Annotated in this window: 45 protein-coding genes and 1 pseudogene (1 of these 46 running past the window's edge); 22 read left to right on the forward strand and 24 right to left on the reverse strand. The window is 50.8% G+C overall.

Annotated elements, in window-relative coordinates; translation table 11 throughout:
- Positions 1–231, reverse strand: a pseudogene (locus Q366_RS21730) (IS1 family transposase); the annotation flags it as partial.
- Positions 232–606: 375 nt separating this feature from the next.
- On the opposite strand from Q366_RS21730, the gene Q366_RS11740 reads away from it, so the two are divergent.
- Positions 607–2,523 (forward strand): aconitate hydratase, encoded by a 1,917-nt coding sequence (locus Q366_RS11740; protein WP_035239102.1) that lies wholly within the window; start codon positions 607–609, stop codon positions 2,521–2,523.
- A gap of 118 nt (positions 2,524–2,641) precedes the next feature.
- Here Q366_RS11740 and Q366_RS11745 read toward each other — a convergent pair whose 3' ends face one another.
- The 11 genes from Q366_RS11745 to glk form a co-directional block, all read right to left on the reverse strand.
- Positions 2,642–3,436: a sulfite exporter TauE/SafE family protein gene (locus Q366_RS11745; RefSeq protein ID WP_035239104.1), complete on the reverse strand. Its 795-nt coding sequence runs from the start codon at positions 3,434–3,436 to the stop codon at positions 2,642–2,644.
- Positions 3,437–3,645: 209 nt separating this feature from the next.
- Positions 3,646–5,907 carry a TOMM precursor leader peptide-binding protein gene (locus Q366_RS11750; protein WP_035239106.1) on the reverse strand — a complete coding sequence of 754 codons (2,262 nt, stop codon included), beginning with the start codon at positions 5,905–5,907 and terminating at the stop codon, positions 3,646–3,648.
- 28 nt (positions 5,908–5,935) lie between these two features.
- Entirely contained in the window at positions 5,936–7,765 is a 1,830-nt protein-coding gene (locus Q366_RS11755; RefSeq protein WP_035239107.1) for a RiPP maturation radical SAM C-methyltransferase, read from the reverse strand.
- A 67-nt stretch (positions 7,766–7,832) separates the two neighbouring features.
- Positions 7,833–13,106, reverse strand: coding sequence for an AAA family ATPase (locus Q366_RS11760; RefSeq protein ID WP_035239109.1), 5,274 nt, complete (start codon positions 13,104–13,106; stop codon positions 7,833–7,835).
- A 145-nt stretch (positions 13,107–13,251) separates the two neighbouring features.
- Positions 13,252–13,737, reverse strand: a complete 486-nt coding sequence (locus tag Q366_RS11765) for a hypothetical protein (protein WP_035239112.1) — start codon at positions 13,735–13,737, stop codon at positions 13,252–13,254.
- 98 nt (positions 13,738–13,835) lie between these two features.
- Positions 13,836–14,063: a tautomerase family protein gene (locus Q366_RS11770; RefSeq protein WP_035239114.1), complete on the reverse strand. Its 228-nt coding sequence runs from the start codon at positions 14,061–14,063 to the stop codon at positions 13,836–13,838.
- On the reverse strand, positions 14,017–15,066 hold the full coding sequence (locus Q366_RS11775) for a diguanylate cyclase (protein ID WP_084691807.1): 1,050 nt from the start codon (positions 15,064–15,066) through the stop codon (positions 14,017–14,019). The genes Q366_RS11770 and Q366_RS11775 overlap by 47 nt, the downstream gene beginning before the upstream one ends.
- Positions 15,067–15,090: 24 nt before the next feature.
- The gene (locus tag Q366_RS20345) at positions 15,091–17,238 is read right to left on the reverse strand and encodes an ATP-binding protein (RefSeq protein WP_051958011.1); all 2,148 of its coding nucleotides are present in this window, start codon (positions 17,236–17,238) and stop codon (positions 15,091–15,093) included.
- Positions 17,239–17,628 (reverse strand): DUF1987 domain-containing protein, encoded by a 390-nt coding sequence (locus Q366_RS11785; protein WP_035239116.1) that lies wholly within the window; start codon positions 17,626–17,628, stop codon positions 17,239–17,241. It lies immediately after the preceding gene.
- Between the two features lie 13 nt (positions 17,629–17,641).
- Positions 17,642–18,202, reverse strand: coding sequence for a SiaB family protein kinase (locus Q366_RS11790; protein WP_156968166.1), 561 nt, complete (start codon positions 18,200–18,202; stop codon positions 17,642–17,644).
- A gap of 155 nt (positions 18,203–18,357) precedes the next feature.
- Positions 18,358–19,353 (reverse strand): glucokinase, encoded by a 996-nt coding sequence (gene glk, locus Q366_RS11795; protein WP_035239118.1) that lies wholly within the window; start codon positions 19,351–19,353, stop codon positions 18,358–18,360.
- A gap of 164 nt (positions 19,354–19,517) precedes the next feature.
- Here glk and Q366_RS11800 point away from each other — a divergent pair, with 164 nt between their 5' ends.
- From Q366_RS11800 to alr, 3 genes are read left to right on the forward strand one after another with little or no spacing between them, the layout of a single operon-like run.
- Positions 19,518–20,354 carry a class I SAM-dependent methyltransferase gene (locus Q366_RS11800; protein WP_035239119.1) on the forward strand — a complete coding sequence of 279 codons (837 nt, stop codon included), beginning with the start codon at positions 19,518–19,520 and terminating at the stop codon, positions 20,352–20,354.
- A gap of 43 nt (positions 20,355–20,397) precedes the next feature.
- Positions 20,398–21,258 carry an aminotransferase class IV gene (locus Q366_RS11805; RefSeq protein WP_035239120.1) on the forward strand — a complete coding sequence of 287 codons (861 nt, stop codon included), beginning with the start codon at positions 20,398–20,400 and terminating at the stop codon, positions 21,256–21,258.
- On the forward strand, positions 21,258–22,427 hold the full coding sequence (alr, locus tag Q366_RS11810) for an alanine racemase (protein ID WP_035239121.1): 1,170 nt from the start codon (positions 21,258–21,260) through the stop codon (positions 22,425–22,427). The genes Q366_RS11805 and alr overlap by 1 nt, the downstream gene beginning before the upstream one ends.
- A gap of 56 nt (positions 22,428–22,483) precedes the next feature.
- Here alr and Q366_RS11815 read toward each other — a convergent pair whose 3' ends face one another.
- Together Q366_RS11815 and Q366_RS11820 are read right to left on the reverse strand one after the other, a co-directional pair.
- A complete protein-coding gene (locus tag Q366_RS11815; RefSeq protein WP_245619946.1) occupies positions 22,484–23,407 on the reverse strand; it encodes a hypothetical protein in 924 nt (307 codons plus the stop codon).
- A gap of 116 nt (positions 23,408–23,523) precedes the next feature.
- Positions 23,524–24,099: a carbonic anhydrase gene (locus Q366_RS11820; RefSeq protein ID WP_245619947.1), complete on the reverse strand. Its 576-nt coding sequence runs from the start codon at positions 24,097–24,099 to the stop codon at positions 23,524–23,526.
- 383 nt (positions 24,100–24,482) lie between these two features.
- Here Q366_RS11820 and Q366_RS11825 point away from each other — a divergent pair, with 383 nt between their 5' ends.
- The 6 genes from Q366_RS11825 (at position 24,483) to Q366_RS11850 (ending at position 30,428) form a co-directional block, all read left to right on the forward strand.
- Positions 24,483–25,181, forward strand: a complete 699-nt coding sequence (locus Q366_RS11825; RefSeq protein WP_035239123.1) for a hypothetical protein — start codon at positions 24,483–24,485, stop codon at positions 25,179–25,181.
- 11 nt (positions 25,182–25,192) lie between these two features.
- Positions 25,193–25,783, forward strand: coding sequence for a FlgO family outer membrane protein (locus Q366_RS20350; protein ID WP_051958012.1), 591 nt, complete (start codon positions 25,193–25,195; stop codon positions 25,781–25,783).
- 135 nt (positions 25,784–25,918) lie between these two features.
- Positions 25,919–26,857 carry a zinc metalloprotease HtpX gene (gene htpX, locus Q366_RS11835; protein ID WP_035239124.1) on the forward strand — a complete coding sequence of 313 codons (939 nt, stop codon included), beginning with the start codon at positions 25,919–25,921 and terminating at the stop codon, positions 26,855–26,857.
- A gap of 241 nt (positions 26,858–27,098) precedes the next feature.
- Positions 27,099–27,497 (forward strand): hypothetical protein, encoded by a 399-nt coding sequence (locus Q366_RS11840; protein WP_035239125.1) that lies wholly within the window; start codon positions 27,099–27,101, stop codon positions 27,495–27,497.
- Positions 27,494–29,674, forward strand: a complete 2,181-nt coding sequence (locus Q366_RS11845; RefSeq protein WP_245619948.1) for a heavy metal translocating P-type ATPase — start codon at positions 27,494–27,496, stop codon at positions 29,672–29,674. Before Q366_RS11840 ends, Q366_RS11845 begins: the two co-directional genes overlap by 4 nt.
- Positions 29,675–29,699: 25 nt before the next feature.
- The gene (locus Q366_RS11850; protein ID WP_035239126.1) at positions 29,700–30,428 is read left to right on the forward strand and encodes a FeoA domain-containing protein; all 729 of its coding nucleotides are present in this window, start codon (positions 29,700–29,702) and stop codon (positions 30,426–30,428) included.
- Between the two features lie 8 nt (positions 30,429–30,436).
- Here Q366_RS11850 and Q366_RS11855 read toward each other — a convergent pair whose 3' ends face one another.
- The 4 genes from Q366_RS11855 to Q366_RS22165 all read right to left on the reverse strand — a co-directional run bounded on the left by Q366_RS11855 (position 30,437) and on the right by Q366_RS22165 (position 31,554).
- Complete coding sequence (locus tag Q366_RS11855) at positions 30,437–30,703, reverse strand: hypothetical protein (RefSeq protein ID WP_035239127.1); 267 nt, start codon at positions 30,701–30,703, stop codon at positions 30,437–30,439.
- Positions 30,703–30,906, reverse strand: coding sequence for a hypothetical protein (locus Q366_RS11860; RefSeq protein WP_035239128.1), 204 nt, complete (start codon positions 30,904–30,906; stop codon positions 30,703–30,705). Before Q366_RS11860 ends, Q366_RS11855 begins: the two co-directional genes overlap by 1 nt.
- Positions 30,907–31,205: 299 nt before the next feature.
- Positions 31,206–31,442 (reverse strand): hypothetical protein, encoded by a 237-nt coding sequence (locus Q366_RS11865; RefSeq protein WP_035239129.1) that lies wholly within the window; start codon positions 31,440–31,442, stop codon positions 31,206–31,208.
- Positions 31,420–31,554 (reverse strand): hypothetical protein, encoded by a 135-nt coding sequence (locus Q366_RS22165; RefSeq protein ID WP_281175488.1) that lies wholly within the window; start codon positions 31,552–31,554, stop codon positions 31,420–31,422. The genes Q366_RS11865 and Q366_RS22165 overlap by 23 nt, the downstream gene beginning before the upstream one ends.
- A 237-nt stretch (positions 31,555–31,791) precedes the next feature.
- Between Q366_RS22165 and Q366_RS11870 the strand changes: the two genes are divergently transcribed.
- The 8 genes from Q366_RS11870 to Q366_RS11905 all read left to right on the forward strand — a co-directional run bounded on the left by Q366_RS11870 (position 31,792) and on the right by Q366_RS11905 (position 43,107).
- The gene (locus tag Q366_RS11870) at positions 31,792–34,125 is read left to right on the forward strand and encodes a heavy metal translocating P-type ATPase (RefSeq protein ID WP_051958013.1); all 2,334 of its coding nucleotides are present in this window, start codon (positions 31,792–31,794) and stop codon (positions 34,123–34,125) included.
- Positions 34,126–34,168: 43 nt separating this feature from the next.
- The gene (locus tag Q366_RS11875) at positions 34,169–35,152 is read left to right on the forward strand and encodes a hypothetical protein (RefSeq protein ID WP_035239130.1); all 984 of its coding nucleotides are present in this window, start codon (positions 34,169–34,171) and stop codon (positions 35,150–35,152) included.
- A 21-nt stretch (positions 35,153–35,173) separates the two neighbouring features.
- Positions 35,174–35,572 (forward strand): hypothetical protein, encoded by a 399-nt coding sequence (locus Q366_RS11880; RefSeq protein WP_035239131.1) that lies wholly within the window; start codon positions 35,174–35,176, stop codon positions 35,570–35,572.
- Positions 35,573–35,740: 168 nt separating this feature from the next.
- Positions 35,741–36,115: a hypothetical protein gene (locus tag Q366_RS11885; RefSeq protein WP_051958014.1), complete on the forward strand. Its 375-nt coding sequence runs from the start codon at positions 35,741–35,743 to the stop codon at positions 36,113–36,115.
- A 26-nt stretch (positions 36,116–36,141) separates the two neighbouring features.
- The gene (locus tag Q366_RS11890; RefSeq protein ID WP_035239132.1) at positions 36,142–38,433 is read left to right on the forward strand and encodes a heavy metal translocating P-type ATPase; all 2,292 of its coding nucleotides are present in this window, start codon (positions 36,142–36,144) and stop codon (positions 38,431–38,433) included.
- A 233-nt stretch (positions 38,434–38,666) separates the two neighbouring features.
- On the forward strand, positions 38,667–40,211 hold the full coding sequence (locus Q366_RS11895) for a glycogen synthase (RefSeq protein WP_035239133.1): 1,545 nt from the start codon (positions 38,667–38,669) through the stop codon (positions 40,209–40,211).
- A 98-nt stretch (positions 40,212–40,309) separates the two neighbouring features.
- Positions 40,310–40,615, forward strand: coding sequence for an isoamylase early set domain-containing protein (locus tag Q366_RS11900; protein WP_035239134.1), 306 nt, complete (start codon positions 40,310–40,312; stop codon positions 40,613–40,615).
- A 53-nt stretch (positions 40,616–40,668) separates the two neighbouring features.
- A complete protein-coding gene (locus tag Q366_RS11905) occupies positions 40,669–43,107 on the forward strand; it encodes a glycogen/starch/alpha-glucan phosphorylase (RefSeq protein WP_035239135.1) in 2,439 nt (812 codons plus the stop codon).
- A gap of 69 nt (positions 43,108–43,176) precedes the next feature.
- Here the strand turns inward: Q366_RS11905 and Q366_RS11910 are convergent, their stop codons facing one another.
- The 3 genes from Q366_RS11910 to Q366_RS11920 all read right to left on the reverse strand — a co-directional run bounded on the left by Q366_RS11910 (position 43,177) and on the right by Q366_RS11920 (position 51,114).
- Positions 43,177–45,231: an alpha amylase C-terminal domain-containing protein gene (locus tag Q366_RS11910; protein ID WP_035239136.1), complete on the reverse strand. Its 2,055-nt coding sequence runs from the start codon at positions 45,229–45,231 to the stop codon at positions 43,177–43,179.
- Complete coding sequence (locus tag Q366_RS11915; RefSeq protein ID WP_035239137.1) at positions 45,197–46,699, reverse strand: glycogen synthase; 1,503 nt, start codon at positions 46,697–46,699, stop codon at positions 45,197–45,199. The genes Q366_RS11910 and Q366_RS11915 overlap by 35 nt, the downstream gene beginning before the upstream one ends.
- An 89-nt stretch (positions 46,700–46,788) precedes the next feature.
- The gene (locus Q366_RS11920; RefSeq protein WP_035239140.1) at positions 46,789–51,114 is read right to left on the reverse strand and encodes an amylo-alpha-1,6-glucosidase; all 4,326 of its coding nucleotides are present in this window, start codon (positions 51,112–51,114) and stop codon (positions 46,789–46,791) included.
- Positions 51,115–51,302: 188 nt separating this feature from the next.
- Here Q366_RS11920 and asd point away from each other — a divergent pair, with 188 nt between their 5' ends.
- The 4 genes from asd to Q366_RS11935 all read left to right on the forward strand — a co-directional run bounded on the left by asd (position 51,303) and on the right by Q366_RS11935 (position 55,043).
- The gene (asd, locus tag Q366_RS11925; RefSeq protein WP_035239144.1) at positions 51,303–52,409 is read left to right on the forward strand and encodes an aspartate-semialdehyde dehydrogenase; all 1,107 of its coding nucleotides are present in this window, start codon (positions 51,303–51,305) and stop codon (positions 52,407–52,409) included.
- A gap of 145 nt (positions 52,410–52,554) precedes the next feature.
- Positions 52,555–52,629, forward strand: a complete 75-nt coding sequence (locus tag Q366_RS22375) for an SEC-C metal-binding domain-containing protein (protein ID WP_084691812.1) — start codon at positions 52,555–52,557, stop codon at positions 52,627–52,629.
- 2 nt (positions 52,630–52,631) lie between these two features.
- Positions 52,632–53,870 carry a hypothetical protein gene (locus Q366_RS11930; RefSeq protein WP_035239146.1) on the forward strand — a complete coding sequence of 413 codons (1,239 nt, stop codon included), beginning with the start codon at positions 52,632–52,634 and terminating at the stop codon, positions 53,868–53,870.
- 12 nt (positions 53,871–53,882) lie between these two features.
- A complete protein-coding gene (locus Q366_RS11935) occupies positions 53,883–55,043 on the forward strand; it encodes a hypothetical protein (RefSeq protein ID WP_035239148.1) in 1,161 nt (386 codons plus the stop codon).
- Here Q366_RS11935 and Q366_RS11940 read toward each other — a convergent pair.
- The 3 genes from Q366_RS11940 to phoU form a co-directional block, all read right to left on the reverse strand.
- Positions 55,040–55,759, reverse strand: coding sequence for a hypothetical protein (locus Q366_RS11940; RefSeq protein WP_035239152.1), 720 nt, complete (start codon positions 55,757–55,759; stop codon positions 55,040–55,042). The two genes, Q366_RS11935 and Q366_RS11940, sit on opposite strands and share 4 nt — an antisense overlap.
- Position 55,760: 1 nt before the next feature.
- On the reverse strand, positions 55,761–56,951 hold the full coding sequence (locus tag Q366_RS11945; RefSeq protein WP_035239267.1) for an AAA family ATPase: 1,191 nt from the start codon (positions 56,949–56,951) through the stop codon (positions 55,761–55,763).
- Between the two features lie 201 nt (positions 56,952–57,152).
- On the reverse strand, positions 57,153–57,671 hold the 3' portion of the coding sequence (phoU, locus tag Q366_RS11950; RefSeq protein ID WP_035239156.1) for a phosphate signaling complex protein PhoU. The gene runs 162 nt beyond the window's last position; only the last 519 of its 681 coding nucleotides appear in the window; its start codon lies off the right edge, out of view; it ends in the stop codon at positions 57,153–57,155.

The raw sequence follows: 57,671 nt of genomic DNA on the forward strand, positions 1-57,671 counted from the left end.
GAGCATCTTTAGAGCCATCATCACCTTGTCTTCCGGGGTCCGCAGGTCAAAGAAAACGGTATCACGTGTCTCAGCAAAGCAGTGATCACATTTGTTGCAATAAAAGATACGTCGTTTTCCGTTCTGGGTCATATAGGTCGAAATGGCGCTAATGTTACCTCGGTTCATCAGCCGATAATGGGAACATTCCGGGTTTGGGCATGGCTGGCCCCAGTCCTTGGGTTTTCGCATGGGTCAATCCTCCAATCAATTCGGTATATATATCCAAACTGATAGGATAATTAGCATTTTTTCTTTTTCAAAGTATTACCGGGTGAGCACCCATATCGTTGTAACCCAATAAATTATCATACCGGGACAGGTTTTTTCAAGATGTTGATGACAGGCCGGACAGGGTAAATTTAATTATCCTTAATACTTTTCTTGACAAAAAGCGTCTTCCTATCCTAAAACTATGTGCGGCGAACTTGCAGCTCACACAATCGTACTACCGGAGACAAAGATTTAAGTCCTCGGCTTAAGAGGGATGAAAGCATGTTTCAACGCTTTCGGAAAATCCCGTTTGGATTGAGGCATTAATCATAACCATAAACAAAGAGAGGTAAAATGAGCGCTTTAGGTTTAACACATAAGATCCTCAAGGATCACCTGGTTGAGCCGGCTGAATTGCCAGCACCCGGGGAATTGATCAAGATCAAGATCGATGAGGCTTTCACACAGGACGCTACCGGCACCATGTGCATGCTTCAACTGGAAGCCATGGGCATCGATAAGGTAAAGCCCCTTGCTGTAAACTTTGTTGACCACAGTATGCTTCAATCCGGTTTCAGAAACCCGGATGACCATCAATACCTGAGAACGGTTGCCGCAAAACTTGGCATCATCTTTTCACCGCCGGGAACCGGTATCTGTCATTTCACCAATATGGAAAACTTTGTTAAACCCGGCATGACGGGTGTTGGTGCTGACAGCCATACCGTAAACGCGGGTGGCGCAGGTGCGATCTTCATGGGTGCCGGCGGATATGACGTTGCTCTGGCCATGGCTACAGGTATGTACACCATGCCCATGCCCAAGGTGACCCGGGTTAACCTGACCGGTAAGCTGGCCAAAAACTGTATGGCCATGGATGTCATCCTGAAGATGCTGGAAATTGTATCTGTAAAAGGTGGCAAGGGTATTATCTTTGAGTATGCAGGTCCCGGCGTTAAAACCCTGTCTCTGACAGAACGGGCCACCATCACCAACATGGGTGCTGAAATGGGTGCCACCACCTCTATCTTCCCAAGTGATGAAAACACCAAGGCCTTCCTGGAAAGCCGCGGCCGCGGTGGTGATTACACCGAACTGTCTGCTGATGAAGGCGCGACCTATGATGCAGAAATTAACATTAACCTGTCTGAAATCGAACCGCTGATCGCCATCTACCCCTCCCCGGGTAATGTTGAAAAAGTTAAAGATCATGCCGGAACTAAAATTCATCAGGTTTGTATCGGTTCCTGTACCAACAGCTCCTTTGAAAACATCGCCACCTTTGCGGAAGCCCTTAAAGGCAAACGTGTCAAAGTTGACACCCTGCTTTATCCCGGCTCCAGATCCGTTGCCATGCAGCTTGCCGACGCAGGTTACATAAAAATGATGTTCAATTCCGGTGTCAGAATCATGGAAAACGGTTGCGGCGCCTGTATCGGCCAGGGCGGTTCCCCCCCAAGTGAAGGCATCACGCTGAGAACGTTCAACCGGAACTTCCCCAAACGTTCAGGTACAGACGATGCCCAGTGTCATTTGATCAGCCCGCTTGTTGCAGCAGCCAGTGCCCTGACAGGTGTTATCACCGTACCGGAAGCAAAAGACATTGCCATTAACGTCATCCCGCCTGTTATCGACACCGACTCTTTCATCATGCCGGATAAAGCCGATAAGTCCGAAGGCGTTGTCCGCGGACCTAACATCATGGCTCTGCCTGAATTCACGCCTCTACCCGACGTTGTGAAAGGCGAAGTTCTGCTGAAACTTGGCGACAACATCAGTACTGACGACATCCAGCCTGCCGGTGTATTCCTGCCCCTGCGCTCCAATGTTAAAGAGTATGCAATGCAGGCAACTTACAACCAGGTTGACAACACCTTTGCCAAACGCGCTGTGGCTCACAGAGACGCCGGCGGAGAAGGCATCATCGTTGGTGCTGAAAACTACGGTCAGGGAAGTTCCCGTGAACATGCGGCCCTTTGCCCAAGATGGCTTGGTATCCGTGCGGTTATCGTGAAATCTTTTGCCCGTATCCATGTGGCCAACCTGGTTAACTTCGGTATCGTTCCCATGACCTTTAAGAACCCGGCTGACTACGACAAGATCACCCAGGGCGACACGGTATCTTTTGATGCCACTGACCTGGCCGGCGATCTGTTCCTTGAAGTCAATGGAGAAAAACTTCCGCTGGAACGTGCTTTTGACACAGACGTGATCCCCACCTTGAAATTGGGTGGTGCTCTGGCTCAGTTCAAAGCAACCTTCAAGGGATAACCGCTGTATAATTAAAGAGTACTCTATGCCGGGGAAACGATTCATTCCCCGGCATACAATACATAGAATATCGGTTAAGAAAAAAGGGGATAATCAGCAGATTATCCCCTTTTTCGTTTTAAAACACAGAGATCAGCATCCTTGTGCCCACCAAATACAGCAGCACGGCAAAAACACGTTTGAGCTTGTCAACGGGCAGGTTGTGGGCAAGTTTCACCCCAATGGGTGCCGTGAGCACCGAGGCAGCCACAATGCCAGCCAGAGCAACGAGGTTGACAAACCCCAGGGACATGGGCGGCAGGTTCGGGGTACCAAGCCCGTTGATCACATACCCTAAGAAACCGGCTGCGGCAATGGGAAACCCGATGGCCGATGAGGTGCCGATGGCTTTGTGAATCTTGGTATTGCACCAGGTCAGAAACGGCACGGCCAGGGTACCGCCGCCAATGCCCACAAGACTTGAAAATACGCCGATGATGCTGCCTGCCGCAAAGATGCCTGCGGTGCCGGGGATGTCCCGGGTGGGTTTGGGTTTCATCCCCATGAGCATCTGGGTGGCCACATAGTATAAAAAGATGCCGAAAAAACATTTAAGAAAATTGGTGGAAAGCATGGAGGCAATCCAGGTTCCTGTAAACGTCCCCACCAGGATACCCGGAGTGATCCTGAATACCACGGGCCAGACCACAGCCTTACGTTTATGGTGGGAACGCATACTGGAAACCGAGGTAAACAAAATACTGGCCAACGACGTGCCCAGGGCCATGTGAACAATAACTTCATGGGCCACATTCTGGTGGGTAAAAATCGAAGTGAGCATGGGAACAATCACAAGCCCGCCGCCAATGCCCAGAAGCCCGGCCAGCACACCGGCCACACCGCCCACCGCCAGATACAACGCTACATAAATCATCTGTTCAGTCCTTTCTCCGTAATCAATTGCACAACTTGCACAAATTACACAAAAATGACCAATATATAAAATCAGGGTAAAAAGCAATGAATAGTTCCCGGTGCGTAACCGTTCACTCCCCCCGCCCTGATGCCATTTTAAGCGATCAGCACTGAAATCCCGCGCCACTATTATTGAAAAAAGTTACACGCACATGATTTTTGTGGTGATCAGATAAACAGTCCCACCGGGTTCAGTTCGTGCTCTTCAAGGGGGCGATCCAGCAGGCCGGCGCCCACCGGAGCGTCGTAGAGTCTTCCCGGCGCCAGGCGTCTCCAGAAATGGCGGAGTCCCGGAACCATGACCTTGACCACGTTGAGTCCGACGTCCGGCCTTGTCATATCGAGAATCAGGGTGTCCATGCCCTTTTCAGCCGCCCGGAGGATGCACAAGTTCAGGCTCTCCTCAACGCCGGGTTCACAGAGCGTCTTGTAGTCCGAAAGTGTTTTAGGGGGCAACGACCTTCCCGGGGAGAGGTAGGGCTGGTTTTCCATGGTGGCGGAATCGAGCCAGGAGAGAAAGTTTTTGTCCCCGGTAAGATATTGGGGGGAACCCCCCTTTTCCTTTGGCGGATGCACGATGGGCAGGATTTGGTTAAGTTCTACCAGGGCGCGCTCAACAGCGATGGTCGCATCCACATGGGCGCCGAACCCGAAGACAATATCCTCCCGCTCGTTATTCAGCCGGTGTGAGATCGCCCCAAAGGCGGGTATGCCCAGGTCGCTTGTGAGGTCAAGGACCGTAAGACTGCGCTTGATGGATCTGTAATATGCTGAAAGTGTTTGGAAATAGGGTTGATTGAAACTTGTAAGGTCCACCCAAGGTTTTTCCAGGCGATTGTACCACCACAGGGCCACGCTGTCCCTTTCCACCAGCTCCAGAAACCCCTGCAGGGCCGCCTCCGCAACAGAGTTTCCGGCGGCGCATCCGTTGCTGTCCGGGTATGCGTATGCCTTTTGTTCATCTTCCACCGGATACTGGGCATAACAGAAACAGGAGGGCAGGTAGCAAAATTCCCCGAGGCCCATGGACCAGACCGGTGTCCAGTGCATCTCCTCTGTTTCGTCGAAGGGAACGGGAATCAATGCGTAAAACCTGGAGCATTCACGGTTGAGGGCCTCCCGGTCCTGAAACTGCTTTTGGCTGAAGTTCATGCAGTCATTGGGGTGTATTCCCTGTTCCCCCAGGTCTGTAAGGCTGCTCTTTATGCGGGGTTCGTCTCCGTGCCAGGTCAGGCTGTAACGTTCGATGGCTTCGCACAGGGCCCCTGCCTTTGCCTGGGATCTGCTGGCACCCTTGCCGCCGCAACCGCTTCTCACATGGTTGTTGAGCCAGTGCATGGATTTGCTCCTGAATGCCATGTTGTGGCCCGAGGAGAAGTTGTGCATGGGGGCGTTTGCTATGGCGTGGTAGGGAGTGAGCTTCTGCACGACGCCGGTGATGGTGCTGATATGATGACGGTATTTTTTGAATGTTGCCTCCGGGGAGGCCTCCCGGTAACCGCCTGCAAGGCTGGCGGAACAGGCCCGGTTCTTTTTTAATGTAACCGGTCTTGGGGCGATCCTGTAGTCCTTTGTTCCGCAGGCCGGACACTGGGGGCGCCGGACCAGGCGGTGGAACTGCATATCAAGGGGCATGTTCGAAAGGGTGATGATCGTTCCTTCCAGCCGGTTGTTTGTACCGGAATAGAGCCATTTTACGATCTCCTGAACCGCAAGACCCGCAGCCGTTTGCCGGGACAGGGGGGTTCCGGCGGAAGGGATGCGCAGGTTCCGGCCGGTCCCGGTGTGGGCCTTGAAGAAGGTGTTGATCTGGCGGTTATAGCTCAGCCGGTTGGCCAGGCATTCCCAGCAGGCGGTTTTGCCCGGGATAAAGAGCGGGCCCAGCCACGGCTCGATGCCGTTTGTCTTGAGCAGCATCCAGGGTTTCCCGCTCCTGAGGGCATCGAGATTGATCTGCCGGATCATGGGATCTTCGTAGTCGCCGGTAATGACGACCGTAAGATCTGCGTTCTCCTGAACCTTGAGTCCGGCCTGTGAAAGGGCATGGATCAGCTCGGCAGGGCTGTCCGTATCCGTGGAAACGATGGATACGGTTTTATTCCTAAGTAACGCAGCCAGCCTTCCTGGGTCCATGCCAAGGCCACTCCAGAACGCCAGTTCCTCGGGAGAAAGGGTGGATTCAGCCTCGGTGATGTAACCTGCCTGGGAAAGTTTGACCACCGTATACAGCGTTTCCGTGTAGGACATCTCCCCGTCGAGACGGGCAAGCAGGTCGTCGAGGGAGAGATCGTTTTCGGTTATGGCGGAGAGCACAAGGCAGCAGGATCTTTCGGTCAGCAGTACATTGTTCTTTTCACTGGACAGGAGTACATTGTCGTTGCCTATAAATTCCGCATGGTAACAGTATGTGAGTCTCGGATTCTTTATCATAATTTCGTTTTCCCAGCATTTTTTGATTCTAAGCTTCCAGCTCCAGCAGCAGTTCCGGAGAGGCGGTTACCAGGGGCACGTAATGGGCGTCGGCAATAACGGCCAGTTTATGTTCCAGGGCCCACTCCTGCGGGCGGGAACCCGTATACCGGCAATGGCGCATCACCTCTTTGGCCTGGTCGCGGTCCATGGAATATGTTTTATGGGATTGGCCGGCGAACCGGGTGTCATGGATCACATATTGATCCCAGAACAGGACCATGACCAGGCTGGCCGTTCTCCAGGAATCCTTCCAGGTACGAACCTCCTCTTCAAGCCTTTGGATTATGTCTGGCCGATCATGGGAGCCGCAGGGGTAATCACCGGTATAACGGAATGCCAGTTTCTCCCGGCCGGCATGTTCAGGAAAGATCGCTGCATAGGCCTTTTCCGGTTGCAGGTTCGTGATTCCGTAATCCTCCGGGCGCTCCACATAGAGCCCGAATTTTTCAAAACGTACGTGGGCCAGGAGTTCGGGCGGCTGCAGATGCCGCAGCAGGGGAATGAGCTCAATGGTCTTCTCATAATCCTCGGGCCGGTCTCCCGGCAGTCCCCAGAGCAGATACCAGTAGACAAAGATATTCGTGGACATGGCATTTCGAAGCAGAGCCAGATTCTGGTGGGCCTTTACCCCCTTGTGGATGGCGTTCAAGAGCGGGGTGGTCAATGCCTCGATACCGGGCTGTATGCGGTTGACAGACGCTTTCTTAAGGTGAATCAGATCCTTGAGGGTCAGTGCGGCCACCAGCTGATAGCGCATGGAAAAACCGTCCGGAAGCCTAAGCGTGGGAAACAGTTCCCGGTAGTAGGAGGAGGGCGGGGTGTGATCTGTCATGAACACGATGATATTTTTATATTTTTTGCTGATCACAGCGAGTTCGGAGCGGACCTTTGCAGGGCTCTTGAAGCGGTATTGGATCCGTTCATCGCAACTCAGGCCGCAGAACGCGCATCGCTGCTTCTGCCCTTTCCAGCATCCCCTGCTGGTTTCATAGGCCAGGGCCAGTTTTTCCGGGCGATTGTCTCCCAGAAAAAGGTCTGCCTGATGAAAATAGGCGGCATAATCGGGCAGGGGTAACAGGTCCATATCCTTTACGGGGCCTCCCCTGAGGATGCGATGGTCAGGGCGCTTTCCTTGGGTATATCCTTTTAGGAACTGTGCATATGCCGCCTCGATTTCTCCTTCGAATATATAATCCACATTATTGTTCATCGCCGCAATGCCCCTTGCCATGGCAGCTTCGCAGTTCAGCCCCCCTATCATGAAAAGGGTATCGGGTGCGGCTGACTTTATCCTGTCGATAAGGGCAAGGGCGCAGTTGATCTGTTCCCAGCCGATATTGAGCCAGATGATCTTGTATCCCCTTGCCGCCACAACAGGCGCCACCTGGTCCGCAAATGAGAAGCAGGTCTCTTCCAGATCAAGCCAGGGCAGGGGATCGAATTGAGGATCTACCGGGTGGGGCGCCGGAGAAGTTTTTTTGTTTTCCCCCAGGGCAAAGCGTTCCTCCTGGGGTATACCCAGCTGGGGTAGCGCATGAGCGGCCCGGGCAAACAGCCGTTCCCCTACCATCCAGGATCTGGGTGCGTTACCGGTTTTTTCAAATCTATCAATGCCGATCATGGAGGCGAGTAGAACGTTCAAATAGAGGACTTCGGCCCCAAGCCCGCTGTCGATGGAGATGGCCTCAAGGAGATGGGGGTCCAGCATGGCGCCCAGACAGGATCTGGAAAACGGCGGAACGATAAAAAGGACGTCACCGCCGGACAGGGCCGAATTGATTCTGCCGGCTATATTTTTATCTTGGTTTTGGGTCATGGCATAAAACTCGTTATTTACTCATGGTGTTTAAATATGGCTGGTCATGGGATGCCGGCCGATTCGTTCAAAGCCGGAATCCAAGAATCAGGATGTCGTCGACCTGCGGAAAGTTGCCCTTCCACTCTTTAAAGCGGGTGTATAATGTTTCTTTCTGTTGATGCAGGGGGGTCCCGGAGATATCCAGGAGCAGTTTTTTAAAATGTCCCTTCATGAACTTTTTTCCGGATGTCTCGCCGATCTGATCGATGAAACCGTCTGAAAACAGATAGAGCATATCGCCTTCTTCGAATGAAATGTCATGGGCCGTGAAAGGCTTCTCCCTGTGGTGAACGGCAATGGGCATCCTGTCGCCCTTGAACTCAAGGAGCTTGCCGTCCCTGATCATCAACAGGGGATGATGGGCTCCTGAGAACCGGATCCTGCGGGCTTTGAGATCAATGGTGCAAAGCCCCATATCCATTCCCTCCTGCTGCTCGGCGGGATCACCGTGCTGCTTGAAGGCGGTTTTTATCTTTGTCCTGAGCTCTCCCAGGATCTGGTCGGGAAAGAGCCTTTTCTGTTCAGCCATCCTCGGTACGATATCATTGAGAAAAGCGATGCCCAGCATGCTGACCAGGGCACCGGGGACGCCGTGTCCCGTACAGTCTGCAACCGCCGTGATGATCTTGTCTTCGATTTTCCGAATCCAGTAGAAATCCCCGCTGACCGTTGCACAGGGACGGAAAAAAATAAAATGGTTCGGCAGAAGCTTTGCAATGGTCCCATCGTCAGGCAGAGCCGCGTCCTGGATGCGCACGGCCTGTGTGACGCTGTCGGTGACCTTCTTGTGGTTTTTAGCAAGTTTCCTGTGGCTCTCCTCGAGTTCTTCGTGCACCTTCTGAAGGTCGTGGGTTCGCTGCCGAACCTTTTCCTCCAGGTCTTCATAGAGTTCGGCATTCTCCATGGAGATGGCAATCTGGGTGGAAAGCATGCTGAGCACCTCCAGGCGTGACGGCGTGAAGGCCCCTTCGATCAGGTTGTTTTCAAGGTAAACCATACCGGTAAGTTCCGTTTGCTTGATGATGGGAAAACAGACGGCGGACTTCGGCTGATGTCGGGTGATATACTCACCTGAACCGTATTCGGGGCTCCGGGAGAGGTTTTCAAATACCAGGGTCTCCCGGGTACGGGCCACGAAATGGATCACGGCAAGGGGGATGTTCCGGGAATCGTCAACGGGCAGTGCCTGGAGCACATCTGTTCCGGTCTCCAGGCGCCCTTCTCCCTGGATGAGCAGACGACCGTCCTGATTCCGAATCAGGACAACTGTCCGGGCCCCTGCGTTTTCCATCAGGATTCTGAGCATCCTGTCCAGAAGCTGCGGCAACTGTACCTCTCTGGAAAGGGTCTGGGATGCCTTTAAAATGGTGGCGATATCCAGGTGGCCTGCGCTCGTTTCGGCCACGGGTCCCGTCGTGAAGTTCATGTCGGTCTGACCCGGATATGATGAATGGCCCGTATACTTGGGATAATTGGTGTCGAGGTGGGACACCTTTGCAGCGGCTCCCCATTGCTGATAACATGCCCTGGCCTCGCTGAAATACAGGGAGGCGATCCTGTCGCGCCCGTTGTGCATGTAGAATCTGGCCGCAAGTTCGTTTGCAATGGCAGCTTCGTTTATATACGCGTTTTCAATTGCTTTTTCGATTGCCCTGTCGTAATGCTCCCCGGCCTGGCAAAAATCTCCCTGTATGCGGTGCATTTCAGCTTGCAGCAGATGGTATTTATGGGAGAAATTGGTAGGGCCGATGATTGCCCAGTTTTTCATCACTTTCAAGCCTGCCGCAGCCTTTGTAAGGAAGGATGCTTTCTCTTTTTCATCCTCTGTTACGGTGTAAAGGTGCAGATAGGCCAGGGTGAAATAGAGGTAGTAATCGCTGGTGATGTATGTCAGGCGTGCCCGGATCCGGCTCCAGTTTTCTTCGAAAATCGCGACATCGGAAGACAGTCGGTCGTTGCGATCAAAGATGACTGCGGATTTTACCCTCATCAGATACTCGCACATCCTGCATAGCCTCAGGGCATCGGGGGGCAGACCGCTGGATATCTTTTCAAAATCCAGTTCGATGATCTCCGAAGGGAGCACCTGGCCGGTCAGTTCGGCATTCAGGTGTATATCGGAGGCAAAGAGCGCAAGCATAATTCTCTCCTTCTGAAGGGAGAGATGTGGGCGTATGAAGATGAGTTTTTCATGCCAGACGGAGAGCGGGGTGCCGCTGCGTGCCAGAAACGCCATGTAGTGGGCGATGATATAGCCGCCGTAAACATAATCGCCGGCATTGAGCGCAAAGGGGTGAAGGTCGATCAGGCTTTGCGATACCTCCCTGTAATGCTGCCGGTTTCCAGCTATATAAAGGTAAAAGGGGGTGATGGATCTCACGCTCATGGCATCGTCGCATAACCTGTTTTCGATCAGCTCACGCGCGATATTTCCGATCTTATATGCCCCGGAAATATCACCCGCAACGATTCGTACGGTGCCGTAGAGGCAAAGCACATAAGGCGTTTCCGGACAGAGTCCGTTCTCAAGGATCAACGCCGTCATCCTTGAGGTCAAAAGCGGCAGTATGTTCTGGTACCTGGAAAACATGAAGGCTGTTGCGCCCGTATAATAAAGGCGCAGGATCAGCCTTGTTTCCGGGTCGTCCATCGGCGGCAGATTGATGATATTATCCATACCATAACGTTCTATCAGGGTTTGCGTACGGTTGATTTCCCTGCCGATATGGGAAGGTTCCGGGTCGGTTGGAATGGAAACGCCCAGGGATGTGAATATCTCCAGGATCTTTTCCGCAGCTGAAAGATGCTGATTTTGCGCGATAAGGTTCATAATGCGGTATTCATGGGCAACGCAGCGGTGGGACACTGAAACTGCCGATGATAAGACGGTGTCGATATGGGCTTCAAGCTGCTCGGTATCCCGGGACAGAAAATAACATTGAATGGCTTGATCATATATTTCCCGGGTCAGATCATAATGATTTTGCCAGTGGTTTTCAGGGAGAAGCGCAAGGGCCGTCCTGATATAATCCCTACTGATCTTGAAGGCTGCAGAGAGTTTTGCCTTTTTACCTGCAGAGAGGTTCAATCTTACAAGGATCAGTTTCTCATCACTATCGCAGATCCAGTCCATGCCCATATTGAGATGGTTGACGACCTTGAAAAGAACATTTCCGACCTCTTTTATCTCATGGAATCGGTCCGGCAGCGCCATGGAATTTAACAGCAGGCGGCCGATGGAAAGATGCAGTTTCTGTCGGGTCGAAAGATCTATCATGGTGTAAACGGCTTGTTGAACGCGATCATGAATAAATTTGTACCGGGTTTCTCCTTCCGCCTGGATCAGTTCTTGAATTAAGGCGGTTTCAAGCAGCAGGGTCAGTGCTCCTGTTGATCGACCTGAAATAACGGACAGGGTAGAAAGTTCGAAGGCCTCGCCGATACATGCGGCCAGCCTTAAAATGCCCTGAATTTCATCTGATAGCAGTTCTATTTTCTGCACCAGCAGGTTCACAACATTGTCCGTTATGTTCAAAGCCCTTATTTCGGCTGTATCCCATGACCACCTTCGATATTTGAAATCAAAGCCCAGGAGCCCCCTTGCGTGGAGATTCTTCAAAAACTGATTGAAAAAGAACGCATTACCCCCGGTTTTTTGAAAGATGAGGTCAGCCAGATCTTCGGTGGCCGCAGGATCCGTATCGGACCGCAACGTGTGGGCAAGCCATTCTTTAACATCGGCTGGCGTGAGATTGCCGATATTAATGGTGGTGACTTGAACATCGTTCTCAGCAAGCCTTTGGATGAAGGACAGGAAGGGGTGGCCGGTGGTGATTTCGTTATCCCTGTATGCGCCGACAACGAGGAGATATGAATTTTCAATGTCTTCACTGATCAGACTCAACACGGAGAGGGATTCAAGGTCGGCCCATTGCAGGTCGTCTATAAACAGGACAACAGGTTTCTCTTCGGTTGCAACGGCTTTTAAAAAAGAGGAAAACACATGGTTAAAACGCCCCATCGCCTGGTCGCCGCCGATTTCAGGGATGTCGGGTTGTTTGCCGATGATCTCCACGAGGTTGGGAACAATATCCGTCAACAGCTTTCCCAGCGGATTCACGGCATTTAGAATACGCTGCCTCCATTGATCCAGCACGTCCTGGGGCTCGCTCAAGAGCAGATCGCAGAACTGGCCGAGCGCCAGGCCCAAAGCCGAGTAGGGAACCGATCGCTGCAGCTGATCGAATTTCCCGCTGAGGAAATATCCCTGATCCCGGGTTATGGGTTTATGCAGTTCGCTTACAAGGGATGTTTTTCCGGTTCCGGGAAGACCGGCAACCAGAACCACCTCCCTCTTTTTTTGCCCAAGCCTGTGGTATGCTGCCAAGAGGGATGAACGCTCATCAACCCGGCCGTACAACGTCTCCGTAACCTGAAGTTTCCCCGTGTAATCCTTTTCTCCGAGGGTGAACGTTGCCTTGAGGTTTTCGAAGGCCCTGAAAAGATCATATTGCAGGCCCTGAACGGATTGATAGCGTTTCCTTGGATTTTTTTCTATCAATTTAAGTATGATGCAAGAAAGGGTGTTCGGTAGCGTTGTGTTTAATTCATGGGGCGGCAAGGGGGAGCGGGCCAGGTGGGCATAAACGATTTCAAGGGGATTTTCATATTCGAAAACAGGAACGCCGGTGAGCATTTCATAAAAGGTGATTCCAAGGGAATAGAGGTCCGACCGATGGTCCACACGGCGGTTTACCCTTCCGGTCTGCTCCGGCGAAATATAGGACAATGTGCCTTCCAGGGAATCGGGATTACCGTTGTATGAAATTTTTTGGTTGAACTTTGTGGCGATATCAAAATCGATCAGGTTGATTTTGCCACTGGCTGGATTCCATATGATATTGTTGGGATTGATATCCCGGTGAATGATATCCTGCTGGTGAACGGCTGAAATGGCCTCCATGAGTTGCCCTGAAATGACCTGGAACCCGGCAAGGGAGAGGGGGGCGCTTTGAATCTCCTCCTTCAGGGTGTGCCCGTCGATATCTTCCAGTACAAGGATGCTGAAATCGCCGGTTGTAATCAAATCAATTGGTTTGACCACATAGTCGGAGGTAATCCGGCAAAGCAGCTCATATTCGTTCTGAAGGCCGTGCAGGTATTTAAGGTGCAATGCTGATTTTTTCTTCAGTACTTTCAAGATGCGGGACGAAGCGGTTTCTTTATGCCGGGCGCGGTAAACGATATACTTCTGATCGTGATACAGCGTTTGCATTATCTTATAATCGGCAATGTACATATGTGGCCCTTATCTTCCCGCAAGAGGATTTACACCTCAAAATAACTAAAAGAAAAAGCCCCTAAAAGGAGAGTTTAGATAGTTCAATGATCCCCGGTTAGAGACTTTATGACTCACTTTAACGACCTTGTCGTGATAACCTGAACTAACAGCTTGTCAGGATAATCTCCGCACCATCCTGGAATTTAACCTCTCCGAGGATATCGGTATAGAGATCAAAAAACGGCATCACGACAACGCCCTGTACGTCGGGGTCATTCAATGATGCGTGGATATTGACATCAATTTCGCCCGGCTCTTTCAATACGACCTTTTCCATATGTTTCGTATAGTCCCTCATCTCCTCGACAACCTTAAGGCATAGTTTGCCCTCATAGATCGCAATCTTTCCCTCCGGCGTCTTGAGGTAGAGAGCAGGAAAACTCTGCCCGACCTTAAGATGGATGAAAATCTTTTCAGGTATCACCATACCGATACCCTTCAAATAGGGACGTGGATCCTCGAAAAAGCTGTCGCGTTTTTTTTCATCCCTGCCGCAGGCCAACATAAGCTCCATATAGTTGATGCAGATATCTCTTATTTCCTGATCAATCTTATGGGATTTTTTTACCGTGATCTCTTCTGCACTCATAATAATCTCCTCTTAAGTTGTTCGTAAATGTCCATCGGTAATCAACTCTTGTCCATCTGTTATTAGCCACTATGGTTCGGATCAATACTCAGTATGTTTTATTCGGTTTTTTTCGACAAGGCCGATTTGGGAACCACCTTGCCGCCGATTCCCCACTGGCCCAGGGGAACTTCTTCGATAATGCAGGTCGTATGGGGCAAAACCATTTCCATGGGAAGGGGCCGCGCTCTGACCTCTGCAACGACTTCGGAAACGCGCCTGATGACCTCTTCTTTTTCCTCATCCGTCAGGGTGCCTTCGAGTAACTTGATGTTGATAAATGGCATTTGAACTCTCCTTGGGGTAAACTTTTTTAAAACAAATCCGGCGGCAATCCGAATGCACCCGCTCAGGTGTCCGTAAGTATGTGCCGGCCTGACCTTTGCCGGGCAGGGAAGCGATCACCCGGTTGCGCCCCGCAGCTTTTGCTTTATACAGGCTTGCGTCGGCAATGGCAATAAGGTCTTCTTTTGAATTACTTCCTTCCGGGAACAAAGTGGCCACGCCGATACTCACGGTAACACAGTCCGCCACATGAGAGTATGCATGGGGATAGTTAAGGGCCACGACCCTGCTTCGAAGTCTTTCCGCGGTTTCCAAAGCACGTTCCGTTTCCGTTTCGGGCAGGATCACCGCGAACTCCTCGCCGCCGAACCGGCATAGTTGGTCGCTTGCCCTGCACAGGGAGTCTGCGAGGGTTCGGGCAATCTTTCTAAGGCAGTCGTCACCCACGGCATGTCCGTAATGGTCGTTTACGAGTTTGAACAGGTCGATATCCAGCAACAGGAGGGAAAGGGCGTGGCCGCCCCTTTTTGCACGAAACCACTCATTGGCCAGGGCATCATCGAAAAATCTGCGGTTGTGAATCTCCGTGAGCCCGTCGACCATTGCCAGCTGTTCGAGCAGTTCGCTCTTTCTCCTTAGCCTCAGGTGATTTTCCACCCTCACCTGCACGATGAGCGGATTGAAGGGCTTGGTGATATAGTCGACGGCGCCGAGGCTGAAAGCCCTGGCTTCATCAACGGGTTCCTTGACCGCCGTTACAAATATGATCGGAATGTTCCAGGTCCTTGGCGAGGCCTTGAGTTTTTTGCAGACTTCATACCCATCCATATCCGGCATCATGATATCCAGCAGTATCAGGGCCGGCGGATTTTCGCTCCCGGCAATGGCCAGGGCTTTCTCACCGCTGAGTGCGGTAACGACTTTGTACCGGCTTTTGAGGGCCTCTTTTAAGACAAAGAGGTTCTCCTTGAGATCATCCACGATCAGTATTTTTTCAGTTTTCATAAGGGCCTTCGCGCTCCATGATATCTATAGCCTGATGTCCAGTTTTTCAGAAAGTTTTGTAAGGCCGACCAGGGCTGCATCCATCTCGAAATTGTCGATGCTCTGAAGAATAACGGTATACTGCCGGCTTTCGCCACAGGGCCCAAGGGCTGTTTTGAGTTTGCTGATCCGCTTTTCCACCTCATCGAAATCTTCCTCCAGAAGTTCGATGATCTCCTTGATCAGCGAGCCCGCGACGCCGATGTCCACCTTTTTCCATTCTTCTTCAGCAGGTTGGTGAACGGCCGGAGCGCCTTTCCCTATGGCGCCCACGAGGAACCTTAAGGATGCCGTCACCTCGTCTATACACCGGTTGAAACATTTCAGGGCAGGGGCCAGTTCCTTGTTGCGTTTCTCTTTGATGATCGTTTCCAACTCATCTGCTCCCGCAAACAGGTGTACGGCTCCGATATTTCCGGCAGCCCCCTTGAGGGCATGGAGTCGATACTCGATTTTTCCTAGATCCTCCTTTTCAAATCCCTGCTGCAGCTCCTGTTTTAAATCACCGAAATTTTCAAGAAACAAGGTGCTAAGTTTCAAGTACAGATCCGTGGATCCCCTGAGACGGGGCAGGCTTCTCGATATATCCAGGCCGGGCAGGTGAACCGGAAAATTATTGTCCTTCAGGGGGGGGGCCGCTTCCCGGGGGCGGGAGGGGGCGCCTTTGGTCCCGGGTGGGAGGGGCAGGGTGTCGGGATCAATCCATCTTAAAAGGGTATTGAACAGAAGGGCCACCTCGACGGGCTTGGTCACATAATCGTTCATCCCTGCCTGGATGCATTTTTCACGGCATCCTTTTGTTGCATGGGATGTGAGGGCGATGATGGGAACAGGCACGTTATCGGCTTTCGCGATGTTATTCCCGGCATGCATTTCAAGTTTTCTGATCTTCCGGGTCAACTCATAGCCGTTCATGTCCGGCATCTGAATATCCAGGAAAACGGCCTCAAAAGGCCTTGGGCCCTTCAGGGTTTCGGTGAATTTGAGGAGGGCCTCCATTCCCGTGGAAGCCGTGGTCACCCGTATTCCGCCCCATTCCATGATCTCTCTGTTCACCTGAAGATTGATTTCGTTGTCGTCCACCAGGAGAACCTCGGCGCCTTCAAGGGAGGGGGACTCCGGAATGATATCCGGCCCTCCGGCCTTAAGGAAATTTGCCTTTTCCGACGGCACGCATGGATCCGCAGGGGCTTGGCAGGCTGTGCCGAACTCGACTTCGAACCAGAAGGTGCTGCCCTCTCCAGGGGAGCTGAACACCCCAATCCGGCCCTTCATCATCTCCACGATACGTTTGCAGATCGTAAGGCCCAGGCCGGTACCGCCGAACTTGCGGGACGTGGATGAATCGGCCTGGGTAAAGGGTGAGAATACCAGCTCTTGCTGCGCCTTTGTCATGCCGATGCCGGTGTCTTTTACCTCAAACCTGAGACGAATTCGGTCCTCTCCCTTTTTCACACACAGGGCCTGGACATGGATATGTCCCTGAAGGGTGAACTTCACGGCATTGGTAGTCAGGTTTACGAGAACCTGGTGCAGCCGCAGGGGGTCGCCCACAAGACAACAGGGGATCTGCTTGTCTATATCGATGCTCAGCCGGATCTTTTTTTCGGAACATTTCGAATAAAAAAGATCCGGCAGGTTTTTCAAAAGGTCGACAAGGGAAAACTGTGTATCTTCGAAGTCGAGTTTGCCGGCTTCGATCTTGGAGAAGTCCAGGATCTCATTGATGGTGCCCAGAAGGGTGTGGGCCGATGCGCTGATTTTGTTGATATAGTCATGCTGTTTGGGGGAAAGATCGGTTTTTAAGATCAGGAGGCAAAGGCCTATGACGGCGTTCATGGGCGTTCTGATTTCATGGCTCATGTTGGCCAGAAAGTCGCTCTTGGCCTTTGTGGCCGCCTCCGCCGCCTCCTTGGCGTGCTTGAGATCGTGATTGAGACGGTTCATCTGATTCTGCTGCCTGTCGTTCAGGCGGATCAGGCGCTTATGCTCGTTAAGAAGCTGTTTGAAATTAGCGGCCAGCCGGCTGTACTCCTCTCTGAGGCGTTCGCAGGAGAGACCGGTATCGGCTAAAACGATTTCGGTATGGCTGACGACGTTCTCTTCAAGGCTGAACAGGGATGCTGTCATCATTTAGGAGAGATCCTTTGAGACTATATTAAAGGTAATCGATTCCATTCCCATCCGGAACTCTTCGCCGTCTTCGCGGGCATCCTCGTCTTCACTATCGCAGTACCAGTTTACAACGATGGCGCAACCCTCGGTGCCCTTGTTGTTCAAGAGGTTGAAAATATTCATATATACCTTCGAGGAACTGCTGTTGTAATAGCCGATGTCCATATTCAGGACAAATACCCCGGGCAGGTCACTTGCGAGATAATCCTCCAGCCATGAGATGATCGGCTTGTAGAATACAAATGTGTTTTCAGGGAAGCTGTTACCTCTGATGGTCAGGCTTCGATCTTCGGAATCGAATTTCACCAGAGGCGTATCTTCCGTTGCTGATATATTGGGTGCATCCATGTATCATTCTCCGTCATACATAGCTTGTGATGGAAAAATAGGAACAGTCTTCATCCACTCGATCAAATGTAATATTAAGGGGGCGGCTCGATTTTTTTGCGATTTCGATAAATCCCAGGCCGGCACCCATGCCCTCCTCGTCCCTGACTTCATTGAGCTGGCCGCGATAGAACTGAACGATTTCATTTCGATCCATACTGCTGAGCCGCTCCACCTTGGAGCGGATGATGTCCACCTTGCTCCGCTCCACGGGGTTTCCGCAGGAGATGAAAAAAGCATCGTCCCTGCGGCCGATCATCAGTATTCCGTCACCGATATCGCTGAAGTTCTTGTTGCCGCAATATTTCGCAGGCTCCGAGGAGTAGAAGGTCACATTCTGCAGAAGCTCGATAACAATGGATATGATCCGGTTGAGCTGGGTTTTTGTGGCAATCTCCAGCTCCTTGCGGCAGTGGATGTTTCGGATGATATCCTTGAGCAGATTCTGGGAGAGGGTGCCGTTGAAAAAGAAAAACACCCCCTGGGACTTCAACTCTTCATGAAACTCATATGCGGATTTATGATAAGGCATCATTTTTTTCATCTCCGGAATTCTCAACTATGGATTCCTCCTTCGAGTTCAAGTTGGAAGAAATACAGCTCTCTGCATATTTTTGGGGGAACCCCTTATCTGTGTTAGTAATATTTAAGTTCATACTCTATTTTTTTCTTTGTCATCTGTCAAACCCTTTAGAAGACCGTAACGAGGGTTTCAAAACCATACCATGCAGCACCATGCAGCGCTGCATCGGGGTCAAGAATTACATGAACGGGCATATTGGCGCACAATGAAAAAAAACGTCCCTTGTCGGTCATATTGCTTAAAAAATCTGGCCGGGCCAGCCGTTTAAGGATGCGCGGCAGTATGCCGCCGCCAAGATAGATGCCGCCTGTGGGAAGAAGCGTCACAGCCATATTGCCGGTGACCGTGCCAAGGGCGCGGATAAATATATCCAGTGTGGCCTCGCAGATATCAGCCTTGTTTTCAAGGGCGGTTTCCACAATCACCGGTGTTTTGTCCGTTGTTGCGGCCAGTTTTTCCTTTAGCCAGACAGGCTCGGAAAAGATTTTATTTTCCAGAAAATATTCATAGATATTGGGCAGCTGACTGCCCGAGCACACCCGCTCAAAACTGACATGGCCATAGCGCCGGGTTAAAAATTCCAGAAGTTCAACTTCCCGGGGATTCCGGGGAGAAAAGGCGGTATGCCCCCCTTCGCTGGCAAAGGCATGGTACCGGGCACCTGTCCAGACCATAAAGGCAATGCCCAGGCCCGTACCCGGTGCAATAACCGCCCGGTTCCCTTTGGGTTCCGGATTGCCTGGATTCAGGGTAAAAAGGCCGTCTTTGTCCAGGTGGGGCACTGAAACGGCAATGGCTTTTAAATCATTAATTAAAGAGACCTTAGGGATGCCGCAGGTCCGCTCAATTTCATCCGCACTGATTTTCCACGGCAGATTGGTGATCCGGGAATGGCGGTCTTTTACCGGGCCTGCCACCCCGAAACAGGCGGCTTGCGGTTTTGCACCGGTTTGATCTAAAAATTCTTTAACAATGGTTTCAAAAGATTGATAATCGGCACTTTTAAAGCGGGTTTCGTGAACCGGATTTGCCGGCACTTGTGTTATCCCGGCATAGATTGCAAGCACTGTCTTTGTGCCGCCGATATCCCCTGCAAGAATCATGGGCCTTCCCCCTGTAAGATAAAAAGGTTGTGAATCTGTTTGACAATGACATTCCTTTGTATATAGGCTTTTCCCAACAATTTTAGGAGCGTTAATTATGCCTGGCACCCCCATGTTGATCCGTAAAGGAAAAAAGAGAACCCCGGTTTAAAGGAAAATAACATATGAAAAATTCTGTAAAAGCCCATTATACCTGCCCGGATCTTGGGGCAAAAATCCGCCGGGGACTTGAAAAAGCAGGAAAAAATCCCGAACAGATCAGTCTGCGGGACCTTGCCCCGGTTGACCAGCTCCATACGGGAGGGGCCCCTGCCACCCTTGAACTGCTGGAACACGCCGGCCTGGACAAAGGCATGACCATTTTGGATGCAGGCTGCGGCATTGGCGGCACATCCCGGCTTCTGGCACAAAATTTGGGTCTTGTTGTCCATGGCATTGACCTGTCCCAGGACTTCATTGAAACCGCAGGCGTGTTAAACCAGTGGTGCGGCCTTGCAAAGGACGGCACCATAAATTTTAAACAGGGTTCCCTGCTGGCAATGCCTTACCCGGATCACTTTTTTGATGCCGTACTCTGCCAGCACGTACTGCTCAACATAAAAGACAAATCAAAGGCTTTTGCCGAATTTTCAAGGGTACTGGCACCCCGGGGAAAACTGATCCTTCATGAGATTGTGGATGGCCCGGGACCTGATCCTTTTTACCCCGTTCCCTGGGCCGGCAATGCGTCTGCCTCCATGCTCTGCTCCCGGCAAGATCTCGGGGGATATGCAAAAACCGCCGGATTTGAACTTGTTCTCAGTGCAGATAAAACAAAAGATGCGGCGCTTTGGTGGGAAAAGGTCAATGCCATCAAAAAAAACAGGGGGCCAGGCCCTTTGAATCCGGGCCTGGTTTTTGGAGAAAATGCCGGGCGTTTCGGCGCAAACATGGAAAGAAATTTCAAAGAACAGGCAGTGCTGTGCGTGGAAAACATCTGGATAAAATCCAATTTTTCTTAAAAATAATATGTTTAACAAATCGTTGCAATAAAAGGAGCAAACCGTGGACACTTATTATGACACGTATTATATTGACGGCAAATTCGTATCCGAAGACAAGGCCACCCTTTCCGTAAAAGACATCACCGTATTAAGGGGATTTGGTGTATTTGACTTTTTGATCACCTATAACAAACGTCCATTTCGCCTGGAAAAACATGTGGCCCGCCTGGAAAATTCAGCCCGCCACATCGGACTTGAACTGAACCATTCCAACAAAGAGATCTGCGATATTGTCATGCAGACCATAGAAAGGAACCCCCACCACAAAGAGGATAATATCCGCATCGTCTACACCGGCGGCATCAGCCCTGACGGCGTAACCCCCCAGGGCAACGGTATCCTCATGGTCATGGTCACGCCCAAGCATGAACTGCCGGACTGGTGGTATACCCAAGGTGCCAAAATCATCACTGTGGACATCGAAAGATTTATCCCCCAGGCCAAGAGCACCAACTATCTGTCAGCCATTTTTGCCCAGCAAAAGGCCAGCAGCCTTGGCGCTGTTGAAGCCATCTACAAAGACAAGGACAACCGGCTGCTGGAAGGCACCACCACCAATATTTTCGCATTCAAAGGCACCACCCTGATCACCCCGCCCGACGGCATTCTGCCCGGCGTAACCCGGGGCGCTGTGCTGGAACTTTTAGAAAAAAAATATGACATTGTCCTGGATTTTATCCCCCAGGCAGATCTGGCCGACATTGATGAAGTATTTATCGCGGCATCCAACAAAGAGATTGTGCCCGTCATCCAGGTGGACGATACGGTTATCTCCGACGGCAAACCCGGAGAAAAAACCCTTGCCCTGATGGCGGACTGGAACGCCTATACAACCGCCTACGGTCTTGGAGAAACAGAGTGATGAATTCCTCCAATGCACTTGTCCTTGAGCCCCAAAGCCGGGTTCAGGTGGATCTGTCCGCCTTTGGACAGAACGTGCGAACCCTGAAACGCCTGATCCCGGCCCGTACCCGGTTCTGCGCCGTGGTCAAGGCCAATGCCTACGGGCATGGCGGGATACACTGCGCAAAAACCGCCCTTGAAAACGGGGCATCCTTTCTTGCCGTGGCCCGGATCTCGGAAGCCGTTGCCATGAGAGGTGCCGGCATCACCGCACCCATTCTTCTTTTGGGAGAAGCCCTGCCCGAACAGGTCCCCTTTCTTGCAACCCACGGCATCCGGGCAAGCGTGGCAGATATCCAGGCAGCCAGGATCCTGTCCGGGGCGGCCCAAGCCTTAAATACCACGCTGAAAATTCATATAAAGATTGATACGGGTATGGGACGCATGGGATTCCTCCATCCCGGTGTTGCCTCCCAGGACCAGAGGGAAGCGACCGGCATACTTCAGGCCGGGGGGATTGCGGACCTGAAAGGCCTTGGGGTGGAAGGTGCCTACACCCATTTTGCCAAGGCAGATATCATTGACAAAACCCATGTCAAAGGACAACTGGCCCGGTTCAATGAGATGATTGCCATGCTCGCGGATATGGGCATTCGCCCCGAAATCCGCCATGCAGCCAATTCTGCGGCGGTTCTTGAGCTGCCTGAAGCCCATTTTGACATGGTACGCCCGGGTATTGCCATGTACGGGATGTCCCCATCCCGTGAGGTGGACATCACAGGGCATAAGCTGACGCCGGTCATGTCCATCACGGCAAAGGTCATTTATGTCAAGGCAGTGCCCAGGGATTTCAGCATCTCCTATGGGGGGACCCATGTCACAGCAGCCCCCACGGTGATTGCCACGGTGCCCATCGGGTATGCAGACGGGTACAGCCGGCTTTTGTCCAACCGGGGGCAGATGCTGGTCAAAGGCAAAAAGGCCCCCATTGTGGGCCGGGTCACCATGGATTTTACCATGATTGATGTGGGGCACATTCCAGGGGTCAAACCCGGAGACGATGTCACCATCCTCGGTTCCCAGGAAAATGAGCGGATTACGGCTGATGATATCGCCGGTCTAACCGAAACCATTAATTACGAGGTCACCACAGGCCTGACCGGGCGGATGCCTGTGTCATATCTGTAAAAGGCGGATGTCCATGCCGGGCCGGGAATCTTCGGCCCGGATACGGCATTGCCTGATTAAATCATGGATTTCAAGGTCTTATCAAAGGCGTTTTTCACCATATCCGCGATGGTCCGGTCAACGGCCTGGGCTGCGATTTTAATAAGATCGGAAAAAGAGGTCACAGCATCATCATCATCTGCCTGGTTTTCATCCACCAGGGCATCTTCCCCATTGGCCTGTGCCTCACTGGCCTTATTCGCTTCCTGGGTTTCCAGATAATGGTCAAACAGGCTGCTTAAGGGGTCACGTGCTCGTGCCAGGGCGTCTTCCTGCTGTTTTTCCAGAAGTTCGGTCAATTGATCCATCAAAGAGGTATCCAGATTACCTAGCGTGCGACGTGTGGTCTGGCCATCATCTGTATCCGTATCATCGGACTCTTCAAGATATGCTGCGGCCAGGTCCTGTCCCAGGGCACCTGTGGTGGAGGTCTTATCTTCGCTGTACATGGCGTATCCATACGCGACTGTAATATCCGCCTCATAGGAAGATATTGAGTCGTAATATCCCATACTCATGGCCTGGGAAACAGCGTCCTGCATATCCCCTTCCATCATCTCGCCGATAATACCGTCCACACCGGTTATAATGGATTCAATATCCTTGAGTTCCTCTTCGCTTAAGTCCCCTTCCACTGTGAATGCAAAGGTTTCTCCGGTAGTTAAGGTAATCTCCCGGACATTGTAGGAAGCGGCGGCATAGCCGTCTTCATTGCTGACTATGCCCTGGCTGCTGTATTCGTAGGCTTCAAGTTCGGAAGACTGACTGGTGGACAGGGTAACCACATCTCCTTCCCGGGTCTGGATGGTCAGTCCCGCATCAAGGCTTGAATATGATTTTGCATACCGTTCGCTTGAACTTGAAGCAGTACTGGTGTTTGACAGTGCGGCCTGGTTATGCAGACCGTAGGAGTTGACTTGCGGCACGCTGGTCATCATCATTCTCCTGGATTAGCAGTTTTTTACGAATTTCCTCTTTCCCTGATAATACATCGGCCCCAATCGTAAAAACCTAAATTTTTTTTGCCATTGCTTCCATGGCTCTTTTAGGATTCGCCTCAAATTGCATAAGGTATGATATCATCACCGTGGGCACTTGGATTATATGCAATCGCCTTTTTTACTGCTGGAATGATGTTATCAACCAGCGGTGGAATATTTCTTTCCAATTGGTGGCCGTGACCCTGGACGGCTTTTGTCACTGCGGTTACTGCGCCACATTGGGTATGTCCAAGCACTACAAATACCGGGGTGTTTACATGGGCAAGGCCATATTCAACAGACCCTACCTCATCAACATCCAGAACATTACCGGCAACACGAATAACAAAAAGATCCATAACACCGGCATCGAATAAAAGTTCAACCGGAACTCTGGAGTCAGAGCAGGTGATTACCGTTGCATAGGCGTGATCTCCCTGATTTTCTTTGCCGGCAAGAGCAAGACGGGCAGCATCAGTATGGGGGTGGGTTGCTTTACCGCTTACAAAACGATCATTACCTGCTTTCAGCATGGCTATTGCTTCATCTGGACTTGGTTTGGCTGCTTTGCTCCCACTGGCAAAAACAGGTCCACTGGTTAGAGCCAAAAAACAGCTAGCAACCACAATAGATTTTAAAGTTTTTTTCATCATTGTCCGTCCTCCTTTGAAAGAATAGATTTTGTGGCAAACGCCCGGCTTCCAATAGGCCAGGCCGCCTACCACGGGAAAATTTGATATGGTTGACTTCGGGTTCTCCGATATTTCCCGTGATTTTCAATTTTTTTGTGTTGAACCCTATATTATTTATTGTGAATTTTATAGGGTTTATATGAAAAAGTTTAACCACGGAAATCACAGAAGACACTGAAGATAAAATTCTGTGATTTCTGTGTGTTCAGTGGTATGAATGTCTTTCATAGTTTGTTGTGTCCGCCAGATCATGGGGGGTCTTTAGAGCCGACAAAATAGAAAATCAGCAGATACCGGTTAAGTGCAGAATGTCCTTCAATTTATTAATTATTCAGGGGAGAGTCATGAGCCATCTGTATCAAAAGCATATCATATTAATATTGTTTTGCTTTGGCATTATTTTTACGGGGTGTGCCAAACAACCAAAATCGGAAAATTTTTTCTTTAGCAGTCAAAAAAAATTGCAGGCAACCCATCACTGGGAAATCCTGGTCAAAGATCTGGTCTCTGAGATGAAGAAATCCAAACAGCTTAAATTTGCCTTAGGGCATGAAGTATCCATTGTGCCAAGCGATAATTCTTCATTTACACGGGCATTCCGTTCTTGTTTAACAACCTACCTTGTTAATTCAGGAGTACAGGTAAATGATAAATACGATGGAACAAAAATTGACTGGTCTTTGCAACTGGTAGAACACAAGACCGATCGTGGTCCTGATCCATACCCAGGTAGTTTTTCAATGGCTTATGCATTGGAATACGGGGTCTATAAAGTCTGGAAAAACAGCAGCCGGGTAACTCCTGGGCTGATGGCGTCAGCTGTTGCTCTTGATATTGCTGCACAGGCTGTCAATCTGGACACAACGAAAGTGCCAGGCAGTGAGATTATTATAAATTTTTCAGTTCTCGATAAACAAAACATTTTATTATATAGAAAATCAGATGTTTACTATATAAACGGACTTGATAAATCCCATTATTGTTTTTCAGCCGATCTTCCATACAAAAAAGCCGTTACAAAAAAATATATGGTAAGTGAATAAAGGAATCTGTCATGTTAAAAAAAATATTTTTTATTGCGTTGGTATCTATTCTTATGGGTTGTGCGTCCTATCAGGAGAACTTTTCGGTCGATCAGGCAGAAAAAAAACTGCCTGAATCAAATTTAATCACGATATGTGATGCTGCGGTGAATGACCTGGTAAAAAACTGCAAGATCCCCATTGACAAAGAAAAAGCAATTATCGTGACAAGCCTTGTCAGTGTTAATAATCTTGAACAATCATCCTCTATGGGCCGGATGGCCGGAGAGATATTAGCAAATAAACTGTCCCAGAGAGGCTACACTGTTAAAGAGTTGAAAATGGGACAGAATAAAATATTTATAAAAAAGGGGCAGGGGGAATTTGTTCTTTCCCGCAAACTTCAGGAGATTGCAAAATCATACGATGTGCAGGCGGTAGTTGTCGGGACCTATGCTGTCGGAGAAGAGTTGGAATCCAAAAAATATGGTGAAACAATGCTTAACAGACCTTTAACGAAATTGTATCTATCTATTCGAATGGTTACCAGTACTACAGACAATATCTGCAGTTCCACGGCACAATCAATGACGATAACAAACGCAAGATTATGGGGGTATTAGAAATCAATGCCATAAAGTTAAGATGCTTCTCATGTATAACTGCTTGATTTTTTTACCATGGGATTTATATTCTTTTTGCGTTTTGGAAATCAAAGACTTTCAGTGAATATACAATTATCGGTGTGGAGGAAAAATATGGCAAATCAATTTAAGACCGGCATGCTGCTGATCATGATGACCGGTTTGTTTCTGGTGCTCGGATATCTTTTAGCAGGACAGACCGGTATGTTCATTGCCCTGATTTTTGCCGGTGTCATGAATATCTCAAGTTATTGGTATTCCGACAAGGTTGTTTTAAGAATGTACCGGGCCCAGCCCCTGGACCGGTTCCAGGCCCCGGGCCTGTTTGATACCGTGGCCCGCCTTGCCCGGCAGGCAGGCCTGCCCATGCCCCAAATTTATCTGATTCCTGAATCCGCGCCCAATGCCTTTGCCACGGGCCGGAACCCGGAACATGCCGTTGTCGCCGTGACCCAGGGATTGATGAACATGATGACCCAGGAGGAGCTTGAAGGGGTCCTGGCCCATGAACTGGGCCATGTAAAAAACCGGGATATCCTTATTTCTACGATTGTCGCCACCCTGGCCGGGGCCATCATGTGGATTGCCACCATTGCCAGGTTTTCAGCCTTTTTCGGAGGCTCGGATGATGACGAGGGCGGGCTTGGGATCATTGGCGTGCTTGTGATGTCCATGGTGGCACCCATTGCCGCCATGGTTGTGCAGATGGCGGTGTCCAGATCCAGGGAATACCTGGCAGATGCCACTGCCGCAAGCATAACCGGCAACCCCAATGGCCTGGCATCAGCCCTGTCAAAACTGGGGGGATTCAGCCGCAGCCAGGCCCAGGTCAATGCCAGTCCTGCCACGGCTCACATGTTTATCGTCAATCCGTTGACCGGAAAGCAGATGATGAATCTGTTCTCCACCCATCCGCCCATTGAAGAGCGTGTGGCCCGTCTTATGGGCTCCCGGCCCCCGGGTCAAAATTTTTCCGGCAATTCCCGCCAGGAAGGACAAGACGGACCAACCATGGACGACCAGAGCCGGTCATTCTGGGACAACCTGTCCTGAGCTGATAAGGAGGCGTTATGGCTGTTGGGCCGGGACGGGGCAGTACAGAAACAGATTGATGCCGGTGTGAACTATACCGTAAGTCTTACCAGAGTCCGGATGTTAAGACTCAATATAGTCAGTTGAAGTTAATTTTGTCGTATTTCTATAAAATTTGCTTGTATTTTGCGATATGTTTTGGCATCATCACCGGGTGATCAGGTTCTTTATTGACTTTAAGGAAAGAACAAGGCTGCCCCCAATGAATAGTTTTGACCCTGTTTTAGCCCCGCAAAATTCGATACTTCGGCCCGCAGAATCCACACTGCCGTCCCTGTCCCAGGCGTTTGGGCCTGTCCCTGTTCCCCGGGAATCGTATCCCCCCCTGGCGTTGGCGGCCATTACCATCGCTTCTGCTGCTACCATTGGGTCAAACATGGTGGATGTGCAGAACGGAACCATGAGCAAAACCCAGGCTGTGCTCAATGGACTTGCCAAAGGGACGGCTGCCTCGCTGATTCTCTCTTTGACCGGTAGAAAAAGCCTGGTGGATATCGGCATGACCGCCGCAGCCCTTGCCGGGGCCGGATATTTGATCGATACAATAATGAAAAAAGGCCCGGAAGCCCCATGTGCCACCCGGGGAACGGATGCCCCATGACTGCGTGTACACGCCGGCCTTTTAGCATTGTCAGTGAACTGCCCAACCGGATGCGGCTGAAAGGAAGATTCCTGCGGGACCCGGATCTGGACCCCGATTACCTGGAAGCCTCCCTGGAAACCATCCCAGGGGTTGAATCCGCACGGTTGAACGGCAGGGCCTCTTCGACCATTGTCAGGTATGACGGCCGGGCAGAAACACGGGCTGCTGTGCTCGGGTGCATCCAGGACCTGCCTTTGGATGTGTTCAACGGGAAAAACGACAGAAAATCGCCCCCATCGCTTTTAAACCTGTCAATGAAAGGGATGTTGTCCCTTGCCTGTTTTTTTCTGCCTGCATTATTTGCCGCACCCCTGGCCCTGGTGCTGTCCGCCCCTGTGATTTTTGACGGTCTGATCTGTCTTTGGAACCGAAAGCTTAAAGTGGAGGTCCTGGATGGGGCTGCCGTGTCGTTTTCCTTGTGGCGGCGGGATTATTTTACGGCCGCCACCATTGTGACCCTGCTTGCCCTGGGTGAATATTTTGAAAAAATCAGTGAAACAAAAACCACGGGACTTCTGAAAAACCTGTTAAAACCCCAGACTGACAAAATCTGGATAGAAAAGGACGGTCAGGAGATCCAGATCCCTTTTGAGGACGCGGGCATTGGCGACCGTGTGGTTTGCGGGGCCGGTGAAATGATTCCCCTGGACGGCCGGGTGGTAAACGGAGAGGCCGCCATTAATCAAAGTTCAGTGACAGGGGAGTCTGTGCCCATTCATGTCAAACCCGGCGATGAGGTCATTTCAGGTTCCGTCGTAGAGGAGGGCCGCATTATTTTCCAGGCCGTCCATGTGGGTGCGGAGACGGCCGTGGCAAGGATTTCAAAATTTTTAGAAGACTCGTTGCGATATGAATCCGATTCCCAGAAAAAAAGTGATGAACTGGCGGATAAACTGGTGCCCCTTACCTTTGGCCTGGGTGTGGGGCTTTTTGCCCTGACCCGGAATCTGGAAAAAGCGGCTGCCGTGCTTACCGTGGATTATTCCTGCGTAATCAAACTGTCCAGCCCTGTTGCCGTGCGCGTGGCCATGCACACCGCAGCTCTGCAGGGTGTACTGCTCAAAGGCGCCCAGGCCATGGACAGTCTGGCCAGGGTGGATACCCTTGTATTTGATAAAACCGGCACCCTGACCCGGGGAGAACTTAAGGTGACAGATGTATTCAGTACACAAGGCCTGGATAATGACCAGCTTCTTGTGCTGGCCGCCTCTGCCGAAGAACATTATGCCCACCCTGTGGCCGCTGCCGTGTTGGGCGCGGCCCGGGACAGGGGGCTTGTCCTTTCCCCCACCAGCCAGGTGGACTTTATCGTGGCCCACGGGGTGTCTGCCTATATTGATGATCTCAATGTCCTGGTGGGCAGCCGGCATTTTATAGAGGATGACGAAGGCATTGACTGCTCAGGTGCGGATGGGGCTGCCCTTGCTTTCCAGAAAGAGGGAAAAAGTCTGCTTTATGTGGCCCGGGACGGGATCCTTGAAGGCGTTTTAGGGCTGCGGGACGAACTTCGACCCGAAGCACCGGCAGTGCTTTCCGGGCTTAAGGCTGCCGGCGTTAAGAAAATTATCATCCTCACCGGAGACACGGAACGTACTGCCAATGCCCTGGCCGCTTCCCTGCCGGATGTGGACGAGGTGTATGCCGAGCTTCGGCCCGAGGATAAAGCCGATATTGTGGTCCGGCTCAAGGACCAAGGCTGTATCCTGGGCTTTACCGGAGACGGGGTGAACGATGCCCCGGCCCTGGTGTCTGCCCATGTAGGGATCTGCCTGCCTTCCGGTGCGGATCTGGCCAAGGAGTCTGCCCAGGTGATCCTGCTCAGGGAAGATTTAAATACCCTGCTTACCGCCCGCCTGATCGCCCTGCGCTGCCAGGAAACCATAAAGCAGGCCTTTGTTTCCGCGGTGTCTCTCAATTCTTCCTTTTTATTCCTGGCTTCCCTGGGATGGCTTCGTCCTGTGGCCGCCGCAATCCTTCATAATGTATCCACCTTGGGAATTATAGGGTATGCAGGAATGAGGGAAAAACAGCTTATTGCTAACGTCCAAAAGACGCCTGAAACAGCGTGCGAATCATCTGGTGAAAATGAGAACAATGGTCCGGCATACCGGAAAACAGCCGGTGACACCCAATAATTGAATTTTAAAAAAAGGGGGCAAAATGTACTCGTCATTGCTTGATGCACCGGTAAACACAGAACTTATACTGCTTCAGGTCACCAATTCAGCCCTGGAAAAATGGATGCAACGCATGGGGTTGTTTATCGGCGGGCACATTATCCGGCATGACCAAGACTTTAATTTTAATTCCGTTCGGGTACACGGGGAAAATGGTGACGTGGTTATTCCGGCGGGTATGGTCATGAAGCTGTATATTCACCTGGAATCCGGGGAAAATATCCCTTTGAGCCAGATGAAAAAAGGCCAGGAAGGCCATGTGGAGATTCATTCCGGCGGCAGGTTTATTGAAAAAGCCCTGGCGCATTTAGGCCTTCCCGTGGACGGCAAGATCCGTTTTATCCGTTCTTTACCCCATATGGACTATCTGGTTCTGATTAACCGGCGGGAAAGAACCCGGCTGTCCGAAGGTGAAACCGCAAGGATATGGGGACACTATCCGGGAAAGGACTCCACCCAGTTTTACTTTGCCAAAAAAGACCTTGATTTTGAGGTTACGGAAGTGATGGGCGGACCAAGGGGCGTTAAGCACCTGGAAACCCACGGGGTGATGGTTGGGGCAAAGCTGACCCTGGAATCCATTGACCAGGCCCATTCCCTTGAGGGGCATGGGCCGGAAAGTGTGCCTGTCACCATATCAAGTCCGGGCGGACTGCGCCTTTTTTTTACACCTGAAAAGGCTGGCGCAGTCATCGTCCGGACAGCGACATGATATTGGTCTTAGTTTGATACGGTGTTGACCTCTGTCCTTGCTTCTTCCCACAGGTTCCCGTATTTTTCTTTGGCTTTTCCCATACCCTGGGAAACGCCTTTCTGGGTTTTATAAACCGCTTTCATGGCTCCTTTGACAAACCGGTCAGACAGGCTGGTTTGGGCAATATCCTCTTCTGCCTTTTTTCCGACCTTTTTTCCTGCTTTATAGGTAAGATAGCCTGCGGCACCGAGAACAACCCATCCGATCGGGTGTGCGACGAGTGGTACACTCATTATTTTTCTCCTTTATCTGTTGTTTTTGCCTTATCCTCTGTCCCTGGTGTACCCGTTGTCCCCGGTGTACCCGAATCTTCCGTAATTTGGGAAGCGGCAGCCTCATCCTGTCCTTTTTTTTTGCCTGTTTTGTAAAGGGCATATCCGCCCACGCCGAGTATGACCCAGCCAAGGGGTGATCCTGTTAATGGCAGATAAAACATAATGTCCTCCTTAATATGTGAATTCGGTGTTACCCATGAAAAATATTTATAGATATATATTCCATGGTCTCTATGATAAGCTTGAAAAGTTTTCTTGTCAACTATTTAAATTTATTGGGTATTTTAATTTTGACTAACTTGAAATATAAAAAATTTCAATGTTTGTAATTGCTAAATTTATTTCAGCTAACATGTGAAAATCTTATCTGCTTACTTTTCCGGAAGTCACTTGGCTTCAATGGGGGTGTCAACAAATTATGAACATGGTGTGAAATATGCCGAACCCACCCATTTTTGTGTCAGGCTTTGGGCTTGTCAGGTGCAGGCAGCACTTTTGGGGACTTTTTTTCAGAATGGTATAAAAAATGGTGCCACAGGGCACTGGCCGCAAGCAATACTCCGGCACCGGCATGGATATTTTTCACTGTTTTGTTTCTTTTTAAAAAGGGGGCCGTAATCACTGCAACACCTAAACTGGCTGTCATGGTGATTTTGGCGATCTCTTTTTTTATTTCAGGATCTATTTTTTTTGGCATCTCTTTGTTTTCTTCGTTTGATGGTTTTTTGTGTCCCTTTCCCGGTTTGCACTGCCAGGGCACAGGTTAAAATGGTTGCCAGCCCGCAGGCTATGGGTATAAACGGTGCCATATTTCCTCCTGTAACGCAATTTAATATTATTAGTATTGATCTAATCAGTGGTTAATATTAGTTTAGGCTAATTTGATAGTCAATAAATAATTTTATACGATCATGAATATTTTACAGAGCAATACATATTAAATTATTTTTTTATGAAATTAATTTAATATGTATTAAAAGTTTGAATTGCCTAACGAGTTGTGGTACGGTGGCAACCAAAAATAAATAATTTAGGCGAAGAAACCTATGAATGAAAAAATAAACGGTAACTCCCGGACAATAACCCGAAGTCTGTTGAAAAAGAACGGCATCCGGGTAAGGCAGTTCATCCCCGGAAGGGTGCGGGTGCAGGTTGTCTCCTGCCGGCAGAACACCCAAAATGCCTTCTGGATGCAGAAATTCATGAACCGCCAGGTGGGGGTGAGGCGGGCCGATGTCCGCGCCCTGAGCGGATCGGTTATTATTTTGTTTGATCCATGCAAAACAGATTTTGACAGTTTGATTCAGGCTGTTCTGGCCCAGGTGTCTCATCCTGTGGCCTTTCCGGATGACGATCCTGCGGATGCCGGTGGCCTGGCATGTCCGGGGTGTCTGTGCGGCACCCATGAAGACGCATCCTTTCCAACCAAGGCCAGGCGGGTGACATGGCTCTCTTCTGTCATGATTGTTGCTTTGGTCCGAAAATGGATATTCGGCCTGGCTTTGGCCCAGAATCCATTAAGTTTTCTGGGCGTTGCAGCCATGGCCGGCACCGTTTCTCTGATCAAAGAAGCCGTCAGGGATACCGCGGAAAAGAAAAAAATCACGGTTAAACCCTTTCTGGCGGCAGGGTCTGTTGCCACGATTTTTATGGGGGAAGCCTTTTCTGCCATCCAGATCCTGTGGATTTATAATGTGGCTGAATTAACCGAAGATTATGTGGCCCAGCGGTCCAGAAAAGCCATTCGCAACATATTGGAAGTGGCCCCGGCCACTGCCTATGTGATGCGGGACGGCATGGAGGTTGAAACCGCTGTGGGCGACATCCGTCCCGATGATGTTGTGGCGGCTCATACCGGGGAAAAGATCCCGGTGGACGGCACGGTTTTGGACGGGGACGCCCTGGTGGACGAATCCACCATTAACGGCCGCTCGGAAGCGGTGTTCAAAGAGATTGGGGACAAGGTCTATGCCGGCACTATTATTTCCCAGGGTACCTTGTTCATCCGCACCGTGAAAACCGGCCAGGACACCTACCTTTCCGGAATTATGCGCATGGTTGAAGACTGCCTTTCCAATAAAGCCCCGGCCGAACATAAGGCGGATGAATTGGCATCAAGGCTGCTGAAAATCGGACTGGCAGCCACGGCAGCCACCCTGGGTCTGACTCTGGATCCCCTGCGGGCCCTGACCGTTATGCTGGTCATGTCCTGTCCATGCGCCACGGTCCTTGCCGCCTCCTCGGCGATTACCGCAGCCCTGGCCAATGCGGCTAAAAATTCCATCCTCATTAAGGGCGGCCTTTATCTTGAAACCGTGGGCAAAACCGATGTCTACTGCTTTGACAAGACCGGTACCTTGACCCAGGATCTGCCCCGGATTATGACCATTGTCGGCAGGACCCCGTCCATTTCCGAAGAGATGATCCTGTCTTTGGCTGCTACGGCCGAGTCCCATAACCAGCACCCCATGGCCCGGGCCATCCTGGCCGAAGCCGGGAAGCGCAATTTGACTGTTCAGGCCCATGCGGTTTGCGAATTCAAGGCCGGCCGGGGGGTGTCATGCAATATCGGTTGCGAGGAAGTGGTCCTGGTGGGCAACCGGCAGTTCATGGCAGAGCATGAGGTGGATCTGCGCTGGTTTGATAAAAAAGCAGCTGCACAAAGGGCCCTTGGCCGCACCGTTATTTTTGTGTCCAGGAACGGCAGCGCCACGGGTATGATGGGCATCGCCAATCCCATCCGGCCCGAGGCCGTGGACGTGTTGAATTATCTTAAAGCCGACGGCGTCAAGGCCATTCACCTGGTCACCGGAGACAACAAGGAAGTGGCCCGGACCATGATGGATATTTTTCCGTTTGATGACTGCAGGGCCCCGCTGCTGCCCGAAGAAAAGGCAGGCCGGGTGGCGGAGCTGCAAAAAGATCACCGGGTGGTTATGGTGGGAGACGGGGTAAACGACGCCCTGGCCCTGGCCCGGGCCGATATTGGTGTGGCCATCGGGGCCGGCGGGGCAGAAGTGGCCCTGGAAGCTGCCGACATTGCCCTTGCCGATGCCAACCTGGAAGGCCTGATAAAAGTGCGGAATTTAAGCCACCAGACCATGAAGGTTATTGATCAGAATCACTATTTTGCAATAACTACTGATCTGGGAGGGGCCGCGCTGGGCATGCTTGGGATGCTCTCCCCTGTTATGGCCGGCATGATTCATATCTTCCATACGGCCGGCATCCTATTCAATTCCAGCCGTCTTTTATCCTGGGAACTGCCTTGCAAACCTATGGGCCTCAGAGCCAAAGACAAAGCGCAACAAAATAAAATAAATGCCAAGACCGCCATACCGTCTGAAAAAAAAGAAGATCAGTACGAATTGTACCGTTAATAATGTACCGTTGATAATATATACAACATTTTAGGAGAGATACATGGAAACCCATGACCATCAGTCACCGGTGGGTGCGGCAATGCCCCATGAGCCTTTGGCCGCCCCAACCGAAAATATGACCCCCCGGGGGCCGGGCACGGCTCCGGTTTCATCGAAACCGGCGGCCCAGGCCATACCCGGCCAGCCCCTGGGAGGGCAGACCCAGACGTCATCTGCAGATGCGGCCCGGGCAGCATCCAATGATCCGTCGGGTGATCCGTCGGGTGATCCGTCGGGCCAGGCAACGACATTGGACCCGCAGGGCCACCAGACTGTTTCACAGTCCCCCCAGGCCCAGGCAGCCGGACAGCAAGCCCCGTTTCAGCCCAATGTGATTATGGACCCGGCCACGGGCCAGCTGTACTATGCCATGCCCCAGGGCCCGCCACCGGGAGGGCCGACCCAGGCGTCATCTGCAGATGCGGTCCGGGCAGCATCCCGGGCAGCATCCATTGATCCGTCGGGTGATCCGTCGGGCCAGGCAACGGCATTGGACCCGCAGGGTCACCAGACTGTTTCACAGTCCCCCCAGGCCCAGGCCGCCGGACAGCAGGCCCAGTTTCAGCCCAATGTGATTATGGACCCGGCCACGGGCCAGCTGTACTATGCCATGCCCCAGGGCCCGCCCGTACCGCCGCCTCAGAACAGCCAGTATGTCTATTATACAACCCAGAATCCGTCCGGGCAGGCACCTGAGCCCGAGCCCCATCAGCCTGATTATGCCCATATTATCAAATCGGTTGAAGAGTTTGCCGAAGGCGATGCCTCGGTGGCTGATGTGGTGAAAACCCTGTGGACTGAAACCTCCCAGGATGATCAGTTCTGGAAAGGGGCTGTTGTGGGGGCGGCAGCGGCTGTCCTTTTAACCAGTGAAACCGTTCGCGGGGCCATGGGTAAAACCTTTGGCAGCCTTTTTGGAAAAAATGCGGCAGATGCCGCAGCCCCGTCTACCCCTGGTCCTGACGTTGATCCAAGTACGAAATAAAAAAATATAAAAGGAGTTCAAATGATGGAAAACGCTTCCACAATCAATCATACACCGGCCTACCAGACCACACCGCTGCACCAGTACAGCACAGTCCAGGTCCATCCGGTCCAGACTTACCCGGCAAAATCCGCGGCATCTGCGGTCACTGTATCAAAAACAGCAAGTGCGGGCATCTTCGGATTCATCGTTGTTTCCACGGGTACCATGGGGGGCAATCTCAACAAGGTTTTTGCCGGCGAGATGACCATGGTCCAGGCCGCCGGGGACAGCCTGGCCAAAGGGGCCATCGGCGGCACGGCAGCCGCCTGTGCAACCGCCGCAGCCAGCAGCCTGACCCGCGGCGGGGTTGCCGGTTTAGCCGTCACCCTTGCGGCTGCCACAGGGGTAAGTTATATGATTAACCGTATAATTTCTTAAATAGTGTTTGAACGAAAAGTCACCCATCTGCGGCGTTGCAAAAAAAATTTAAAATCCTCACAACCACGAGGTTGCTCCGGTTTTAAATTTTTTTGCGCCTTGCATCAGGGCAACTTTTCGTCCAAACACGGTTTTCCGTTCAAACACTAAATCATAGAGGATTTTGAAATGAGTTATTATGTTGATCCCAATACCCAGCAGATGTATTACCAGGCCCCGGCCCAGAGTCATCAAACTACACCGGATCCGGCTGCCGCAGCCGAGCCCAAGGTGTATGCCGTACCCCAGAACTACGCAGTCCAGCAGGCTCCGCCTGCAACGTCTAGCTTTTTAGGCCTTGATGCCGGTTCAGCCACCTTCTGGAAAGGTGCGATTCTCGGTGCGGGCGTGGCCCTTCTGGTGACCAGTGAAACCGTGCAGAAAGCTGTGGTTAAAGCCGTTTCCAAGGGCATGGCCGCCGCGTCCACAGGTGTTGAGGAACTCAAGGAAAAATTTGAAGACGCCAAGGCAGAAGTGGAAGCTGAGGCTGCGGGTAAAAAATAACCCCTTTTGTATTCACCGGAATCGGGATGAAATTTAAACTCAGGCAGGCCAAACCGTTCAGGACCCGGATTCAGTTTCCGGACCTCAGGCACCAGCCTGCCTGTTGTGCCTATGTCCAAAAACGGCTTGAGTCGTTGGTGGATGGTCGCCTGGTGGCGGTCAGGCCTGCATCCGGGTCCATTATTCTGGTTCACCCCCAGGGTCCCCCGGATCTGCAGGGTGTTATTAATCTGGTCTTTTCGTTTAAGTCTGTCCTTGATGAAATATCAGCGGGTGAGATGCCGGCAGCTCAAACTGCGGCTGTTGCAACCTTACACAAATCAAGTGCTACAGACGGTGCTGCCCACGTATCCGGTTCCACCCTTTTAGTTTCCGGCATATATATCGGGTGGCTTATGTTCAAACGGGTTTTTGTGCCTGTCTCAGCCGTCGGCTCCTTTGCGGCCCGCCTGGCCAGCCTGCCTGGTTTTTTAGCGGTGTGGCTTGCCATGCCTATCCAGCGCCAGGCAGTTGAGAATTTAAAAAACACCGGCCGGGTGGACATGGGGTTTATCTCCACTGGGCTGCTTTATGCCTCCCTTTTCACCGGAAATATCCTGACCGCCCTGGCCGTGGCCTGGCTGTACAACCTGTCGGGATGGCTGGAATCCCGGATCCGGAAGCACACCCGAAAAGCAGTCAAGGACATGCTCTCCGGCCGGCAGACCCATGCCTGGAAGCTTGTGGACGGCGTGGAAGTCCGGGTGGACCCAGGCACGTTGATGCCGGGGGACACCATTGTTCTCAGCCACGGCAATACCGTGCCCGTGGACGGCCGGGTGATCAAGGGCACGGTTCTGGTAAACGAGTCTGCCATGACAGGGGAGGGCATCCCCGTTGTTAAAACTAAAACTCAGGCTGTTCTGGCCGGGACCCTGGTGGAAGATGGATATGCCTGGGTAATCGTTGAAAAGACCGGAGACCAGACCCGGATGGCCGCCATTATCCGGCTCATTGAATCTGCCCGCACCGATGTCGGGGAAGCGGGCCGGGCCACCCTGAAAATTTCACAGTACATGGTGCCTATCTCCTTAACCCTTGCCGGAACAGCCTTTTTCATGACCGGTTCGCTGTTCCTGGCCATTGCCACCATGATGGTGACCTGTCCCTGTGCCCTGCGTCTTTCTTCGTCCACGGCCGTTTCCGTTGCCATGGGCCAGGCCGCAGCCCAGGGGATTTTAATCAAGGGCGGAACCCATGTGGAAACCGCAGGCCGGGTGAATATCCTGGTGCTGGATAAAACCGGCACCCTGACACAGACTTCGGCCCGGGTCACCCGGGTGCAGAATCTGGACCGCCGGTACAAGGAAGAGACGATTTTAAAACTGGCAGCCGCAGCCCTTGGGTCCTTGAATCACCCCCTGAGCCGGGCTGTGGTTTTAAAAGCCCGTGAGCTCGGGCTTGCGCTTCCGGTCTGTGAGGCCAGAAAAATGATTGTGGGCCAGGGGGTGAAGGCCAGGGTGAAAACCAGGACCGGCGTCAAAACGCTTCTGGCCGGATCAAAAAATTTCATGACAGCCAATGGCCTGGATCTGCCTGGTGCGGCATCGGTATCCCACCCCGGGACAGGCTGTGACGCCCGTTCGGATTCCATTGTTTTTTTAGCCCTTGAAAACCATATCCTGGGCTGTATCCACGCGACCCATGCGATGCGGCCCGATGCCGGCCCGGATACCATGGCGCGATTGAAGAGCCTTGGCATTTCCCGGATTGTGCTGCTCACCGGAGATACCCGGGAAGGCACCCGGGATTTTATTGGGCAATTGTCTTTTGATGAGGTGCATTGGGGCATGTCACCCGAAGATAAGGCCCTCTGGATTGACCGGAAGAAAAAGGAGACCCCCGGAGCCGTGATCGCCATGGTGGGAGACGGGATTAACGATACCCCGGCATTTTCACGGTCTCATTTAAGCTTTGCCGTGGGCGATGCCGGGGAGGATTTGACCCTTGAATGCGCAGATATTGTGCTCCAGCAGGGCGGGCTTGGCAAGGTGGCAGAAAGCCTGGCGTTAGGCCGGCACGCCCTGTCCGTGATCCGGGAAAGCTATGCCCTGGCCATCAGCCTGAACAGTGTGACCCTGGTGCTGATGCTTTCGGGCTTGCTTTCTGCCTTTGCAGGGGCACTGATCCACAACCTGATCACCCTGGGTGCGGTGACCCTTGCAGCCCGGCCACTCAAGCCCCCGGGCCGACCCGGAAACCCGCCGGAATTGCCAATGCCTGACATTGTGGCAGGAAAAGACAATCGCCTGTCTGGCGTCGCCATCGAGAAGGGGTGATGTCTGATTTTTTTACATCCTGGAAAGATAATTGGCAAAGATTTAAAAATTTCTAAACCCATTTAAAGGCGGCTTAACTCCCCATGCCTTATATGCCAAGGGGATAGGGATGCAGGTCTTATGCAGGCACAAAAGATGCGTGGGTGAATAAATGGGTGCATAAAGAGGTGAATAAAGAACAGAGACAAGCCTTTGATGAAGTTTTATACGAGACTAGTGAATGGGAGGTGCTCATGCCTGACAGACCAAGAATTCTCATTGTCACCCCGGAAGTGACGTATCTGCCGGAAGAAATGGGATCATGTAAAGGCTATTCCGCCAAGGCCGGCGGCCTGGCCGATGTTTCAGCCGCCTTGATCAGCGCCTTGTTTGATCTGAATTGCGACGTCCATGTCGCCATACCTGATTACCGTTCCATCTATCATGATTATTCCACTGAAAAGCATGACCAGGAGGTGAAAAAAATCAAGCAGATCCTGGACGAGGAGCGGATTCATTTTGCAGCAGATCGGGCGTTTCTTTATAAAGAAAAAGTATATTCCGGCAGTTCAAAGAAAAATCTGAAGGTGTCCCTGGCCTTTCAGCGGGAGGTGATCAACAACATCATCCCCAGGGTTCAACCGGATATCATCCACTGTAATGACTGGATGACAGGCCTGATCCCGGCCATGGCAAGGCAGTATGGAATTCCCTGCCTGTTTTCCATTCACAATATCCATACCATGACCTCCACCCTGGCCGAGATCGAGGACCGGGGGATTGATGCTGTTTCCTTCTGGCAATGGCTTTATTTTAAACGGCCCCCTGAAAGTTATGAAGAAAGCCGGGAATTTAACCGGGTGGATTTTCTTTGCTCAGGCGTATTTTCAGCCCATTATGTTAATACAGTCAGTCCGGCGTTTTTGCAGGAGATCGTTGAAAACCGGCATCCTTTCGTGGACCCCGGGCTCCAGGCCGAACTCACCCACAAGTGGGAGGCCGGCTGCGCTACGGGTATTTTGAATGCGCCGGAACCGGAATTCAACCCGGCAGTGGATGACATGATCCGGTTTAATTACGGGCCGAAAAATCACCGCAGGATGAAACGGAAAAACAAGGCCTTTCTCCAGGAAACCGTTGGCCTTGAACAGAATCCGGATGCGCCTTTGTTTTTCTGGCCCTCCCGTCTGGATCCGGTCCAAAAAGGATGCCAGCTGCTGGCCCAGATTATGTACCAGACCATATCCCGCTACTGGGACACCGGGATTCAGATCGTCTCCGTGGCAGACGGAGAATATTATAAGTACTTTAAAGATATTGCCGGGTTCCACGATCTAGAGCATCGAATAGGCGTTCTGAAGTTTGACGAACAACTCTCCCACCAGGCATTTGCCGGGAGTGATTTTGTTTTCATGCCCTCTTCCTTTGAACCCTGCGGCCTTCCCCAGATTATCGGGGCCATTTACGGGACCCTGCCTATTGTATTTGATACAGGCGGCCTTCATGACACGGTAAGGCCCCTTGAGCTGGAAAGCGCCAGGGGCAACGGTTTTATTTTTACCATATACGATGCCCAGGGACTGAGCTGGGCTGTGGACCGGGCCATGGACTTTTTTGCCCTTGATCCGGATGAGCGAGAGGCCCAGATCCAGCGGATCATGATTGAGTCTGTCACGGAATTCAACCACAGCCGCTGTGCTGAAAGCTATATTTGCCTGTATGAAAAAATGCTTAAAAGGCCCTTCATTGTCCGGCCCGGAATGGACACTGTCCAGCAACCGGGCGATTCCGGGATTTGAACAAAATATTGACACCGGGATTTTAAAAAATTAAAATAAATCCGTTGGGTTAGGTTCCAGCTTGACGATACCATTTAAAAACCATTTCGGAGGGTGTCATGTTTACAAAACAATATCTTAAAACCAAGGATGTGTGCAGGGTCAGATTTAAAGTGCAGAAAAAAATGATTGGACCGGCAGAAACAGTCAACCTGGTTGGTGATTTCAACAATTGGGATGAAAAGGCCGGAGCCATGAAAAAACTCAAAAACGGGGATTTTTCTGCGGTCCTTGACCTTAAGCCTAAACAGTCTTACCAGTTCCGTTACCTGGTGGATGATACCCGCTGGATCAACGATGAAAGCGCGGATGTTTACCTGCCGTCTCCCTTTCATGGGGAAGACAACTCGGTTGTTACGATTTAAGGGCCGGGTCTTCCGGTAATCAAAGACCCCAGGGTCCTGTATGGAGTTCACGCATGTCCTATTTTGATTTTTCAAATTTTGAGACCTCTTTTAACAATTACATTAAATACATTCTGGGCAAGCAACCTGAGTACGCCTCGAAAAATGATCAGTTAAACGCTGTTTCCTATGCCGTTGGCAAGTACCTGATGGATATTGGTTATGATACACAGAAACGCTACCAGGAAAATGATGCCAAACGCCTGCATTACCTGTCTCTTGAATTCCTTATCGGGCGGCTTTTAAGCAATAATTTGTTAAACCTGGGTATTTATAACCGCTGTAAAAAATTTCTTGAAAAAAAGGGCATTGACCTTGACTTTTTGGTAGAGGAAGAACGGGATCCGGCTTTGGGTAACGGCGGTCTCGGACGTCTGGCCGCATGTTTTCTTGATTCGTTGGCCTGTCTGAATATGCCGGGATTCGGGTACGGAATTAATTATGATTACGGTTTGTTTAAACAGGTGATCGTTAACGGATACCAGAAGGAAAAACCCGATTACTGGCCCAACCGTATGTCACCATGGCTGATCCGCAGAACAGAAGAGCGGTATATGGTTCCCATTTACGGCCAGGTGGAGGGCAGTGTGGACAGGGACGGGGAGTATAACCCCATATGGACGAACTGGTCCCTGCTCATTGGCCGGCCCCATGATATCCTGGTTGCAGGTTTCGAAGGCCGTACCGTCAATTATCTGCGACTGTTCACGGCCGAGGCGTCCGAAAACTTTGATATCAATATTTTCAATGACGGTGACTATTTCAAAGCCGTGGGCCGGAAAATCAAATCCGAGACCATTTCCAAAATTCTCTATCCGTCGGATTCCAAAGAGGCGGGAAAAGAACTTCGGCTGGTTCAGGAGTATTTCCTTGTGGCCTGTTCCTTAAGGGATATTATCCGCAAGTATGAAATGGACCATGACTCCTTTGATCATTTCTATAACAAGGTGGCCATCCAACTCAACGATACCCACCCGGCTCTGGCAGTGGCCGAGCTGATGCGTATCCTGGTGGATGAAAAAGGCATACAATGGGAAACTGCCTGGGATATTACTAAAAAAACCCTTGGATATACCAATCACACCCTGTTGCCCGAGGCCCTGGAAACCTGGCCGGTAACGATTATGGAGCGGGTGGTGCCCCGGCATGTGCAGCTGATTTATGAAATCAACCAGCGGTTTCTGGAATATTTGACCGTTCGTGATCCCGAGGTGACCAGCGAAAGCATTGAAAGAATGTCCATCATCCAGGAAGGGCCTGTCAAACAGGTGCGCATGGCCAATCTTGCCATCATCGGCAGCCATTCAATAAACGGGGTGGCAAAGGTACACTCCAATCTGGTTAAAACACAGCTTGTTCCCGAATTTTACCGGCTGTGGCCGGAAAGATTCAACAATAAGACCAACGGGGTTTCTCCCAGGCGCTGGATCGCGGCCTGCAACCCCGGCCTTGCCGATTTTATCACCGAAGCCATCGGTCACCGATGGGTGGGGGACTTATCGCGGATCTGGGAATTGGAAGCCTTTGAAAATGATCCGGGATTTCTGGACCGGCTGGGCCGGATCAAGCTGGCCAACAAAGAGGCGTTGGCCACGTTAATCCGTAAGCAATTGTTTCTGACCGTGGATCCCCAGTCCATTTTCGACATCCACGCCAAGCGGATCCATGAATACAAGCGCCAGTTGCTCAATGTGCTTCATATCATTCACCTGTATCTTTCCATCAAGGAGGACGGCAAGGACATCGGGATTCCGCGGACCTTTATTTTCGCCGGCAAGGCAGCTCCGGGTTACCATTTTGCCAAACTGATCATTAAACTGATTCATTCGGTTGCCAACGTGATCAATAAGGATCCGGAGATCCATGACATGATCAAGGTGGTTTTTTTGCCGGACTATCGGGTCACCCTGGCGGAAAAAATTATTCCGGCTGCAGATGTCAGCGAGCAGATCTCTACCGCCGGCATGGAAGCCTCGGGAACCGGAAACATGAAATTTGCCATGAACGGTGCGTTGACCATCGGTACCCTGGACGGGGCTAATATAGAGATCGCAGAACAGGTGGGCAAGGAGAATATCTATATTTTCGGCCTCACCGTGGACGAAGCAGAGGCGCTTCGCCCTAATTATGAGCCCAAAACTTTTTATGATGAGGATGAGGATTTGAAACGGGTACTCAAGGCCATTTATTCCAACCGGTTCTGTTCCGACGAACCCGGTATTTTCAAACCTGTTTTCAGCCAGATCATGGGCAACCGGGAACATTATCTTCACCTGGCCGATTTCAGGTCTTATGTTACAACCCAGTTAAAGATCGGAAACGATTATAATGACCGTACCAAATGGCTCTCCATGTCCCTGAAAAATATTACCCGCACCGGTATCTTTTCCAGTGACCGGGCTATCCGGGAATATGCGGACGGCATATGGGGGATCAGCTCCTTTAAGGAGTAGCTTTAGTGCCTTACTCCTGAGCTTCTGTCACAAAAAACAAGAAATTGTTAGACTCCTTTCTTCTTGTTTCTAGTTTCCAGTCTCTAGTTTCTGCGGCTCTGCCGCCTTAGTTAGTACCAGGGCGCAGCGACTGGGCAGGTAAAGGCTCAGGGCATGACGGTTTTCAGCCACATCGCCCAGAGGCCTGGTCAAATGCACCTGGTCCGGGTTCAGGCGGCCCAATCCGCCGAACCGGGTTTCATCCGTGTCCAGGCGCATTTCATATTTGCCTGCCGGTGCATGAATCAGGTAATCGGAAAAAGAGCGTTCCGGATGAAAGTTGAACACAAAAACAAGGCCGGACCGCTCAAATGCCAGAATTTTGTCATTTTCGTGGATGTGCAAAAGCGCTGGGCGGTCCCATGCAAACAAATGCGTTTGTTTTGCCAGGGCAATCATCTGTTTGTCAAAGGCGAACAGATCCGGGAAATACAGATTCCTGTCATACTTCAGGGACCACAAGCGTCTGGCGTGATGAAAGGAGTATCCATTGGCCGGAGATGGAAAATCAATCCATTCGGGATGGCCGAATTCATTGCCCATGAAATTGAGGTATCCTTTGTGGGCGCATGCCAGGGTCACAAGGCGGATCATCTTGTGAAGCGCCACGGCCCGGCAAGTGGTGATGCCTGTGTTGGATTTTTCCATGGAATTATAGATTTTTTCGCCCATCAGGCGCATCATTACGGTCTGATCCCCCACCAGGGCCTGGTCATGGCACTCCACATAACTGATCGTGCGCTCTTCGTCCCTGTGCCGGGTCAGTTCATACCACACCGTTCCCAGGTGCCAGGCTTCGTCCCTGACCTCCTTGAGCAGCTTGATCCAGTAATCAGGCACCCCCATGGCAAATCTGAAATCAAAGCCTGTGCCGCATAATTTGGCTGGTGCAGCTAGTCCGGGATACCCGCTCACATCTTCTGCAATGGTTACTGCATCAGGCCGGATTTCATGAACCAGGTCATTGGCCGCATAAAGATAACTCAAGGCATCTTCATCCACATCATCACCAAAATAATCCTGGTACCCTGTAAAGGCACGCCCCAGCCCGTGATCGGCAAACAGCATGGAGGTTACGCCGTCAAACCGGAATCCGTCCACCCGGAATTGCTCAAGAAAATATCTCAGGTTGGAGAGCAGAAAAATGAGTACCTGCGTTTTGCCATAGTCAAAACACCGGGAGTCCCAAAGCGTATGGTCCCCCCGGCCCAGGTCATGAAAAAACTGGTACATGGAACCGTCAAACCGCGACAGACCCTCCACCTCATTTTTCACGCTGTGGGAGTGTACAATATCCATGAGTACGCGGATGCCGGCCTGATGTGCCCTGTCCACCAGGTACCTGAAATCATCCGGTGTGCCGAACCGGGAAGAGGGGGCAAAAAAAGACGACACATGGTATCCAAAGGAACCGTAATAGGGGTGCTCCTGGACCGCCATCATCTGCAGGGTATTGTACCCTGCGTCAATGACCTGGGGCAGGATGTGGTCGGCAAATTCCCGCCAGGTACCGACCCTGCCGTCCTCCAGGGCCATTCCCGTATGGGCTTCGTAGATCAAAAGAGGGCTTGTCGGCAGGTTGGGGACTTGTGTCTGCCACTGGTACGGCTGGTCCGGTGCCCATACCTGGGCATTGAAAATATAGGTGGCATTGTCCTGGACGACCCGGGTGGCTGCCGTGGGGATACGGTCGCCTTCCCCGCCGTCCCATACCACCTTGAGCCGGTAAAGCTGTTCATGGCAAAAAAAACGGTCAGGAAACCGGGCTTCAAAGATGCCTTTTGGGTCAGGCCCTTTAACTTCCCAGTCCGAAGATTTTTCCCAGTTATTGGCTGGTGTGAGGATAAACATGGCCGTTGCATTGGGTGCCCATTCCCTGAACACCCAGCCCTTTTTATCCCTGTGCAGGCCAAACACCTCATGGTAGCCGGCAATCTTTGCCCAGGATTTTTTGTGTTTGAGTTTTTCCGCCTTTGCCAGGGCCTTTTCAAAACGTGACCGGATAATGGGCTTAAACGGTGAGAGATACGGATCATTTGTCCATAACGGATCAGACCAGGAAAGGCCTTTTGAGCATTTTTTCATAGAGTTCAATATAGTTTGCAGCGCAACGGCTGTGGTTGAATTCAAGTACAGATTCAGTCATGATCCTGCGGATATGACCTTCTTTTTCATCCGGATCCAGGCGGAAAAAATCCATGGCACGGTCCACGGCCCAGTTCAGTCCCTGGGCATCGTGCACATTGAAAATAAATCCATTGCCCGTTGAATGCTCCGCATCCAGTTGTCTGACCGTATCATGCAGGCCGCCTGTGTCAAATACAATGGGCAGGCTGCCGTAAATCCCTCCGATCATCTGGGGCAATCCGCACGGCTCAAAGGAGGAGGGCATGAAGATAAAGTCACTGGCTGCAAAAGCCTGGTGGGACAATTGTTCGTTGAACCCCCAGATACTGATCCGCTGGTGCAGGCCATGGAAATTGACAATGTCGTGGAAATGTTTCTGATATGTCCCGTCTGCCACAGATATAATCTGAATGCCGGTATCCCAGTAACGGGAAATAATATCATACATGGTTTCTGCCAGCAGCGTACACCCCTTTTGCACAGGATCCAGGCGGGAGGGCCAGAAAAAAAGAGGCGCATTGGGATTTAGCCCAAGACCCACGGATTGCTGCAGAAAAATTTTATTATGCATTTTCTGGACACGGTGGTTTTTGGGGCCGTAATTAAACTGAACCATCTCATCCACGGCTGGATTGAATTCCGGCTCAGGTGCATTTAAAATGCCTGTGGCGCATCCGGCGTGCCATTTGTGGGCCAGCTCTTCCCTGAGCTGCGGTTCCACAAAGGGATGGCGGTTTTCGACAATCTCATGCAGGAAGGTGGGGCTTACCGTGTTCACATAATGGGCGGAAAACACCCCAGACGCCAGAAAATCCACCCGGTTGGTATCCCGGGTCTCCTCGTAGTTAACGGGCGGATATTTGAAGTAGAGCCAATGCCAGAAGGCTGCCGCATCAATTCCCCTGTCCTCGATTTCGGCCAGGGTAGAGGTCATGGTATGGATGTTATGAATGGTGAACAGGCACGGGATCCCGTATCGCCTGGCCATGGCCGGAATCAAGCCGGTCATCCAGTCGTTGCAGTGGATGATGTCAGGCTCCACCCTTGGGATGATATTGTTGATCACCTCCCGCTGGAACGCCAGGGACACTTTGAGGTCTTTATCCGAATAACCGGAATAGACCCCGTCCTTATATAGGAAGACCCGGTCCGCGGCAAAATGAATCCGTTTCTCACGCAGACGAAGGCGGATTTTTTCCACTTCCCTGTGATGCCTTGGCTCGTTATCTCCGTGATAGATGGACCTGTAGTCGGGTATGGCCACATGAACATCGCAGCTTAGATCATACAATGCGGAGATCAATGCGGCCGACACATCTGCCAGGCCCCCGGCCTTGGCCGAATAATCATCATCCCCGGGGCTTATCCCCTCGGGCAGATAGGTGACTTCCGGGGTTACAATAAGAATTCTTGGTCTATTGGGCATGACCACCTCCCATTTCCTGGTTTGCTGACGGGTCGCAAACAATTAACGCTAAATAAATATACTAAATGTAATAAATATACTATAAATAATTAAATTAAAATCCGGGTCAATTTATGGGCAACCCTGGCAATTTCGCTGGATCCCCAGGCCTGGGCATCGCATCCCCTGGGGGTGTGCGGGAAATTGCCGTCAAGGATTTCAGGTACAAAACCTGCCGCGCCCGTGCGCATCAATGGCAAAGCGCTGCCCAGCCAGGCCAGGGCCGCCGGAATTCCCGGGGGCCCAAAGGCTGTGGCCCAGGCCTCGCAGAACACCGGGAACTGCCATGTCCAGGCTGTGCCATTGTGGTAGGCCGGTTTCCTTTGTGTATCCTCATCTCCCTGGTAATACCCGGCATAGGGGGCATGGGGATCTGCCAGATTCTGCCCGTTCCGTTCAATGAACAAAGGCATGGCAAGGGGCCGGTCCGCAAGGCTTCTGATGCCGCCCGGCACCAGAAGTTCCCGGCAGGTTTCCACCACCCGGGCCATGATTTCCTGGTCATTGATGACTCCTAAAGTGATCAGCAGCAGCTGATTGGGCCGCAGGGCATCATCAGGGGCCGCATGGCCGGCGTCAACCGGTTCGCTGCAGTGCAGGCAGTCGCTGAAAAAACCATCGTCTTCGCGCCAGAACAGGTCCATGATGGTGCGTTTTACCGTGTCAGCATGTTTTTTCCATGAGGTTTGTGTGTCCGAATCATCAACCTGGGATAAAAATTGAAGGGCATGGCACCACAACGCCTGGATCTCAATGGGATATCCCTGGCGGGGGGTGCCTGCCGGGAAATTGGTGTCCATCCAGGTAAAATGGGCCGGGCTGTAGAGCAGCATGGATTCAGGATCTGCCTTGACACCGGTGGGAGTGCCCTTGATCATGGATGATGCCATGTCTTTGAGCACCTGGATCATGGTGCGCTGTCCGATGTTCTGGGTGAGTACCGTCGCTTTGCCAAGGTGTTGGGTCAGGTCCCGGCAGCAGGCGAAGAACCACAAAGGCGCATCCGAGGTTTCAATGTTCCTTGCATCGTCACCGCATATCATATTCGGCAGGGTGCCGTCCTTTTCAAATTTTCCGAAAAGAGAGAGCATGGCAAAGGCATCCCGGGTCCGGCCAATTTCAATCAGGGAACGGCAGAAGATCAGGCTGTCCCTTCCCCAGTCCAGGAACCATGGATACCCTGCCACTACGCTTTTTTCCTCCCCCCGGTCCACGATGAATGCGTCAAGGCTTGCCTGGACTGCCTGAAAAAACGGTACGGTTGAATGAAAAGGACCGGGCAGGGAGATCTCTTTGCCGTCTTCGGGTTCAGGCATTGTCTCGTCATCAATGACACAGGCTTTCAGGCTCACAGTATCTCCGCCCTTGACATTGATACTGAAATAGCCCGGGCTGAACAGATCGGAGTCGGCATCCAGTCCCCGGGTGGCTTCAACGTTTCTGTGAACCATGTATTGCCATTCCGGTTTCAGGAAAAATGCGTCCCGGCTGCTTGACAGCCGAAGTATCTTCCCGGTTTGGGAATGAAAGAAAAATCCGTTTTCAAATGCCGAAACCCTAGGCGGCCATTGTTGTTCAGGCCCGCTGAATGCCTTAACCGTGTCATGGAAACTTCTGTCTTCAATGTCGGGACGGATGATCAGTGTGACGTTCCGTTGGGGCTGAAGGCGCCGGGGATTATCCGCCGGTGCGGTTTCCCGGTGCAGGGTCAGGGTCACGGTATTGGTTTTCCGGTCCATCTCCAGGAACAGATCAATGACATAATACCTGCCTTCGGATGAGGGAATTCTGAACCGCCATTTTCCGCCCTGGTCATGGGAGGCCCAGAAGGCATCCAGGCAATCGGGCCCAAGTTCCCTGGAATAGCCCTGGAATACACCCCAGATCTTGAACCGGGACAGGAGCATCCACCGGTTTTCGGGCAGGTTTGGATTCAGGTTGGCGCCCAAAAGCGCATCATAACGGCTCTCCAGGTGGCTGAAACTTGCCCCTGCCCGCATCATTGCACCCAGGCGCGTGGTGGACAACTGCTTGATGGACAGGTCTTGTGCAATCTCCCTGCGGGTAAAGGAGAGGCGCAGGTTAAGGGCCTCAAAAGGGGGGAGATACCGGATATTGCCGGTAATTATCTTGGTTCCTTGGGGTCCGGATATGCGCAGTTTGAGCAGGCAGTCCCTGTGATTCTCTTTTATTTCCATGGGCATGAAAATGGCCTGGTATCCACAATCCCCTTCTGCGGGCAGGCTTTCACAAAATCCCAGGCATTGTCTGTCAGGCCCTGCTTCCTCAAGCTGGACCCTGAAATGCCGGCTGCACCGGACCAGCAGGAAAAAGCCCGGGGGAACCATTACCCTGCGATTGACATCCTTGTGGGCATCAAACAGAATGGTGCGGCTGGGCCGCCTGTCCGGGTAAAGTCTGCGGATAAAGGTTTCAGGATCCCGGGTCAGGTCCATGGCGGCCTGGTTCACATCCAGGTCGGCCAGATTCATGTGGCCGTTCACCGCAGTGATCACCTCAAGGGCCAGGGCCCTTCGTTTCTGCATCAGAACCCTGCCCGGCATGGACAGATGCCCGGCCGGCTGGGACTTAAGCAGGTCCAGATCACTCTTTTTAGGACTTAAGGCCAGTACTGCGCCCGGTTTAAGGAGAATGCGGAACTTGCCTTCTCTGTTTTCTGCCTGGACAGCGTCACCCGAAATCAGGTCTGTCCATGGGAAGGCTGCGCCACCTTCCAGACCAGCCGGCCACACCGCCATGACCTGACTGTCGCAGTCCAGGTTGACCAGCACCAGTATCCGGGAATTATGACGGGGGTTGAATCTCAGCAACGCCAGGGCCTGGCTCTCTTTTTCATGGATGAGTTTCAATTGAGCCCGGCTGAAAAAGGCAGGATGTTCCCGTAAAAGAAGATGAAGCCGGGTGATATAATCCACCTGGTTGTCAGGATTTCCCCAGTTCAGGCCCGGGGAGTTGTGGACATTTATTTTTTCCCTGGCAAACCATTCCACGCCGTTGGTAAATCCGAAACCTCCGCAGATACTGAAAAGCGCGCAAAGGCCGGTCCTCATTTTTGCATAGGTATGGGACACCTTGGCCAGGCGGTCATTGTCATGGGTTTCCGCAAAATGGATTAAGTGGCCGCAGGTATTTGAAAGGTCTATGGCATGGGGAATGTACCGGGATATCTGCTCAAGGGAGTATTCCTGGAAAAGCTCTGAATAGGCCCAGTTGAAATTTGCGTGCTGGAGCAGGTGGCGGGTTGCATCCGGTGGCCCCCCCAGTCCTTCAAGGAAAAAAACCGTGTCAGGATACTGGCTTCTGACCTTGGCGATAATATATTCCCAGGCCGGTTCCGGGATCATGTACCCGGCATCGCACCGGAATCCGTCCACACCCCGGCGGCACCAGAGCAGGAAAATATCAGCCATGTACTGCCACAGATCCGTGTGCCGGTAATCCAGCTTGGTCAGGTCCGCCCACACAACACCCCAGGCACCGGGCATGCGGATTTTACCGTCATCCTCCCGGTCCAGCCATTCGGGATGGGACTCATGAAGACTGGCTGCCCAGCCGGTATGGTTGATGGCAATGTCAAGGATCAGGTAGCCGTCGTGGTCATGCACGGCATCCACCAGTTCCATGAATTGTTCAAGGGGGGTGGCTGCCGGGTCAAACTGGGCCAGGGCCGGGTCCACATCTGAAAAGTCCAGGGCTGCATAGGGGCTTCCGAACCGGCCCATCCGGGCATAGGTGGTGGGGGTGGGATGGATGGGCAGAAGATGAATCGCCCGGCAGCCCATCCGGGAAAAGATAAAGTTCAACTGTTCCTTCAGATCCCTGAATTTTCCGGATTTTGGAATCACAGTGAATCCCTGGTTATCCAGTTTGTTGATCACGGAATCCAGGTTGGGAGGCTGGAACGTTGCGTCCCTGGTGGGGCCGAATTGCCGCACAAAAGCGTTATAAATGATATTGGCGCAGCAGGTGCCGGCCGGTTCAACACATATGGTGGTGTTGTCCCCTTCGGGCCATACCGGTACATCACTGTCCCGGGGAAGGAAAAAGCATTTGGCCTGGAATGATCCGGTCTGGACCAGGGGCAGGCGGATGGAAAAATTTCCATCCCCCTCTTCTTTCATGGGCAGGTCATGCCAGGCCTCCCCCAGTTTGATGCCGTTTTTTTCCACCCGATGGATGATTTCCCTGCGGATTGCATTTGCATTTCCCATGTTGGTTCTGACAAAGGCCCGGCCCGGACTGTCAGGGGATACGAAAAGCGTGAAAACGGCAATATCTCCGCAGAATAAGACCCGGGCCGTTCCCGGAGGCGGGCTCTGGGTAAGCAAGTGTATTTCCTGATTTTCTGTGACCATGGTTTTGCCTTAAGAAGTTTGGACGTAACAATAATGGGCAAGATTTTTTAAAAACGAATTATATCATATAATTCCAAATAGTAAATAAAAAGAGAACAAGGAAAAAAACTGGCTTTTTTAAGAAAAAGCAGCTATGCAGTGAGATTCAAATTTTAAATTACATACCTGTAGCAGAAAGGATAAAGGAGATGAAAAAAGTCGGAATAGTAGGCTGGCGGGGCATGGTAGGGTCCGTGCTCATGGAAAGAATGTCTTCACAGAACGATTTTCAAAAATTTACGCCGGTTTTTTTCACCACGTCCCAGGCCGGACAACCTGCCCCTGATGTGGGCCGGGGCGCTTCAAATCTCATTGACGCTTTTGATATAGACACACTCATGGAAATGGATATATTGGTGACCTGCCAGGGTGGTTCTTACACCGAAGCCGTGCGTCCCAAACTGGCCGAGCGGGGCTGGAACGGGTTCTGGATTGATGCGGCATCCACCTTGAGGATGGATGGACAAAGCATTATTGTTCTGGATCCGGTAAACCTGCCGGTCATTGAAGAGGCGATATCCAGGGGAATTAAGAACTTTATCGGCGGCAACTGCACTGTATCATTGATGCTGATGGCTTTAGGCGGGCTTTTTGAAAACGACTGGGTGGAGTGGATGACCTCCATGACCTACCAGGCCGCTTCCGGGGCCGGTGCCAAAAACATGAGAGAGCTTGTGGCCCAGATGAGAACCATTGGTGACCAGGCAGCCCCGATTCTGGATAATCCTGCAGCAGCGATTCTTGATCTTGACCAAAAGGTTACCGACACCTTGCGGTCCGATGCCTATCCTGTTGAAAACTGGGGCGTTCCCCTGGGTGCCAGCCTTATCCCCTGGATTGACCGGGCCATGGACAACGGCCAGACCCGGGAGGAGTGGAAAGGGTTTGTGGAAACCAACAAAATTCTGGGGCGCTCGGACAATCCCATCCCCATTGACGGCCAGTGCATCCGCATCGGATCCATGCGCTGCCATTCCCAGGCCTTTACCATCAAGTTGAAAAAAGATGTCCCCTTGGACGAGATCAATGCGGCCCTGGCTGCCAATAATGACTGGGTCCGGGTAATACCCAACAATAAGGAAGATTCCATCAGAGAGCTGACACCCGCCGCAGTGACAGGTACCCTGAACGTACCCGTGGGCAGAATCCGGAAAATGAATATCGGTGAAAATTTTCTCACCGCATTTTCCGTGGGAGATCAGCTGCTCTGGGGCGCAGCAGAGCCTTTGCGGCGTATTTTAAATATTATTCTTTAAACTTTAAAACAGTTTTACGGTGGACACCCTTCGGCAGACAATTGGCTTTTCGGGGGGTGTTTTTGCTTTATAGGGATGGCTCATGTCGCGTTTGGGGGTTCTATTTTTGATATAACTCTCCAAGCCAACGAAAGTCGAAACAAAAATCACCCGCAATGAATCCTGCCCATGCGGAAGCGGGAAAACGTATAAAAAAATGCTGCGGGTAAGGAGAAATTAATCATGTCAACCCGATTGCCGGAAAAAGCCCTGCTGCTGAAGCGCTTAAAGGATGGCGGGTTCAGCGTGCCCGATTTTCTGTACGTTCCTGCGGAAAATTTTAAAACCAATGATTTTGCCGAACTGGAAGTTTTTTTGAAAAACTATCGGGACGGTTTCAAGGTCATCGCTCGCAGCGCTCATCCTGACGAGGAATATTTCAAAGGCGGCACCTTTGATTCTGTCACGACTTACTCGGATATCAGCGGGATAAAGTATGCGCGCAAACGGATGGTGAATGCATCCCGCACCGCCAAAGGCCTTTCGATCCGGCGACAGCAAAAATTCAATCGCGCGCCGGAGATTGACCCGGAACAGATGGGGGTGATCCTAATGCCTTTTATGGATGGATCTAGTGTCATGGCTAAAATGATTGGCCGCCAGTGGGAGTTCGGTTATTGTCGTGACCGTCAGCAAAAGCTGAGTAACGAGCCGTTCATTACCCGAATCCCCCATGACCGGAAACTGATTGACTTGTCAACGGGCATACAGGATTTTTTAGGGTTCAGTTGTGAAATTGAATATATCATCACGTATGATAATGACATTTATATTGTCCAGGCCAAGGATATTTCGGGATTCGACCTGAAGGAGATGATCGAAAGCGAGCAGCAGATCATTCTTCTGGACGGCATTCGGAGAATTCGAAAGCGGCACAGTTATCGTGAGCGGCCAATCTTTGTCATGGACAACCAGTCCTTTTATCTGGAGGTCATCAACCAATGTGAGAAAATGGTTCACGGCTGGGGAGATCAACCCACGGTTTTTGAGGATATTCTGGGTGTGATTTCAGATTACCAGCAAACGCTGGAATCATTTGCCCTGCAGTATTGGCGGTTTGCGGTCTTGGGCCTTTCTATCCTTGTGCCTGGTGATCTTCGCCAGATCGTCAATCACTATCTTGAAGACACCCCCGAACTTCAGAAGCAGCTTTCACAGGCCCTGTATGACCACCATTATTTTATCGATCGGTTCATGGCCGAGGCTGACACCGTGATTGCAAGGGATAAAGTTCGTTTAAATCTTGACAGCCACGATGCCTATGGCGTTGATACGGTCCGGAATCCTCTGTGGTCCGTATACTGGTACCAGAAACGACATGCGGAGGTTTGCGCCCGAATCCGGAGCATCGGATTTAAGACCGGCGACATCATTGGCATTGAAATTAATCCGGACGGCAAACCGCAAATTTTTAAACATTAATAAGGGATAAAGATGAGTGAATACCAGTATTATGAGTTTCAAGCCATAGACAAACCTTTATCTGAAAAAGACCGAGAAGTGCTCCGGAATATATCCTCCAGAGCGCAGATCACCTCAACAAGCTTTATCAATGAATACAACTATGGCAACTTCAAAGGTGATCCATTGAAGCTGATGGAAAAATATTTTGATGCCTTTTTATATGTCACCAATTGGGGAATCCATCAGCTTATGCTGAAGATTCCGCGAAAATTAATAGATTTGGATCTTGCAAGTCAATATTGCATCGGAGACAGTTGGACTATCTATGAAAAGGGAGACTACCTCATCTTTGACTTTACCTCTGAAACCGAAGATTATGTTTGGGAAGAAGGTGACGGTTATCTGTTACCATTGATTTCATTACGTTCCGATCTTATCCGGGGGGATTATCGATGCTTGTATCTTGCCTGGCTCTTTTGTGCGCAAATGGGTGAGATCGAAAATGATGATGAAGAACCGCCTGTTCCTGCAAATCTTGGAAATTTAAACGCTTCCCTTGAAAGTTTTGCAGATTTGATGCGGCTCGATAAGGATCTTATCCAGGTAGCCGCTGAAAACAGTATTGCAGAACAAAAATCGGTTCAAAACGATCAAAAGCTAAAAATTCAAAAGCTAGAAACCTGGATAGATGGACTGCCCAATAGCGAAAAAGATACCATTATTTTTCGGCTGATCAATGGCAACGATCCTCATTTAGGAAACGAACTGTTGCAGCGGTTTCGAAAAACACTATCAATAAAAGATACCCAAAACAATGAAAAGGCATCACGCACTGTAATAAAATTGCTTCAAAAAGCGGAGGCATATACTAAAGAAAAGGATCGGCAGATCGCTGAACAGAAAACAAAGGAAAAAATACGCAAAGAAAAGGAAGCGGCCATCGCAAGGGAAAAATATTTGAACGGACTGGCCGGAAGAGAAAATGAAATCTGGAAAAAAATTGACGCCCTTATTTTGACTAAAAAGCCCACGAACTATGATGAAGCCATAAGACTTCTGATTGATTTGAAGGATCTTGCCAAAAAGAATAATACAACCAGTTTGTTCAAATCAAGGCTGATAGGCATTCGGGAAAATCATAGCCGAAAATCAAGCTTTATAAGTCGTATTGATTCAAATAGTCTACATTAAAGCACATCAATTAATGCATTTTTGAACGCCAGGAAACTTGGCATTTCTATTCTGTTCCAGTCTATGGTTCCGTTATTCACTAGTTCACAAAGTTGTGTTCGTGATGTTTGGCCTTTAAGGATCTCTGCAATCTCTTTTTTTAGAGATTGTGGTGAGTTATCGTTGCCTGAACGATTCTCCAAAGAGCCGCAACCCTGATACGGATTATTTTTGACAGCACAAATGATCCAGGCTTCAGATTTCGGTTTTGGGACCATAGGAACTCCTTTCTCAAAATTCTCGTCCTGGAACCCCTTAATCATGGAATCCCTTTTGTGTTGCCAATGTCCACGATCAGCAGAGGCCGATCCGTCAGAGTCTCTGAAAAGGACAGCTATGACGTCATCATCATTGAGTTCTTCTTGTTTCTCTTTAGCAAATAATGCCAGAGATCTCGCATTTCGATAGTAATATTCGGTTTCCTTTTGTTTCTTTTTACCTGGTAGTCTGAGCGATTTCTTTTTTTTGAGTTCAGATGCCTTTTGTTTTAATTCTCCTTTCGAGATAAAACCGTAAGAGTGAGTGTCTATGAAAGAATACATAATTTGCTGTTCCGCAATTTGAGACATTATTATTGCCAATGGGCCTTGAGAATGTTGTTCTCCTTCACATATAGCCAATCCGTTGGGACAAACACCAAGATCTGTCGGTCCTTCCCCGCTAAGAAGAAAGTACATTTTACTCCCCTTTTAGATCAAGGGTTTGGATTTCCTTATCCAGTTCCGTCAAGTTTGTATCTACAAACACCTCCCCTGGCCCCATAACTGTCAACTTCTCTGCAATGGATGGAATTGTAAAAAATTGGATGGCCTTCGAGATCCCAATTGATGTCTTGTAGAGATAAACGATTCCGGACTTGGCAATTTCATCGTTGAGATAGTTAAGGATCATAGGACTATGCGTCGTGACAATCACCTGCTTATCAGAGTTAGTCAATGTATCTATTATAAATTCTACAGCTTCGGGATTGATTCCATTTTCGATTTCATCAAACAGCAAAAGGCTATGTTTAGATTGCAGTTCGGCCAAAATAGTTATCAATCGAAGCATTCCATCATTAACGTGGCGAGCCTCCGTCCGCATTATTGGAAAAAAACCACGCATGCCAGCCTCCATGCCATCGTATTCTTCCGAAATTTCTAACTGCTTCCAGCCTGAACGAAGAGATTTCACGCCAACGGATAAAAGTTGGGGGTAAACATATCGCAATCGTGATGTTAAATCCTCGCGCTTTACCCGCCCGAGTTCATAAAGAAATGAAGAAAGTTTTTGCCCTCCCAAACCAAGAGCCCCTGAAGATTCTCTTGTTCGTTGTCGCAGGTGTTCTGGTGAAAGCAAATCAAGCGAATTCATATTTTTCAGAAAACTCTTACATTTTAGGACTGAACGAGGCAGCAAATCCTCTTTCAAGGCCGAAAGGATAGAGCCTTCATATTCGAAAGGAATTCTAATCTTTGAATTGCTTTCATTATTTGAGTTTTGTCTCAAGGTTATATAAACTACCCCTTTTTTTACTTCTAATGAGGATTGCAGAAATTGAATACGTTCTTGCGTGCAATGTTTCATCGAAGGGTTATAGTTTGCACTCCAATAGCCGATTTCTTGGCCTTTTTTATTTGCAAACGATATTTTCAGGTCGATATTTCCCTTTTTTGTTAGCTTCGATTTAAGGTCTGAAGGTTGCCACTTTCGTTCCTTCAACCACTCCGTTATGTTTCCTTTGATGAGTTGAGAGGCAAAATCAACAAATTGTAGAACCGTTGACTTACCGGATCCATTCAAGCCGATCAATCCATTGAATGGTCCAAGATCAATTTTGAAATCGACAAGTGATTTGAAATTATTTGCCTCAATAGATTTTATTCTCATGGCATATGCTTTTTTGTATGGTTCTAATTCCCTGTACAGCATTTTAAACGCAGTCTTAAGTAATCGACTCTATCAATGCAAAAAAAAATTATCAATCCCCCGTCCGCATGAGCCATTCTAAATTGAGATTAAAGTTCAGGCAAGTTAAATTACATGCGATTGCCTTGGGCTTTACGCCTGTTTCATGGAAGGAGACTGCGTTCAGTCCGAGTGTTGTTCAAAGTGAGACAGGTAGGTATCTCCGGTTTTGATGTAATAAATATTTTCCGCAATGTTGGTGACATGGTCCCCGATCCGCTCCAGGCAGCGGCCGATGAAAATATACCCGGTAAAGGCGCCTGCAATGTCTTCGTGCTTTTCTGCTTCCCGTTTCAGGGTGTTCATGAACCGGACAAATTTTTTATCCACATCATTGTCTTTTTTCCACACCGTCGCTGCAGCAAGTTCATCCTGGCGGTCAAAGGCATCCAGAACACTGTTGATCATGGTCCGGCAATCCCGGGAAATATCAATGATATACTCCGTTGACAAGGTAAAGGGGGTGCCTTCCAGCAGAAGCACCCGTTTGGAGATGTTGGCGGCATAGTCCGCAATCCGTTCAAATTCAGAAGCGATTTTAATCACGCTGATAATGTATCTCAAATCCCCTGCCACGGGCTGGCGCCTGGCCAGGACCGTTATGGTGTCGTTTTCCGCTTTCCGGTGAAGTTCGTTGACCTG

This window comes from Desulfobacter vibrioformis DSM 8776, assembly GCF_000745975.1.
GTDB lineage: Bacteria > Desulfobacterota > Desulfobacteria > Desulfobacterales > Desulfobacteraceae > Desulfobacter > Desulfobacter vibrioformis.

Coding starts and splice junctions, on each gene's coding strand:
- Q366_RS11845 (WP_245619948.1), top strand. CDS start 27,494: ATGACTGCGTGTACACGCCGGCCTTTTAGCATTGTCAGTGAACTGCCC.
- Q366_RS11940 (WP_035239152.1), bottom strand. CDS start 55,759: ATGTACTTTCTTCTTAGCGGGGAAGGACCGACAGATCTTGGTGTTTGT.
- Q366_RS11920 (WP_035239140.1), bottom strand. CDS start 51,114: ATGGTCACAGAAAATCAGGAAATACACTTGCTTACCCAGAGCCCGCCT.
- Q366_RS11820 (WP_245619947.1), bottom strand. CDS start 24,099: ATGATGAAAAAAACTTTAAAATCTATTGTGGTTGCTAGCTGTTTTTTG.
- Q366_RS11885 (WP_051958014.1), top strand. CDS start 35,741: ATGAGTTATTATGTTGATCCCAATACCCAGCAGATGTATTACCAGGCC.
- Q366_RS11760 (WP_035239109.1), bottom strand. CDS start 13,106: ATGTACATTGCCGATTATAAGATAATGCAAACGCTGTATCACGATCAG.
- glk (WP_035239118.1), bottom strand. CDS start 19,353: ATGATTCTTGCAGGGGATATCGGCGGCACAAAGACAGTGCTTGCAATC.
- Q366_RS11930 (WP_035239146.1), top strand. CDS start 52,632: ATGTCAACCCGATTGCCGGAAAAAGCCCTGCTGCTGAAGCGCTTAAAG.
- alr (WP_035239121.1), top strand. CDS start 21,258: ATGAATTCCTCCAATGCACTTGTCCTTGAGCCCCAAAGCCGGGTTCAG.
- Q366_RS22165 (WP_281175488.1), bottom strand. CDS start 31,554: ATGGCACCGTTTATACCCATAGCCTGCGGGCTGGCAACCATTTTAACC.
- Q366_RS11900 (WP_035239134.1), top strand. CDS start 40,310: ATGTTTACAAAACAATATCTTAAAACCAAGGATGTGTGCAGGGTCAGA.
- Q366_RS11890 (WP_035239132.1), top strand. CDS start 36,142: ATGAAATTTAAACTCAGGCAGGCCAAACCGTTCAGGACCCGGATTCAG.
- Q366_RS11790 (WP_156968166.1), bottom strand. CDS start 18,202: ATGATGCCTTATCATAAATCCGCATATGAGTTTCATGAAGAGTTGAAG.
- Q366_RS11770 (WP_035239114.1), bottom strand. CDS start 14,063: ATGCCATTTATCAACATCAAGTTACTCGAAGGCACCCTGACGGATGAG.
- Q366_RS11825 (WP_035239123.1), top strand. CDS start 24,483: ATGAGCCATCTGTATCAAAAGCATATCATATTAATATTGTTTTGCTTT.
- Q366_RS11915 (WP_035239137.1), bottom strand. CDS start 46,699: ATGCCCAATAGACCAAGAATTCTTATTGTAACCCCGGAAGTCACCTAT.
- Q366_RS11800 (WP_035239119.1), top strand. CDS start 19,518: ATGAAAAATTCTGTAAAAGCCCATTATACCTGCCCGGATCTTGGGGCA.
- Q366_RS11750 (WP_035239106.1), bottom strand. CDS start 5,907: ATGATAAAGAATCCGAGACTCACATACTGTTACCATGCGGAATTTATA.
- Q366_RS20345 (WP_051958011.1), bottom strand. CDS start 17,238: ATGATGACAGCATCCCTGTTCAGCCTTGAAGAGAACGTCGTCAGCCAT.
- Q366_RS11945 (WP_035239267.1), bottom strand. CDS start 56,951: ATGAGAATAAAATCTATTGAGGCAAATAATTTCAAATCACTTGTCGAT.
- Q366_RS11935 (WP_035239148.1), top strand. CDS start 53,883: ATGAGTGAATACCAGTATTATGAGTTTCAAGCCATAGACAAACCTTTA.
- Q366_RS11745 (WP_035239104.1), bottom strand. CDS start 3,436: ATGATTTATGTAGCGTTGTATCTGGCGGTGGGCGGTGTGGCCGGTGTG.
- Q366_RS11875 (WP_035239130.1), top strand. CDS start 34,169: ATGGAAACCCATGACCATCAGTCACCGGTGGGTGCGGCAATGCCCCAT.
- Q366_RS11740 (WP_035239102.1), top strand. CDS start 607: ATGAGCGCTTTAGGTTTAACACATAAGATCCTCAAGGATCACCTGGTT.
- Q366_RS11775 (WP_084691807.1), bottom strand. CDS start 15,066: ATGAAAACTGAAAAAATACTGATCGTGGATGATCTCAAGGAGAACCTC.
- Q366_RS11870 (WP_051958013.1), top strand. CDS start 31,792: ATGAATGAAAAAATAAACGGTAACTCCCGGACAATAACCCGAAGTCTG.
- asd (WP_035239144.1), top strand. CDS start 51,303: ATGAAAAAAGTCGGAATAGTAGGCTGGCGGGGCATGGTAGGGTCCGTG.
- Q366_RS11765 (WP_035239112.1), bottom strand. CDS start 13,737: ATGAGTGCAGAAGAGATCACGGTAAAAAAATCCCATAAGATTGATCAG.
- Q366_RS20350 (WP_051958012.1), top strand. CDS start 25,193: ATGTTAAAAAAAATATTTTTTATTGCGTTGGTATCTATTCTTATGGGT.
- Q366_RS11895 (WP_035239133.1), top strand. CDS start 38,667: ATGCCTGACAGACCAAGAATTCTCATTGTCACCCCGGAAGTGACGTAT.
- Q366_RS11840 (WP_035239125.1), top strand. CDS start 27,099: ATGAATAGTTTTGACCCTGTTTTAGCCCCGCAAAATTCGATACTTCGG.
- Q366_RS11880 (WP_035239131.1), top strand. CDS start 35,174: ATGATGGAAAACGCTTCCACAATCAATCATACACCGGCCTACCAGACC.
- Q366_RS11910 (WP_035239136.1), bottom strand. CDS start 45,231: ATGAAAAAATGCTCAAAAGGCCTTTCCTGGTCTGATCCGTTATGGACA.
- Q366_RS11815 (WP_245619946.1), bottom strand. CDS start 23,407: ATGATGATGACCAGCGTGCCGCAAGTCAACTCCTACGGTCTGCATAAC.
- Q366_RS11865 (WP_035239129.1), bottom strand. CDS start 31,442: ATGCCAAAAAAAATAGATCCTGAAATAAAAAAAGAGATCGCCAAAATC.
- Q366_RS11855 (WP_035239127.1), bottom strand. CDS start 30,703: ATGAGTGTACCACTCGTCGCACACCCGATCGGATGGGTTGTTCTCGGT.
- Q366_RS11785 (WP_035239116.1), bottom strand. CDS start 17,628: ATGGATGCACCCAATATATCAGCAACGGAAGATACGCCTCTGGTGAAA.
- Q366_RS11860 (WP_035239128.1), bottom strand. CDS start 30,906: ATGTTTTATCTGCCATTAACAGGATCACCCCTTGGCTGGGTCATACTC.
- Q366_RS11905 (WP_035239135.1), top strand. CDS start 40,669: ATGTCCTATTTTGATTTTTCAAATTTTGAGACCTCTTTTAACAATTAC.
- Q366_RS11755 (WP_035239107.1), bottom strand. CDS start 7,765: ATGACCCAAAACCAAGATAAAAATATAGCCGGCAGAATCAATTCGGCC.
- Q366_RS11850 (WP_035239126.1), top strand. CDS start 29,700: ATGTACTCGTCATTGCTTGATGCACCGGTAAACACAGAACTTATACTG.
- htpX (WP_035239124.1), top strand. CDS start 25,919: ATGGCAAATCAATTTAAGACCGGCATGCTGCTGATCATGATGACCGGT.